We start from the raw sequence: 57671 nt of genomic DNA on the forward strand, positions 1-57671 counted from the left end.
GGCTGAGGGATTAAGTAAGCAACCAGACGTTTATCGCCGCTGTCATCTTCTCTGACGACAACAACGGCATCTTTGACGCCAGTGCAGTCAGCTAGACGGGCTTCTATCTCACCTAACTCAATGCGGAAACCGCGAATTTTGACCTGAAAATCATTGCGCCCCGAATAACTGATGGTGCCATCCGGTAGCCAGCGCCCTAAATCGCCGGTTTTGTACATGCGGGCACCGGGAATGTCACTGAAAGGATCTTGAATAAAACGTTCTGCTGTCAGTTCAGGCCGGTTCAGATACCCGCGTGCAACTCCGCTGCCACTGATATGAATTTCGCCATTTACGCCAATCGGGACGGGTTGACCCCGTTGATCCAGAATATAGATCCGGGTATTGGCGATAGGCCGGCCAATCGGGATATCTTCATAGGTGCAGAGATCGTCTTTATCGATAACGATTGAGGTTGCATTGACGGTGGTTTCTGTCGGGCCATAGGTATTGATCCAGCGGCATTTTTGTGTGCCCGGACTGGATAGCCACGTGACCAGATGGCGGTGCTCGGCTTTTTCGCCTCCGGCCGCGACGGAACGTAATTGCTCAGGAGGCCAGCTATAACCGGCGCTGATTTCTTGTGCCCATAGGTGCCAGAAAGCGGTAGGCAAATCGACAACCGTGATGCTCTGATTTTGCAGAAAGGTAATAAATTCTGTATCCGGGACTTTAATATGATCTGGCCGTAAGACAACCGTTGCCCCGATAGCCAATGTCGGGAAAATTTCAGCAACAGAGTTATCAAACCCGAAAGAGGCAAACTGTAGTACCCGATCCTGCGGTGTTAGTTTTGACATCTGGAACTGGGAATGAATTAAGTGCACTACATTCTGGTGTTCGATCATGACGCCTTTAGGCAGGCCGGTCGAACCGGAGGTGTATAACACATAAGCCAGATTCTGTGGGGTCAGCCCTGTCTGCGATGCGTCGATATTATCTTTTGGCTGATCGGCAATATAGGTTTGATGTTCTTCACTATCCAGTGCCCATACGGGGATGTTTGTGACAGGCAGGCGGGCTTTCAGATGTTGCTGAGTAAGCATTAACACTGGCTGACTGTCAGACAGCATATAAGCCAGCCGTTCAGTCGGGTGATTGGGATCCAGCGGAATGTAACTGGCACCCGCTTTCAAAATCCCCATGAGGCCGATGACCATATCCAGACTGCGCTCAGCACAAATTGCGACGCGATCATCCGGATGGACTCCTGATGCCATTATGCCGTGCGCCAGTTGATTGGCTCGCTGATTCAGCTCGGAGTAACTCAGTTGAGTTTCTCCCCAGACCAGGGCAATTTTATCAGGAGTGTTATCCACCTGTTGTTCGAACAACTGATGGATCAGAGCATTTTTTGGATATGGAATGGCGGTATCGTTAAAGTTCGCCAATAACTGAGTACGTTGTGGAGAGGTCAGCAAAGGAAGATCGTCTATCCGCAGGCTGTCATCGGCCACCATAGCTGACAGGATGGTTTGCAGGTAGCCGACCATACGCTCAATGCTGGCATGTTCAAAAAGATCGCGGGCATATTCCAGATCACCGACTAAACCTTGCTCAGTATCATTCAGTGTTAAGGTCAGATCAAAATAGGCACTGTCTCGGGTTCGCGGCAGTTCATGGAGATGTAGCCCATCCAACTCGAAATGTTGCTGTCCCAGCGTATTATCCAGAGCCAGCATCACTTGAAAAATAGGACTATGGCCCAAGCTACGCGGCGGTTTTAACGCCTCAACTAATTGCTCGAATGGCAGATCCTGATGTGCATAAGCCCCCAGAGCATGATTTTTCACCCGTGCCAACAGCTCGCTGACACTGGGGTTGTCACCCAGTTGGATCCGTAACGCTAACGTATTGACAAAGAAACCTATCAGCGGCTCCAGCTCATGCCGTTGACGATTCGCAACGGGTGAGCCTATTACCAGATCGTGTTGTCCGCTGATACGGGAAAGTAATACCGCCCATCCGGCCAATAGGGTCATAAATAAGGTGATGCCATGACGCTGACTGAATGCCTTTAACTCGGTACTCAATGCAGGCGGCAGTGTGATATCGACCCGGCTTCCGGCATAACTCTGCTGTGTCGGACGCGGTTTGTCGGTGGGTAATTCCAGGATCACCGGTGCACCCTGCAATTCACTGCGCCAGTAGTCCAACTGTTTTTCCAACACGTTATCCTGTAACCATTGTCGCTGCCAGAGCGCATAGTCAGCATACTGGAGTGTCAAGGCGGGTAATGGATCAGCCCGATCCTGACAGAAAGCCTGATAAAGCGTGGAAAGTTCCTGCATTAAGATATTGACCGACCAGCCATCGGAGATGATGTGATGCTGCGTTAACAGCAGAACATGGCTCTCTTCTGCCAGACGGAGCAGGCGCCCCCTAATCAAAGGCCCCTGAGTAAAATCGAAGGGATGGAGGGCTTCACGCTGGGCGCATTCTTCTACCGCCGTCTGCTGTTCTGTGCTGGGTAACTGGCTGAAATCTTGTACAGATAACGCAAAACCACGATCAGTACTGCCAATGATTTGTTGGGGCTGCCCTTCGACGTCCACGATGGTGGTACGCAGAATTTCATGACGTGCCACAATCTGATCCAACGCGGCTTGAAGCGCGTTCTGATTCAGGTGGCCTTGCAGGTTCAACCCTGCCGACATGTGGTATGCCGTTTGTGCTGCGGGATCTAATTGAGTTAAAAACCAGAGACGCTGTTGCGCCCAGGACAATGGCACGTTCCCATCACGGGGTTGTGCATGAATTTCTGTTTTTTGTGTCTGCTGACGAGTTAGCTTTGCTGCTTTAGCTAACTCAAGTAGTCTTTTGCGTTCTGCTAATGGTAAAGATATTAATTCATTATCATTCATTTTTTAAGTACCATTCAAAGCCAGTTAAAAACCAGAATTAACCCATTGTTTTGTAGAGATCTTGCAAGGATTCAGCGTCAAATTGCAGTAACTGAGCATCAATAATGTGCTCTTCAAGTTGACAAATAGTGGGGTGTGCAAATAATTGTTGAATAGAGAGTTCGACATCAAATATTTCACTTATTCTTGACTGTAGCTGTAGTATTAGCAGCGAATGCCCCCCCAGCTCGAAGAAATTGTCATTACGCCCGACGCGATCGATTTTCAGTAGTTTTTGCCAGATATCGGCCAGTTGTTCTTCGGTTTCACCTTGTGGTGCCGCATATTCCCGTGTGAGGACGGCCGAGTGATCGGGAGCAGGCAGCGCTTTACGATCCAATTTGCCATTCAGAGTGAGCGGGAAGGCATCCAGCATCACAAATGCACTCGGGATCATGTAATCAGGCAAATTACTGCCCACTTGTTCCCGTAGAGCAGGAATACTCAGGGTGACGCCGGACTGGGGGATGAGATAAGCGACCAGCCGTGTATCTCCGGCATCATATTCACGGGCGATAACAATCACATCCTGAACACCGTCAGACTGAGCCAGACGTGCTTCAATTTCCCCCAGTTCAATGCGATTTCCGCGTATCTTGACCTGAAAGTCATTGCGTCCCAGATAATCAATGCTGCCATCGGCTAGCCAACGCCCGATATCGCCGGTTTTGTACATCCGCATATCAGGATGCTGACCGAAGGGATCTTGAATAAAGCGTTCCGTGGTCAATTCCGGTTTATTCAGATAACCCCGGGCAACACCTGCACCAGCGATATAAATTTCCCCGACTACGCCAATGGGAACAGGCTGGTAATGTTTATCAAGGATATAAATTTGGGTATTGTCGATAGGGCGACCAATGGGAACCAGACCGATATGCTGATCGGGTACACATCGCCACGAGGTGACATCAATAGCGGCTTCCGTCGGACCATACAGGTTGTGAAGTTCGCTGTGAGCAAAATGAGTCAGGCACTGTTGTTGTAAGGAATACGACAACGCTTCTCCACTGCACAAAATCTGACGCAAAGAAGGGCAACGGCCGGCTGGTGTCAGATGAATAAAACTTTGCAGCATGGAAGGTACAAAATGAAGGGTAGTAATGTCCCGCGTTTCGATTTCGTCCAGCAGATAGAGCGCTTCCTTATGACCACCGGGACGTGCCATGACTAATTGAGCACCGGCGAGCAGAGGCAGGAAAAATTCCCAGACTGAGACATCAAAACTGAACGGCGTTTTTTGCAATACCCGATCATGCTGAGTTAATTGATATTCACCCTGCGCCCACAACAAACGGTTGACGACCCCACGGTGCTCATTCATGACCCCTTTCGGTAAGCCGGTTGAGCCGGAGGTATAAAGCACATAGGCTAAATTGCGCGATGTCAGACCCAAATCGGTGGCAACCGGGTTATCCGTCGGCTGACTGGCAATATTGGTTTGATATTCTTCGCTCTCCAATACCCATACAGGCATAGTTGTCATCGGTAAATGATCTTGCAGGCCGTGATGAATCAGCAGAAGTGCAGGGTCACTGTCTGACAGAATATAGCCGAGCCGATCTGTCGGATATTCAGGGTCGAGCGGAACGTAAGCAGCGCCAGCTTTTAATATTCCCAGCAGGCCGATGACCATATCCAGACTGCGCTCCATGCAGATAGAGACACGATTATCCGGACGAATGCCGGCTTTAATTAAGGCATGAGCCAATCGATTGGCTTGTTGGTTAAGTTCGGTATAGCTTAACGCCTTATCACCGCAAATCAGGGCGATGGTGTCAGGTGTGCGTTCGACTTGCTGTTCAAATAGTTGATGAATCAGAGCGTGTTGAGGAAAAGGCTTATCCGTCTTGTTAAAATCATAGAGAACCTGCCGGCGTTCTTGTTCAGCCATCAGCGGTAAGCTGTCGATAGACTGTTGTTGGTTATCCGCCATTGCCGTGAGCAGGATAATGAGATTTTTTATGAGTTGATTAATTAACTCAGCGTCGAACACCTGAGGATCGTAATGGAAATGACAACGGATCTGTTGATTGACCTCCATCATATTCACCATCAGGGGGACGGGGGTATCGGCATAAAGAGGGTGCGGGAAAGGTCTTAATTCCGCGTTCCCCCAATGTACTGTCGTGCTGGAATCGTTATCCATCCATAACGTTGGCAGCTCACTAATATATCTGGGTTTTTGAAAGGTCATCAGAGTCTGGAAAATCGGATGTGTATCGGCAGTGCGCTGTAACTTAAATTGTTCCAGAATCTTGGTGAAAGGGTATCTCTGGTTTTCAATCGCCTGACGGATGGTCTTTGCGGTTTGAAGAATATGTTCCCTTACAGTGATATTACCGTTGATTTGACCGCGTAAAGCGACCGGATTGACAAATTCCCCTACCAACTTACCCCATTTGGCTTGACTTCGACCCGGCATCATTGAGCCAATAACGATATCGTCCTGCGCGGTATAGCGATGTAGCAGGATTTGATAGGCAGTCAGAAAAATAGCGAACAGACTGTTGCCGTATTCAGATGCCATAGCACACAGCTTAAGCGCTAAATCATCAGGGATTCTGCCGAACGCCGTGATTTTATCCGTGGCTGGGGGGGCGACGTTGTTATCTGCTCTGTTCTGTACCGATCCGATTTTCATCGGCCATGATAATGTACTCAAATCCCCAGCCAGATTATTGCCCCAGAACTGTTGTTGTTTTTTTGCGTTTTTGCTGTTTAACCATTTCTGCTGCCATGAAACATAATCTTGATAACTGTGTTCTGATATCGGTTCCAATTCTTGTGAGGTCAGAATCATGCCGAGTTCTTCCAGCAACAACCAGTAAGACCAACCATCGACAACTAAATGATCGAACGTCAATACCATGACACTTTCTTGCGCATTACATTGATACCAACTGGCATAAAAGCGCAGCGGATTTTCCAGATCGAGAACATGCCGGCAATCGTCAAGTACAAGTTGCTGAAGCGTATCTTCGCTGAGGTGCAGGGCATCATGTGTCTGAATTTTGATTTCGCTATTCTCTGCTATGCGATATCCCAATTCGCCATCGTATAGCCCGAAACTGGCTCGCAGCATCGGGTGACGCTTGATCAGGTGATTGAGTGCATTTTCTAAATCTTGAACGTTTAACCCCTTAACTCTGGCACAAAATGCACCATTATTTCGCCCACGTTGGCTTGGGTTAATTTGATATTGAAACCAACGGCTGCTTTGTGCTTCTGATAAAGCAAATGGCTTCAACTTTTCAGGGTGGTTCATTTTATAGCTCCCTTTTTTATGGGCATATGAAAATAAAAAAGTCTGAGAACTGATAAAACAAAAAATAAAACTAGAATCCAAATCTATAACTAAAAAATCCGGGATAAATAAAGTCAGAATGATCTGTTTTTCAGCAAGAAAAATCATGCTGTAAATGTATGAAATAATAAAAAATATACCATACTTATAAAAATAAAGGCATTTTTAAAAAAACTGATAAGCAAATTCTTCTTTGTTCAGAAAATATACTTTTATTTTTTCATGACATTCGAGAGGATGAATTATATATTAAATCAATGTATTTTACATGGTTAGTCGTGTTTTACTTATATATCTAATTTTATTACAGGCAATGTGTATCTATGTTATTAATAATTTATATTGCATAATAATTTTAATAATGTAGGTTAATAAAAAAGAGCCTATTAAAATAGGCTCTTTGAATGAATAAAAAATATATCACGGTCATTTATTTTGGGTGGTTATTTATTTTATCTCTGTAATAGTTTCATGGTTATGATTATTTATTTCTTTAATATTACCATCTTCCAGCTTAATAACACGTTCAGCAATATCGAAATAAGCATCGTCATGGCTAATCACAATAACCGTTTTCCCACGAGATCTTAACTCCGGCAGAAGCTCTGTATAGAACAACCGTTTAAATACCGGATCTTGGTCAGCAGCCCATTCATCAAAAAGATAAAGAGGGCGGTCTTCCAGATAAGCAGCGACCAAAGCCAGCCGTTTTCTTTGACCGGCTGAAAGCTCTGTCGTAGAGAATTTACCATCAATAATCTTCACTTTGTGACCCATGTTTAATGCCTGAATGTAATGAGTCGCTTTCTCTGTGACGTCTGTGCCGGTATTTAATAGCTGATCGAATAGATGATAATTGGAAAATACAGCGGAAAAGAATTGGCGATAGTGGACATTGTTGGATGTATCCATCTTTACACCGTTAAGCCAGATAGAACCGGATTCCTGTTCGAATAAACCGACCAGCATCATGGCTAACGTGGTCTTACCGCTACCATTACCTCCGACAATAAAGACAATTTCGCCCTGAGATATTTTCAGGCTTAAAGGGCCGAGCATAAACTGACGGTCTTCCTTATCAGTCGTATAGTGATGGACGATATCCTTCAACTCAAGTACCAGGGGTTTTTCACTCAAAAATGGGTTTGGCGTGTCACCCTGCACTGATTGATTTTCCTGCCCTTCGTCTAAGTCATTATCAAGCTGACGCATTTTATTCAACGAGATTTCAGCTTCTCTCAGTTCTGGGATGGCACCGACAACTTCACTGATAGGGCCAGCCAGAAAGAGCACAGTTAATGTCACCGTCACCAGACTGGCGGGGTCTTGAGGTAACCAGATCGGCACGACAAAGACCATGATGCCGATAATCATATAAAAAGCGATTGAACTTGCATTCAGCACCCAGGCATAACCCGTGGTTGCTTTAATACAGATTTCTTTAAATTTTTTGGCACCGGGAGAAATGACTTTATCGATAAACGCATCGCCTTTCTGTGTATTGAGTTGCAGTTCTTTGCTGCCATCAATCAGGCTTTGGAAATTGAGATACAACCTGTCCACCTGATCACGCATTTCAGTCATTAACCGTATAGGACGTTTTTCCAGAAGATAAAAAATATACATTATCACTAGACATAAAAGGATCAGAATGACAAAAAGTTGCCAGGAAACCCACGCTAAATAACCAAAACAGGCGAAAATAAGGGTGATATTTCCAAAAGCAGTTGGGGCTAACATAAAAGATTGTATAAATACATCGACATCTTTAGTTAAAACAGCTAATAGGCCGTGTCTCCCAAGTTTATTAAGTTTTTTGTAAGGTGCACGTAATATTTTAGTACTCAGACTGAGACGTAATGAATAAATTGTTGCTTGGGTTAAATGTGAGAGGATAACCTCGGATAGTGTTTTAGTAATGAAAAAAAGAATACATATACCAAAAAAGCTCCAGAGAAAGGAATTAAGTTGAACTGTTTCTGTAATTCCTCTGCTAATTGTACTTACTACAGATGCACCGGCAAATCCACTAATTAATGCGCTTATTGTTGATAAAAGCAGTAATATCCAAGATTGGCGGTATAGATAAGCTATTAGAGTCATAAAAATAAGCCATTATAGGATGTTATGGGTAATATAAAATGTATATATCAATTTATTAGACCCGTTATGGTTATTTTTTTTTGATAAAAATTCAAGGAAGATTTATGTAAGGTAATATGAATAAATTTAAACCGTGATAACAATCACATTACCCACCTGCATGGCAGGTGGGAGCACGAATAGTCAATAACAATCAGATAAGTGTATTTTTAACCGCTCAATATCCTGTGCAATCTGTGGCTGTTTCACCACGTCATAGCAAGCAAACGTCGGTAATGGTGACATGCCTAAAAACTGATTTGCTTTGTGAAAAGGGTAATAAACGTTGTCGATGCCTTTTCCTTCAAAGAACTGTTCAGGATCTTCAAAAGATTCCAGCGGTGCATTCCAGGTAACCGAAAACATGTAATTTTTACCCTGAGATAAACCTCCTGAACCATATTTTTTGGTAAGATCGCTGCGAGTCCGCCCGTCATCTTGAAATAACGTACCGTCACCGGCACTAAAAACTTCATCGACATATTTTTTCAAAATCCACGGGGCTTCCATCCACCAGCCCGGCATCTGGTAAATAATGCTGTCTGCCCAAATAAATTTATCGACTTCTGCCTGAATATCATAACCCTTATCAACATGAGTTATTTGGATCTCGTGCCCCATTCCCGTCAGATGATCCTTGATGATCTCTGTTAACGTGTTATTTAGTTCTCCTTTTGATTCACCAAACTCTTTTGCTGAATTAACAACCAAAATGTGGGTCATAATCATCCTCTGTTTTATTTTATGGATAATGCATGAATTATATTAGATCCAATTTTAGCCGGAAGGGTGCCCAGTTATTTCCAATCGTTGCCTGATCCTCCAAAGAGATATTGTTTTCGCATTTATCGTTTTATCAAGGTCATTTGATGGCGATGGGTTAATCATCATCTTACTCGCAGCCGTTTGATATCCCGACAGGGTGGCTCACCAAATAGACGGCTGTATTCACGGTTGAACTGGGAAGGGCTTTCATAACCCACCTGAAATGCGGTGGCTGATACGTTATGGTGTTGTGTCAATAATATTCGTCTCGCTTCATTTAAACGCAACCATTTCTGATACTGGAGTGGGCTCATTGAAGTCACCGCCTTAAAGTGGTGATGAAAGGATGAAGGACTCATTCGGGCAATTTGTGCGAGTTGTTCGACTTTGACGGAGTCAGCAAAGTGATCTTTCAGCCAGTTAATGGTCTTGCTGATTTGATGGCTGGGGCTTTCCTGTGAGGCCATCTGTTGCAGTCGTCCACCCAATTCACTTTTTAGCAGACGGTAGACAATCTCTTTTTGAATCAATGGAGAAAGTACGGGAATATCCTCTGGAGTACTTAATAAATCCAGCAGCCGATTGAAACAAACCAGCAGTTCAGCTGTAACGGGAGTGACAGCTAACCCGCATGTATCTGGCGAATCCTGCCGGATTGCAACATGATTTTCTATCAGTAATTCTGAGGCTTCCTGAATATTAAACTGTAACATCATGGCAAAAAAGGGTTCTTCTTTCGAAGCGGTGCAAACTTGAGTAATGGTGGGAATATCGGTGGAAGTCACCATAAATTGGCTGGCATCACAACAATAAGAGCACCCGCCGATAGTTATCCGTTTTTTCCCTTGAACAATGATCATAATGCTGGGTTCGTACAACCAGCCTACTGGTGTTGTTGGCTGTTCTAAATGACACAATGTCATTTCTGGGATCGCAGTTTTGACTGCATATGTATTGGGTCGCGTCAAGCTGGCTATTTTCCCGATTAATTGTTGTAACTGAATTTCAATTTCTGTTGCACCGGATGGGTGATGTAATGCTTTCATTTTCTACTCCCTCATTCATTGCCATAAACACACAAAATTTTTACTCATTATTGTTACTTAGCATATCGTTAGAATTGGAAAGTTTATATCAGTGAAAATAATAAATTGGAGGATTAGGCAAGGATAGTGGAGGATAAGGTGGTTAAGGGATTTAATCATAAAACATTAAGTGGATTGATTGAACAGATCTTGGGGGAGCTAATACTACAGATGTAATAAGTATGGTGTCATGATACGCCTCTATTTATGAGTGACGGTTTAACAATAGTTTAAGTTAGGCTGATTATAGTAATTACCGAACAAGTAGGAGAAGATTATGTCATACTTAGATCCATTGATGTTATTATCTTTCTTTATTCTTCCAGAAAACGTATGGAAGGTAAAAAATGATTTATAAAATTGATAATTATTTTTATTTTTTTGGATTATGCCTTAAATAAATATGAATGTGTGAACAATAGTGTGGACCTATTATGTATTTTTATAAATCTATTGGCGCATCTATTTTTTTAGTATTGTATCTATGTTTTTTAAAAGATAAAAAGGAATATGTTCATGATCAAATTAAATAAAATGGAATATAGAAAAAATTTCAGGAGGAACAAATCATAATAGCCATCACCCCAATAATCGTCAAATAGTTAAAGATCTCGCTTATGCTACAGCAAGTGGTGCTTCTAGAAGTGACAGTGGGGGCTAGTATGGGCGCGACAAAATATATTGTTAGTAGTGTTATTAAGGGGGGCGCGTGAAAAACGGAAAATATACTATATTAAGTACTTAAACATCGCTCAAAATTAAAAAGTATCTGCATGGTAAGAAATATTAGCATAATTTTATATTCTGATAGAGTTGCCGACTAAAAATTGAGTAAGTAGTGATAACTATTTTGAAAAATATCGGTATATATATCTAATAATGTTATCAATAAGCAGATAATACGCGATCTTTGTGTCTATTGGTAGCGCACAACTCTGTAGGTGTTTCTGTGAGTAAAGCAATTCTAGTTTTACTCTATTCGATGTTGCATGTTTATTTTTTATACAAGGAAAATCATGATTAGCGACAACACAATAAAAAAACCTCTTTCAGGGAATGTTTCACAGCGTAGATCTTTAACTAATACGATGAAGTCAAAACAAAGTTGGAAGAACCCTGAAAGCCATTTCGAGAGTGCGATCTTTGATCCATGGTATAAATCAATAACTAAAATACATTCTCTTATTTCAGCCAAAACAGGAGGATTTTTTAGCTCTAGAGAGTTGTCTCCAGTACTGCTACCTGTTACCACTGGATCTATTTCGAGTCCTATGGGACTTGGATCAGATTCGATACCTGTGAAAATTAATCTAGGGGGAGTGGATACTTATTTGGCGGATTCCATGCAGTTTTTGCTTGAATACGTTCTGAGATTGAATGACAAAGGTGTGTATTATCTCATGCCTACCTTCAGAGGCGAAGAACAGGACAAGCGCCATTTGAATCAATTCTATCATGCAGAAAGTGAAATCATCGGCAGTTTGGATGATGTCATTGAACTAGCCAGTTCGTACGTGACATACCTATGCGATTACTTCTTAGAAAACGAAAGAGCACTTTTATCGCAATTTACTGATGAACTAGAACACCTAAGAAAGCTTTCTATGCTTAAGGGCAACATACCACGAGTAAGGTTCACGGATGCGGTGGAGTTATTAAACAATGACTCACGGTATTTTAGTGAGCATGAATCTGAATTTAAACAAATAACAAATGAAGGCGAACAAAAGTTAATTGAATTATTCGATGGCGCAGTTTGGTTGACCCATTTCCCTAGCTTATCAGTTCCTTTTTATCAGGCAGATGCATCTGAGCAAGGCTATTCACTTACAGCGGATTTGTTGATGGGGATTGGTGAAACGTTAGGTGCAGGAGAAAGGAATACTTATGCCGAGAATGTAGTGGAGAACTTGAATGTTCGAAAAGTATCCCGTGAAGAGTATGAGTGGTATATCCGAATGAGAGAATTAATGCCCCTAAGAACATCAGGGTTTGGGATGGGAGTTGAAAGATTCATTCTATGGCTAATTAATCATGATGACATTCGAGATTGTCAGTTACTTCCCCGCATTCACGGAGAAAATATCCTACCATAAATTATTTGGTTATCCTTTCTCAAAGAAGCATATTTTAACTTAAATGCGCATTGTTTTGTACTGCGTAATTATCTAACTAAGGTGAAAAATGAAACACTTAACTTTAGAGTCAATTCCAACCATTAAGTATTTTCCCATGATCGGTATTGTGAGAGAAACGAATAGACCGCCAGGAGGAATGAATAGCATTAGAAGAATTGCTCAGAATGCTTTTTTGAATAGCAAAACAGAAGTGTTAGAAGTGGGCACGGCGACAGGTGTAACAGCAATCGAATTGGCTAAGCTTACCTATTGTAAGATTACTGCAATTGATATTGATGAGAACAATTTGTCAGTCGCTTGTAATCGGGCGATCAAGGAAAATGTTTCTAAACTAATTTCTTTCGAAAAAAGAGATGCCACTGATACAAAGTTCGAAGATAAGACTTTTGATATGGTTTTCTGTGGCAATGTAACCTCTTACTTTGATGACAAAGTGAAAGCTATTAAGGAATATGACCGGGTATTAAAAGACAATGGATTGATTGCCGCGATCCCAATGTACTATATCAAAAAACCGAAAGACTCACTTGTGGATGAGGTTTCAGAAGCTATCGATGTCAAAATTAGCCCTCTATACAAAAAAGACTGGATTGAGTTCTTCAACCTTCCAGGGTACGAGCTTGTTTCTTGTGAAAATTTTGTTTTCGATGATATTTCAAACGCCAAAGTTGAAGAATATGTCAATATCATTTTCAAACAACAACATCTAGAAGAACTTGATCCTGAAATTCGGACTGCATTATACAAGAGATATAGCTACTTTATGCATCTGTTCAGAACGAATTTATCACATATGGGTTTTTCTTTAATGCTTCTTAGAAAGGTAACATTTCCCACTGAGCCTGAGTTGTTTACCGCTAGCCCAATAGACTAAGCGCCAACGAAGAGTTAGTCGTCCACAATGAACTTCGGTCGACTAAATTAACACCCAAACTACAGGTGATGAATGGCTAAAATAACCATTGTTGCGCCAGCCAATACTATGTGCAATTTAGACACAAAAATGATAGATGTTGGCCTTAAAAATCTATCAAATCTTGGGTACGTAGTTTCAATCAACGACGAATCTTTCTTTGACACCGAAAATATTGCCGGAACTACTGCTCAACGTGCGTCTAGTATAAATCGGGCAATACTAAGTGAAAATACAGATATTATTATGGCAGTTTTTGGCGGCTACAATTGTAATGATTTACTCGAACACATTGATTTCATAGAGCTCCATCGTACTAATAAAGTATTAATTGGGTATAGTGATATCACTGCCTTACTTAACGCCTACTATGCGGTTACTGGTGGAGTTAGCTTTCATGGTCCTGGATTTGGAACCTTTTGCAACCCAAGCTTACCAGCCGAAACGGTTAATGGTTTTACCAAAGCGCTAAGGCTGACAAATATAGAAGAGAGACTTATTCAACCCCAAATGACAGCTAGTGACTTATGGTTCTTGAAAAGTGGTTTCGGCCCTAGGGAATGGAAATCTCACCCTGAATGGCGGACTATTAATGAAGGGGAAATTAAAGGCATACTAATCGGCGGGAATATTGAGTCTTTGGTAAACCTTATCGGAACTAAATACTGTCCGGACTTCGACAATAAAATCCTATTACTTGAGTCAGGTTTTAATACCGATCCGAGCCAATTCAGAATGTGGGTATCCCACCTTAAAGCATGCGGCATATTTGATAAAATTTCCGGCTTGTTAATTGGAAACTTTACTGAGTGTTCTAGAAAAAGGTTTAGTCCCTCATATTTAGATAATCTGATTTCAGAGTTTGTTCCGGAAATTGTTCCTACACTTGTTAATTTCTCGTCTTCACACACAGATCCAATATTGACCTTACCAATCGGCGGTTTCATTCATATGAAATTAAGTAACAAACAAAATGAAATCTGTATGTCCGTACCGGAAATACCCTAATTTTTCAATAGATAATAACATCAAACGCGAGGATATATGAACAATAACTTAATTGTAGATCCAAATAAATTTATTTCGTATTTACGCGCTAGTGGGTACTTACAAGTCGAATCAGTTCCAAAAACTGTTATTATGGTTTTTTTGGAAAGTCTAATGGAACACTGCAAAGAGATTTATGACTTAAATAAAATAGAAGGGTTTAATGCTGGAGAACTTTATGTTCTATCAGACAATGAATCTGTAGGAATTTTTTATTGTAGAGGAATAGGAGCTCCTGTCGCAGTTATAAATCTGGAAGAGTTAATCGCATTTGGAGTACAAAATTTTATAGTTGTGGGAACGGCTGGAGCTCTCAACCCTAACCTTTCCATTGCAGATATTGTTCTATGTGATAGTGCCCTAAGAGACGAAGGGACATCAAAACACTATGTTTCTGACGGGCAAATATCTTTACCAACGGAAAAGTGGCATAAAGACCTTAAACTTTGCTTCAGTAAGCATATACCATCTATTACTGAAGGTAGAACTTGGACTACTGATGCACCTTATCGAGAGACCAAATCAAAAGTTACGAGCTTACAGCAGCAAGGGGTATTGTGCGTAGAAATGGAAGCATCAGCCCTGTTTGTTGTGGCCGGATTCCATAAAGTCAATATCGCATCCGCATTTGTTATTAGCGACTCATTGGCAGACCTAAAGTGGACTCCTGGTTTTTTTTCCAACAAAGTGACTGATTCACTGATTTGCCTTATTAAGCATTCAATAAATTTCTTACATAATAAAAAGGACTAATTATGTTAGATATAGTTGAATTTGGTCATATAAATATTGTTGTAGATGATATCGACGATGCAACAAGATTTTATCAATCTTTATTTAGATTTGAGCTGGTACAGTCATTTCCACATTTTCAGAACTCAGGTTTTGCTAAAGGTGCTGGTTTTTTGGAAGGCTCGGAACAAGTAGTTGTTGCTATAAATTTTCTTAAAATACCTAATACTACAGTTTATTTAGAAATCATTAGCTACATTAATCCCAAGCCAATTAATCCACCTCAAACATTTTTGCCAAATGAATTGGGAGGGCCTAGACATATAGCGTTACGTGTGAGGGACATTGCCAGTGCATACGAGAAAATCAAGTCTTTTCCCGGTGTTTCTCTCATCAATCCTAACTCGGATTATAAACCCTTTCAATTGGATCCGGTATGTCCCGACGATTTTACCTTCGCAAATGCAGAGCTCGAATCAGATTTAGATCTGAAACTAAAGTCGTCAACAATTTCCAGCTCAATTAGTTTTGTCTACTTCACCGATAAATTTGGTGTTATGTGGGAACTGGAAGAGGAACCAACAGGTGCTGATGATCCAGCATTATCTGTCTAGCATTTTTAGATAGGAGAACACATGCGAATTGCACACACAATGTTAAGAGTTTCTAACCTAGTTCAATCCATTAAATTTTATACCAAAATACTAAATATGGATTTACTTGTATGTAAGGATTTTCCGGATGGTAAATTCACCATTGCTTATGTTGGATATGGCGGAGAATTTGATAGCGCCTTGATTGAATTGACTCATAACTGGGAGACTAATAAATATGAACTCGGAAATGGATTCGGTCACATTGCAATCTATACCGATGATGTGTTCGCTATATGTGATCGGATAATTGCAAGTGGCGGAAATGTTGTGCGAATGCCTGGACCCAAAAAATATGGGTCAACAATAATTGCATTTGCAACCGATCCTGATGGTTACAAGATTGAATTCGTAGAGTGCGAAAAAGAAATAAAGAAAAGTCCTAATGAAAAATAAGTTATAGGTGGTATTTAAGTATATGTCCATGAAAATAAATAAAACATATAGTGCGAGAGATGTTGAAAAAGAAGCACAATCATACTGGTCATCAGCAAAAACCTTTCTTGCAGATGAACATAACCCAGGGGAAAAATTCTATTCTCTTTGTATGTTTCCCTATCCTAGTGGCAATATTCATATGGGGCATGTAAGGAATTACTCCATAGGTGATGCTATTATTCGTTATCAAAAAATGTGTGGAAAAAACGTATTTCAGCCTATGGGATGGGATGCTTTCGGATTGCCTGCCGAGAATGCTGCTATTAAAAATAATACTCACCCTGCATCTTGGACGTACAAGAATATAAACAACATGCGAAAGCAATTAAAGCAAATGGGGTACGGGTACGATTGGTCTAGAGAAATAGCCACGTGTTCTCCTGATTATTACCGATGGGAGCAGTGGCTATTCCTTAGATTATATGAGAAAGGACTAGCGTATAAGAAGAAATCTGTAGTGAACTGGGACCCTGTGGATGAGACCGTCCTTGCCAATGAACAAGTTATAAATGGGCGAGGGTGGCGTTCAGATGCTTTAGTAGAAAAAAGAGAAATCTCACAATGGTTTTTAAAAATCACGGATTACGCAGAAGAATTGCTAGATGGCTTGAACCACTTGGAAGAATGGCCTGTTCAAGTTAAAACGATGCAAAAAAACTGGATTGGTAAATCTACAGGAGTTCAAGTTAGTTTCAAGATTAAAGGCACAGGAAATACAGTAGAAGTATTTACGTCCAGGCCTGACACCATTTTTGGTTGCAGCTTTATAGCGCTAGCACCAGATCACTCCTTTGCACGAGAATTATCTGAACGAGAGCCCGATATAAAGCTTTTTGCAGATAAGTGTATGCAGATGTCTACTGCTGAATCTGATTTAGCGACACTGACAAAGAAAGGCATTCAAACAGACTGCATAGCTATTAATCCGTTGAATGGCGAAGAAGTGCCAATATGGATAGCCAATTACATTTTGTCGAGCTACGGTACAGGAGCCATAATGGGTGTTCCAGCCCATGATGAACGCGATCACGAGTTTGCCGGCCTCTATGATTTACCCGTTAAGCACGTCATAAAACCTGTTGATAAAGAAAGTGCCAATATTGAGGGCTTATTTACAGGTAAAGGAATTTTAATAAACTCTGGGGAGTTCAATGGGCTGGTGAGTGATGACGCTATCGAGGGAGTTACTCAAAAACTAAGGGAAATAAAGGCAGGAACATTCGAAACCAAATACAGGCTTCGCGATTGGGGAGTATCTCGCCAACGTTATTGGGGGGCTCCAATTCCAATTATATACTGCGATGATTGTGGGACTGTACCTGTACCTGAAAATGATCTTCCCGTAGTGCTACCAAAAGAATTTGAATTCACAGATAAATCCAATGTGCTTAAAAACATACCTGAATTTTACAATGTTAAGTGCCCCAGTTGTGGAAAATGTGCAGTTAGAGAAACAGACACTTTTGACACCTTTGTCGAGTCTTCTTGGTATTCCGCTCGATTTACATGTGCTGACCAACCGAACATGATGTTAGACGAGAGAGCTGATTATTGGGCGCCAGTAGATTTATACATAGGAGGCATAGAACACGCAATTTTACACTTACTGTATGCTAGATTTATTCACAAAGTAATGCGTGATGAAGGCTTGTTAACATCGGATGAGCCGTTTGTCCGTCTATTTACTCAGGGAATGGTGCTTAAAGATGGTAGCAAAATGTCAAAATCGAAAGGAAATGTAGTGAACCCTCAAGATTATATTGACAACTATGGTGCAGATACTTTGCGTCTATTTATGATGTTCAGCGCACCTCCTGAGCAGCAGCTTGAATGGTCAGACTCCGGGGTCGATGGTGCACATAGATTTATTAAGAAACTCTGGAATACGGTTCATGGTCATGCCGAACACTGCATGCCCAAGATAATTCATTCAAGTGGAATTGTTACTATTGAGCAAAAAAATTTAAGAAGGAAGCTCCATGAAACTCTAAAGAAAGTAACTGATGTTATGGAGACAAGATTAAGCTTCAACACTGCAATTGCAGCTGTTATGGAACTTATCAATACATACAATAAGTTTACGGTTAATAGTGAAACAGACAAAGCTGTAGTAAAAGAAGTATTAGACAATGTCGTTATTATGTTATCTCCTATTATCCCTCACGTTACGCATGTTTTATGGCATGTTCTAGGACATGATAATGCTCTCATTACAGAAGAGTGGCCTAAAGTAGATGAGTTGGCTATTGTTCAAGATACTGTCACTATCGCAGTCCAAGTAAACGGTAAGTTACGAGCTCAACATCTTATTAGTGTGGATGCATCAGAGGAAATGATAAAGGATAAACTGTTCACTCTAAAAGAAGTCCAGAAACATATTGAAGGGAAAACTGTGAAGCGCACCGTTATTGTTCCCAATAGACTCGTGAATATAGTTACATCTTAATTATCACACGTAACCCGTAAGATGTACTAGCCAAAATTATTCTTTTCAGTAGGAATAACTCTTATTAAATTGGAGTTATTCCTTTTGTAGGTGAATTTTTACTGATATAGAGATCTGACAAGATAATAAATAATATTGGAGGTCCACGTGAGGCTAACTAAACAACTATTTCTTGAAAAATATCGATTACCTAAAATTCTAAACCAGAATTCAACTATGTCTTTATTGAGTTCTGGGCCTTTTTATCAAATGGTAGAAAAGGGAATACCCTTATTCTTACCTATTGGTAATAAGATATTAACTGCTATTGAGCGTTGCTGTATTAAAGAGGCCGAAAAATTTGAATTCAACCATATAGATATGACCCAAATAATCCCGACTGATATCTTATCATTGGGTGAGCAATTCCATGACGGTTTTCTAGATCAATTTGTCTTCCTGAAAGGTAAAATGGAACGCTATCATTTGCTATCAACTCCAGAACCGTTATTATTAAATTTCCTTAAGGAGGGGCTTCAAAGTTACAGACAACTACCAATAAAAATGATGTTTTCCGCCAAATTTTATCGGCAGCTCAGCCAGGTTCAAGGTATTCTCAAAACAAGAGAGTTCAGAATGCTTGCTGGTGCTTGTTTACATGAGAGGGTATCTGAAAAGGAATTGGCTATTGAGTTCTTTCATAAATACACACTACATTTAGCCAATGTATTTTCTATACCTATAGAGTTCACTTATAATGAAGAAAGTAAATTTTACGAGTATTTCTATATTCATACTGATGGTGAGGAACTCTTTAATGATGTTTCTGCTGTGAGTTTGGCAATGGCGTATGAATATGGTCAAGAAAAAAAAGTGATTGCCCGCTATTGCAGCAATTCAAATAGGAATATGAACGCCCAATTCGTAACTTATGGGCTGGGGCTTCAAAGGTTATTTTTTGTGATCCTCGATTGCTATCGAGATAATAAAGGGTTCAACTTACCAAAGCCAGTACGCCCATTTGATATTGCTATAATTCCCCTACGAGATGAAGACATATCGAGGTGCTTGGAGTTTGCAAATTGTTTACAAATCCCACCAGATCGAATGTTGATAGATGATCGATGCAAGACTCAGGTATTCGAAAAAGAACGTTTTGCTGATTACCTTGGTATTCCTCAAAAACTCTTTATTAGCAATCAGGAAGTATTTGTCAAGAACAGGGATACTGGCACGTTTTTAAAAGAAGTATTCCAGCTATCCGATATTAAAAAAGAAAGCTGTAGTTTCTTTAATATCCAACCATATGCACAAAACTGATTCGATATAAATTATTTTTCTCGCTATAAAAATTAATAAAACAGTGCGAGACGCGCATAATATAATCATACATCAATCATGTAATTAAATTAACTTATTTTGCAAGTTTAAGAAATGACATTTAATTGGTTTCGATATTTTTTAATGACACATACTTAACTGATAATAAAGGAATGACAATGATAAATAAAATGATTGGAGCAATCTCAATTTATCGAGGGTTATCATCAAATATCTATTTCATCGCTATAGCGAGATTTATTCTTGGTTTAGGAAATTTTATTCTACCTTTTATGATGTTGTTACTGACTGAGAAACTCGATTACTCTGTAATAATTGCTGGATCGTTAACAATGGGAGTGACTGGTTCATATTTTATCGGTAGTATTCTAGGAGGTAAATTTTCAGATAGTATGGGTCATAAGAGAGTTTTGGTATTTGGCGAGCTAGTCGGTTCTCTTATATTGATAGTATGTGGATTTTTTGTATATAACCCTATAGTCATACCTTTGTTCTTATTCGGAACATATTTCTTTTTTGGTCTAGCACTCCCGGCAAGTAACGCATTGGTTGCTGACTTGTCAAACCACAGGAACCGCGATGCTGTAATGTCCTTAAGTTATCTTGCTTTTAATTTAGGTTCAGCAGTAGGTCCACTTCTTGCTGGATATCTATTTTGGAGTTATACAAGTTGGATATTCTGGGGGAACGGTTTAGCTGCTCTGATAGGAATATTAACAGTTCTTTTTGGAGTTAATTCTAGTGTTAAAGAAAGGGGAACGTGCCAAACTCAGTTATTGAATATCGAGTTGGAAAAACCAGTCATTGGTACCGTTTGGACAGTACTGTCCGAGAGACCAAGAATTATTTTTTTTACATTTTTTTGCTCTCTAATGTGGGTAGTTATGAATCAAATGACTATGGCTAGTCCGCTGTATTTGAACTATATATTTGATACTCATGGCCCTATTCTATTTGGACAGCTCTGCACTTTTTCCTGCTTAGTCGTTGTTGCAATAACACCTATATTAATGAAATTGACTGCCTCCAAGTCGGACATTATAAGCCTTGCGTATTCAAGTGTTATTTTCGCAGTTGGTTACTTAGTTGTAATGTCAAGCCCAACTATACCAATGCAATTTATCGCATGGTTCTTCTTATCTGCTGGTGAAATTCTTCTTTATACTAAGGAAGGTATATATTTAGCCAATCAATCACCAAAAAGCCATAGAGGTAGAATTCAAAGTTTTTCAACGTGCATGCGCAATATTTTGCTTATGCCAAGTTTTGTATTAATTGGTTTCACAATCGATAAATTTGGATATCAATACACATGGTTACTTATAGTGTCTATTGCCATGTTGGCTGCATTTGGGTTTATGGCTATGGATAAAAAATATGAATCTTTAAGAACTTAGAGAGGTGGATCAATAAGATAATTTTTGATTAGCGGGTATTTCTGAAAAGCAGAAGAGAGCTCATATAGGACTCCACTTGAAAAACGGAAAATATACTACTGTAAGGGCTTCCCCGGCCCGTCAACGATGACTAAAGGGGTAAGATTGCTTTACTATACAAATACTTTATCGCTGAGTTCCAACCTCAACATACGCTTAGTCTCATTGAAGTCACCGCCTTAAATGGTGATGAGATGATCATAATGCTGGGTTCGTACAACCAGCCTACTGGTGTCGTTGGCTGTTCTAAATGACACAATGTCATTTCAGGGATCGCGGTTTTGGCTGCATATGTATTGGGTCGCGTCAAGCTGGCTATTTTCCCGATTAATTGTTGTAACTGAATTTCAATTTCTGTTGCACCGGATAGGTGATGTAATGATTTCATTTTCTACTCCCTCATTCATTGCCATAAACACACAAAATTTTTACTCATTATTGTTACTTAGCATATCGTTAGAATTGGAAAGTTTATATCAGTGAAAATAATAAATTGGAGGATTAGGCAAGGATAGTGGAGGATAAGGTGGTTAAGGGATTTAATCATAAAACATTAAGTGGATTGATTGAACAGATCTTGGGGGAGCTAATTACACAGGTATAGCTTCTGAATATATATTCCGATGGATTTCAATATGCGTCGCGGCGGCAAGGGAACGAATTTCCCGGAACATAGATAATTGTGTGGCTGGGGTGAGTGAGTACAGCGAACAAAGAGGCAACTTACTAATGTATTAAGTATTGATTCCCCCAGTGGGGGAATCAATACTTAAAAATAAAAATTGAGATAATCGATTCGTTTAGGGTCCTGGAATAGCTGGAATAGCTGGAATAGCTGGAATAACTGGAATAGCTGCAATATTTGGAACAAAGGAATTAAATATATCAGATGCGGACGACTGCAGTCGAATTTCCGTCATATATTCTCCAATGATATTGGACTTCTCTAGCATTTCAAAATGTAGCCATCGATTAAAATCATATCTAAATCTATGATGACTCCATAGAAAATCCATATCTCTTATTAAATCATCACTAATATGTCTTCCCGTAGCTCTGAGCAAATTTTGTAAATGGCGCGATTGATTAATTAGACTGGTACTACCATAGCGAGTGTCACTTTTTATAAATTGCCCATATAAATTTAGATAGTTATCTTCTGTGATGTTCAGCAAAACTGGTGGTTTCGATGGCACAAGATAGACATTACTAATCATTCTTGTTGCCCCGTTAGTGCTCAGTATTTCAAATCCCGATCTATCCAACCGAAGAATCGTGTTGGTATCTAACCCGTTAATATCCACGCTTAAAGTATAAGCACCGCTATTTACTGGGTTTTCGATTTGGAAAACCCTATCTTCATTTAACATAGACTGGAAAGTCAGGGTGTATTCGTTGTGTTTGATTAGCTGAGTTTCAGGAACCCTCCTACCGCTCATACCATGGCTAAAACTGGTTATCATCCGGTGTCCCGCTCGCCGCATGCCTGTGACCAAGCCGCTGATGGCACCAGCCCCCATGCTGACCACACCGAATCCCATGGAAACCCAACCGAGGATTGCAGAGGCATGGGGATCACTGTCTTCGGTGACCACACTGGCTATTCCTGTAGCATCAGCGGCAAATCCCAGTCCGGCCAAAACAGCCCCCCCGATGGACAGTGACGCTCCCCCTGTGGGAATAGCTAAGACGATACCAACGGCTAACCCGACAGTACCAAAAACAATACCCAAAATGCCCCCCAGACTCATATGCCCGCTGGGATCAGTCCGGTTTATCGGATCATTCAGGCAATAAGCATAACTGTTGATACCACCGGCACCGAATGGACTCAGATTGTCCGGGGCAGTAAACCGCATCAATACGGGATTATAGGTGCGATAGCCATTACCTAAGTGGTAAGTTCCCCACACGGGATCAAGACGCTCGCCATTGTAGGCGGGCAGGCCGGTGGCACGTTCATTTTCCGCCTGCTGTCCATACGGGGAATAACGGTAGCGTGTTTCAGCGCCATCTCCCTTGTGGCTCAGCAGTACGCTGCTGTGTTTATCTGTCCCCAGCAAATGGACCTCTGGACCTGTCACCGTCGCGACCGTTTCCCCGTGGGCATGTAACAGACGGGTCGCAACCCCGCTTTCCCGCAAGATCTCGGCTACACGGGTCGCGCCCTGATAATAAAGCTCATAGGTTTTCTTGGTACCAATATGTTGCAACACCAGACAGTTGGCTGCGTCATAAGCGTAATGACTTATGGCCGCATTTAAACGCACTGAGGTCAACCGCCCCAGCGCATCATAGGTTAAATGGCGCCCAACCTCATCCCGGATCAATCGCCCCGCCTTGTCATAAGCCAATGTGATGGTGGCAGGATAACCGGGGTGGGTATGGGTTATCCCGTGCAACTGACAGGGATCTGCCTCACTGTAAGTAAAAGTTGCTGTATCGCTGCTGCCATCTTCAAGTATGGTCACACAGGTTTGGATATTACCCAGAACGTCATAGGCAAAGTGCTGACGGGCAATGCCAAAACCATAGGCATCACGGGGAGACTCCGAACCAGTGCAGTGATATTCCTTCAACCAGCTGCGTGCGGGATCATAGGTGTAGGTTTCCTGCCGTAACAAGCCGGATGCCTGTGAACGGGTGCTACGGCAGGTCACCTGTCCCTTGACGTTATAGCTCTGTTCCAAAGTCAGCGTATCGGTTTTAGTCCGGATCTGACGATTGACCTCACGACCAAAATCATCAAAACTCAGGGTAATGGTTAATTTCTGGTTGTGTTGTTTGTCATGAACTGTCCAACTGTTTACACGACTGGCTGTATCATAGATTAAGGCAATCTCAATATCTAAATCTCGTCTTGCGATCGGACGACCAAACGAATCAAAGCGCATATGACATTTTTTTTCCGTCACATCCTTGTAATCCGTCATCAGGCCAATGGGAGAATAGGTATAGTCGACCGAGCGGGCGACACCGGCTTGTCCATCTTCAAAATGGTAACGGGTCTGACTCAACTGCCCCGAAGCAGTATAGCTCATCTCATGCGTAGCAATCTGCGATGCAGAAGCCTGAGTCATCGTTCCCGTTTTGGGATCATAACTAAAGCGTTGTTCTATTCCTTCTGCCTCCACTTTCGTCAGGGCATTCCCTAATAAAGGCTCATATTGATGTGTCACTGTATGACCCAACGGATCAGTGGACTGGCTGGGATAAAGATTGCTCCCCTGATAAGCATAATGGTAGGTACGCCCGCCACAGGAGGTGGAGATATTGCGCTGCAGACTGTCAAAATCGCGTGTCCCCAATACATGACCGCCAGCCTCAATTTGTGTCAATAAATTGCCAGCGCTGAAAGGGGCATAGTTTTTTCGGATCACCGTGCCATCACTGTGTTTAATGGCTGAAACCCGACTAAACAGATCGTAAATATATTCTGTCTTTTGTCCAAGTTCATCGATGGTGGCCCGTAATCGTCCCAAACCATCATAATGATGGATCTGTTGGCTATAAAGCTGCCCCTGACTGTCATAACGTGTAATGGTGACGGGTTGGTGACGTACATTATATACCACGGTTGTTTTGCCAAAACGCAGCCCTTCGGCCAGCAGGGTAATCTGTGCAGTCCGGGTAGCAGGATCATAATCATGCCGGAGACGTTCCCCAGTATCCTGTATCACAAGATATCGCTGTCCCCAGTCATCATATTCAAAACGCTGACTGGAAGAGACTTGCGTGATAGAACCAGCCCCCTCACCGACGGGCAGCCAGTCATGACTGATATATTTCTCTATACGCCCCCCGTTGTCATAGACCGCTTCAGACGCCAAACGCCAGCCCTGTTTCTCCTGCCCTTTCTCCAGTTTCTCCTGCTGATAAGCACGCCCCAGTCCATCAAAGCGGGTACGCATCTGATTACCCCAAACATCAGTTTGTGTTGTTGTTACCGTACCGGCATCTTCAATGGCATAGACATACGTTATCTCCCGGGCGTAATCGGTTCCCTCATTATTGATGCGTTTCAGGATACGCCCAAAAGTATCATAGTGATAACGTGTTGTACGGCCCTGCGCATCCATGCCATGCCATAATTTGCCACTGCTCCGCGATTGTGTGCGTTGAGTAGCTATGCTGAGTTGGTCATGCCCTGTCCACTGAATACCCTGCACCAGCGCCTCTCCCTGAAGGACGTAGCTGAAAACTTGCTGGCTCGTCCATGACTGACCACCATCTTGTATACTATGCACCGTTTCATCAACCCGCTGAAGACGGCCATGATGAGGCGAAGCGACTTCATTCACATAGTGAGTCTGTCTTTCAAGCAGTAGCCTACCTGCGCTGAATATTCCCTGATAAGTACGCACGACAGCATAGGATAAGGGTGAACCGGGACGGGCTGGCAACTGAGCATAGCGATAGATTGTTTTGTAAACAGGTGCCTCCTCATTGATCCCCTCGGGGGAACACTGACCCGGCGTAACGGTTTTGGACTTGACGAAACGCACAAAGCCATGCGGATCTGGCGGACAGGCACCTGTCTCCCCGCTGGCGGGATAATAAGTCCAGTCGGTACGTGTACCATCCGGCGCAATCTGCACGGTGGGATTACCTGAGTCATCAAACTGTGTCTGGTGGTTTTCCCCGTTGGCGGCCTCATTAAAGCTGACAATCGCCGATTCCGGCATCTGAAATTGCGGGAGCTGATCCACAAAATCAACGCCAATCTGTGCATAATACTTTGTCTTATGATGACGCTGACAATCATTTTGCTGGATCACTTCTGAGGTCAACAGATGATAATTGTTATAGCTCCGGGTGATATGGCGCTGTGTTTTCCCCTCCAGCCAGCTTTCGGTCGAGCCATATTGGTAGTCGGTTAAGATGTTATAAAGATAATCCTCATTACGATCCCAATTTCCTACTGCCCCATAACCCAGAAAGTTAAAATTGGTGTATTCATAAGTGCGCACAATATCAGAGCCATTACCGGGAGATTGTGTGTGCCGAGTGACATAGGGCAATGCCGGTAGGCTCGCATTGTCTGGAAGCTGATGGCCGTTAGAATTATAGTCCACAATTTCCTTCAGCCCCGTCGGGGACAAGACCTGTGTTAAAAATCGGTTATCTGTGTCATAGTCCATCTTCCATTTCAACATTTGACCCGCCGTGCCTTTTTGGATACTGACCATATACTCATTATTAAATAATAATTGAATATCATAGGATTCAGAGGTGTTTGGCCAGACCGTTATTCGTGTATAGGAGCCCAATTCATAATGGATATTTAACAACACTTTCTCTTCATCGGCTATCGAAGACAGGTCATGTATTAAATGATTAGATTAGGTATTAAAAATAATGTTCACGTTCAATAAAGGTTCCTATCACTTTATCGTGCATTTCTTCCGATTTTGAATACCCAATGGTTTTTCTATTCAGCCTTTTGATTCGGGTACGATGCGTTAAATTCGTTCTCTCTATACGCTGAGTAAACGCCTTTCCAGTCAAGTGCTCTTCCTCGGGAAGTGGGTCATAAACAACATAGTCATCCGTGCAGTAAAACCGAATAGTAAAGGAAGATAAGAGGGTAAGCAGCTTGTCTAACGTTTTTCGACTGCGATCGCCAAAAACATGAGCCACTATTCGCTTCAGGCGGGGTTCCCAAGCATACCAAAGCCAGCGTTGGTTTTTCTTATTGCCGACAAACGACCATTGCTCGTCGATTTCACAGACAATCTGGATGCCACATTCCGCAAGGGGAAGTGTCGTTACGTTTCGGGGTCTGAGGTTTTTAATGTTTTCATGACGGTGGCGGTGGCGACTTTCAGGATCCGAGCGGTGTCACGAATTCCCCCGTTATTCATCGCGATATCGACAATCTGTTCTTTAACGCCGGGTTTGCAGGCCTGATAGGTATACGCCAACTGAAAGACCTTACAGCAGCTATAACAGCGATAACGAGGATGTCCGCCATTTCCTTTCCCATGTCCTTTGACCTGTTCTGATTTGTGGCAATAACGGCAATAGACATCAACTTTGGCCATACTTCATCCTTAAAAAGCCGGAAGCATATCACAGCAACTAACCATTTAATACATGACCAAAAAAAACCGTGTTGGAATCATCCATTAAAGAAATGATGTATGTCAGCCAGAAATGGGATGTTGCTGAAGAATATGCTATGGCTCTTGTTACACTTGACCCATACTGGTCGGTTAACTATCAAGAGCTTGCTGAAGTTTATCTTAAACAAAATAAGTATACTAAGGCATTGGAACAATATCAAAATGCGAAGCAGGCAGGTTTGCCTAGAGTGACTTTTACTGAGTATATGATTGGTGTATGCCATGAACACCTTGGCGATCATCAGGAGGCCATTAATAGTTTCAAAAATGTCCTGACAATGGATGAAACAAATATCTCAGCAGGATTATCTGGTTATAACATATCATCAAAGTATGATTTAGAATCTAAAGAATATTTTCGAGAGTTCATCAATCGTTGGGATGAGCAAGGTTTTCTCACACCTATGCATAAGGAGATGATAGTATGAATAAAATAACATCTATTAATGTAACGCGTTTCGACCATATCCAAATGGAAGTGGCTAATCTTGATGAAAGTATTCGTTTTTATGAAGAAGTATTTGGATTTAAAAAGAAGGAGGCTGGATTAAGAAGAATGGTTCGCTGGGTTATTTTAGGGAATGAAAGTAAATTATATTTGTGTTTGCATGAGTATGCTGAACGAACTGGAATTGAAAATTCTGGGTTGGAAATTACCCACGTCGGTTTTATTGTTGATAATTTCGACTCTGTTTTGCAAAAATTAAAATCACATAATGTGAAGTTACCTGATGGTGATATAATTCAATATCATTCTTCTCGTTCTATCTACTTTCTTGATCCTAATGGTTATAAAATAGAAATCTCTGAGTTCAATGGTGGTGGAATTGATCCTTGAGCAGTAATAGTGTGTATAAACAAGAATTAGGCTTTACAATTAAATTAGATCTAAATAAATATCTTTAACCATTCTATAGAATAAGTAATCTCAATTAATGTATGTTTTTATTAGAGGTCATGATTATGCTAAGTGAAGAAAACGAGATATTTAAATCAATTAGTGAAAGGTCAAATAAAGAAATATATTCACAATGTGTTATTCAATTAGATGAATATCGTGCAAGAAAGGTTATGTCTGAATTATCTAATGGATTCACACAGTCTTTTGATGGAAAAATGGGTCATAAACCTGTCGAGAGTGAGTTAAGAAAACTAATAACAGAGATTTATGAGCGTGTCAAAAGTGGCAATGGAATTGTTTTATTAAAAGGAATTTCTATTACTGAAATAAATGAAATTGAATTAGGTGAGCGTTTTTTGCGGCTTTGTAGTTTGATGGGGAAACCAGTTTCTCAGAGTGTGATGGGAGATACACTTGGGCGGGTAGAAGATATGACGCATATTGATCCTGATGCCAGAGGTTATAGAAACAGAGAAGAGTTATTTATGCATACAGATCAACCAGATATGGTGTGTATGCTTTGCGTCAGGCAAGCCAAACATGGCGGTGATAGCAAATTTGCTAGTGCGGTGGCGCTTCATGAAGCTATTAAGCAAACGAGACTAGATTTATTATCGGCTTTATACACGGGCTATCCTTATCATCGCTTGAATGAACATCCTCCAGGAGCCAGTGAAATCACTGAGCATAATGTTCCTGTATTCTCTGAATACAATGGTGAACTCAGTATTAGGTACTTAAGGTTTAATATGTTTGCAGCTGCATTTGCTCGAAATGAAAAAGTGCCACCTCTTCTGCAAAAAGCTGTCAATTATCTCGACGAATTGGCTACATCTCATTATTTTTGTTGGATTACTTCACTTGAAAAAGGAGATATTCTTTTTTTCAATAACTACCTTTTCCTACATTCACGCACTGCATTTGAAGACAATGAAGATCCAGTGAAAAAAAGATTAATGTATAGGGTATGGCTGGCGTGTGATAATTTCCGTTCCATACGATCTGAACTTGCTGTTCATCCTGAAGGCGCTGGTGGCCGAGGGGGGATCACTCCTCAACATGGTAAAAGACCACGTTTTGATTATGACTTATAGTGATGATTACTTATATGAAATATAAAACACTTGGAAATAGCGGTGCTTATGTTTCAACCATATGCCTTGGTACGCAGCAATTTGGTCGATGGGTTGATGAAAGAAGTGCCCGTGAAATATTAAATATATTTACTGAGTATGGTGGTAATTTTATTGATACTGCCGATTGCTACCCTATTTATCTATCAGATGGAAGTGATGGTGGTGAATTATCAGAGTCTTTTATTGGTAGGTGGTTAAAATCTTATTCAAGACGAGATGACCTGATCATAGCAACAAAATTTTCAGCGCCAATGGGTGACAATCCAAATAATAAGGGTGTTTCAAGAAAATATATTATCAGGGCTGTTGAACAATCACTTAAGCGCCTGAAAACTGATTATATCGATCTTTATCAGGTACATGATGATTATTTCGATGTTCCTATGGAGGAAACGCTAAGTGCTTTGGATGATTTAGTAAGAAGAGGTTTGGTACGCTATATCGGTTGTTCAAATTTTGCAGCTTGGAGGATAATGAAATCTTTAAGTTTATGCGAGAAACGTGGTTATGTTCCCTATGTGACAGTACAGGAAAAATATAATCTTCTGGAAAAAGATGAATATGAATCTGAGCTTATGGGATTATGTCAGGAAGAAGGAATTGGCATGTTACCCTATGTTCCACTCGCGAAAGGTTTCTTGACCGGTAAATATCATCGAGGAAGTATTAATAATGGATTTTTCAGAGAAAAGGATGTGAGAACACTTTATGATAATGAAAGAAATTGGGAAGTCTTATATCTTATTCAGGAAATTGCTGAAAAAAATGAAATAACCTGTACACAAGTTGCTTTGGCATGGTTGTTGCAAAGGCCTAGTGTGGTTGCTCCTGTAGTAGGGGTTAATAGTATCAAGCAATTGAAGATAGTATTAGCATCAGTCGATGTTTCTTTATGTAGTACGGATATAGAGGAACTTGACCGACTCTAGGAATATCCAGGAAAAAGGGGGATGTGTGGCAATTGCTTTGATAGATCACTGTTATAGTATTCTTCCGACTGGAAATAGACAACAAGCCATTTCTTTGTTAAACCGATCTGGTTTTTTGGTTAGTTCTGAGCGCATACAGCATGATGGTGGAAAAGAGAGTATTTTCATCCATTTTACTGGTTCTTATCTGGAATTGATTGAGATTATTGACCTGAATCAGTTTGAATCTTCTTGTACTGTTACTGAATTGCGAGCATCAAAGTTTGGTTATCCCTATGCGTTAGTTGCTGCGACAGGAAAGATTAAAAATTGTGCAAATAAACTGAAAAAATTTTATCAAGATGTTGCTGATATTAGGTATGTTATTCCTAATATGCAAGGGTGGGAAAAAGCGGCATGGGCTATTTTAAATATTCCTGAGCATTATACACCAGGATGTTATTTTCAATTTATACAATATCTTTTACGAAAGCCTTCATGGGCAGAAATAAACTATGGACAAAATAATATTTATGGAGTTTGTGGTTTTTATTTTTGTACAAATACGCCTATCGAAGATAGGGAACATTGGTACAACTTTTTTTCTTTGATAGGAGATTGCTATAAATTTGAAGGAAAAACATTATCTATAGGCATACAGCAGATATATTGGTTACATCCTGATGAGTTTTATGCCTATTTTGGTGTTGAACCTAATTTGGATGAAAGTCAGGGAGCCAGATTAAGTGCTGTAAAACTTTTATCCTCTGATATAGAAGTTTCATTTAACTACTTAAAAAAGGGTGGGTTTCTTATAGAAGGTTATACCGAACAAGGTTTTTATACAAAAATTGATCCAAGCTTAGGATATGCCTTACATATAGTGAAAGGAAATGGTGCGTTTGATTATGCCGAGGATATTAATCGACGGTTACTGGAATAAAACTGACACACATTTTTTATTGAGGGTAAAATGAAAGACTTTGATATTAATGTATTTGATGCTCATGTTCATACCGAATTTGAAGGTGCTCCAGACCACTTTAGTGGGATAATATCAAGTTTAGATTCCTTTAAAGAATCAATAAATGGGATCAATTTTGTTGGAGCTTTGTCAGACTCTGCAGTACCTTCACAAAATCATGGTGATTTGAGTGAATATGGGATTTACCATTGTGCTGTTATAAGGGATTTAAATTATAAAATTGATATAATTGAGAAAAATATTCTTTCTGGCAAGATTTATGCAATAAAAATCAATGTTGGTTTTATACATCGGTATGCATCTGATGAATTTTTCCAGCCACTTTATATTCTCGCTGAAAAGCTAAAAGTGCCGATAATGTTTCATAGCGGTGATCCAGGTTGGTCTCATGCTAAGGTTAAGTATGCAGATCCTATTTCTTTTGACGAAATTGCGGTTGATTATCCAGGTGTCAATTTTGTTCTGGTACATGCGGGAAATCCCTGGTTTCAAAGTGCAGCAGTTGTTGCCGCTAAAAATGCCAATGTGTTTCTAGAAGGTTCATCACTGATTGATGGAGACACAAAAGCATGTTCTGACGAACGGGCAAAGAGGCTGATCTCAAAACCATTATCTTGGATAATTGATTATCTTGGTTCTTCGGAAAAATTAATTTTTGGTTCTGGCTGGCCGATGGTATATTTAAAATCCTATCTCGATCTTTTTCGTCAGGGGGTACCCGAAGAAGCTTGGAAAGATGTTTTTTGTGATAATGCCCTCAAGTTATATGGATTCGTAATAGAAAAAAGATCTGATGGGCAATTAATATGTGTACCAAAATACAAACGGAAAGATTCAAATAATGTCCATTATTCAAGTAAATAATTTATGTAAGTCCTATGAGGTTTATACTAAAAATCCAGGGTTATTAGGTAGCCTAAAATCATTCATTAAAAGAGAATATGCGATAGTAGAAGCAGTAAAATCAATCAATTTTTCCATTGACAAAGGTGAAATTGTAGGATTTCTTGGCGCTAATGGAGCAGGAAAAACTACCACAATGAAAATGTTAACTGGTATTATTAAACCGTCTTCAGGACATATCCAAGTATTAGGTTATACTCCTTATGAACGCAAGAACGAATATTTAAAATCCATAACATTTGTGGCAGGGCAAAAACAGCAATTAGCTTGGGATCTAACACCAAATGATTCTTTTATACTACATAAAGTTATTTATTCCATTAATGAAAAAGAGTTTTTAAATTATCGAGATGAACTTGTGGAAATGCTTTCCCTGAATTCAGTGATTGATAGACCAGTCCGCCATTTATCATTAGGCGAACGGATGAAATGTGAACTTGCCTTGTCATTATTGCATAAACCATCCGTATTGTTCTTAGATGAACCAACTATTGGGCTTGATGTCAATATGCAACGTTCAGTTCGTGAATTTATTGCTCATTATAATCAAATAAACAATGCAACTATTCTTTTGACATCTCATTATATGGCCGATGTTGAAGCGCTTGCTAAGCGAGTCATTATTATTAATTCAGGTGGGATTGTATATGATGGAAAATTATCACACTTAATTAAAAAGCGCTCACCAAAGAAAATTCTAAAGGCTACCATCTCAGGCCTGATAAAACCAGAATTGAGATCTCTAATTAACTCATCTTCCGATGATGGTCAAAGTATTGAGTTGATTGTAGAGCGAGATTTGCTTCCTTCTGTGGTCGCAAAGTTGATGGAAGAAAAAATCATACTTGATATTTCTATTCATGATGAGCCTATTGAAAAGGTTTTGGGAAGATATTTATCTTCATATGGTGAAACTGATGTTGAAGCAAGTTAGGAGAAGCCTGCTGTTATGGTGGGTACTTATTGGTCAATCTTTTTCAAGAGTCATTGCGTATCGCGCTCAGTCCATTATTTGGCTGTTAGGCGGTATTATGCCTATAGCAGTGATGTTTGTTTGGTTAGGGTTAGCAAAAGAAGGTGAAATTGGTAGTTATACTGCAAGTGATTTTGCAGTGTATTTTCTTTCAATTTATCTCGTTCGTCAGTTAACGGCAATTTGGGTTATGCGGCGTTTAGATCGTGATATTAGACGTGGTGAATTATCGATGTTACTTCTGCGGCCAGTTTCTCCTCTCTATAATTATGTATCTGATCATGTAGGGGAAATGATGGTCAGAGGTCCTATCATTTCACTGGTTTTTATATTAGGTATTTTACTGACAGGTAATTTACATCGTTTGGATATTAGAAATTTATTGATTTTTATTCCAGCGCTTGCCTTGGCGTGGATTATTATATTTCATCTTTATTATTGCCTTGGGTTGTTAGCATTCTGGATCAGTAACTCGATGGCATTCGATCCATTGCTTTGGGCGCTTTATACCATTTTAGGCGGAGTACTCATTCCACTTGATTTATATCCGGAGAATGTTGCTTCATGGTTAAAATTATTACCTTTTGCGTCAGCATTAGATTTTCCGGTTCAAATAATATTAGGAAAATTGGATGGCTTACTCTTGTTGATTGGATTTGGAGTGCAACTATTTTGGGTCATTTTACTGACATGTATCAGGGTATTGTTATGGAATGCAGGGCTAAAAAGATATTCAGCATCTGGAGCTTAATGCAATGAGATATATTTCATTATTTTTAGTATTACTAAGACATTCTTTCTTGCTAGAATTTGAATTTCGTTTTAATGCTCTGGTAAATTTAATCAATTCTAGTCTTTCTTGTTTGTTGGCATTATTAGTACTGACAGGATTTTTCGGTCAGGTATCTCAGGTTGGTGGCTGGACTTACTATCAGATGGTAGCTTTATTGGGGGTAACACTCATTATTGAGTCTTTGATTGATAGTTGGTTATTTCCAAGCGTTCATTCGCTCTCTGAATATATTAGGCGTGGAGATTTGGATCAAATTATTATTCGTCCTGTTGATACTCAATTTTTTGTTAGTTTCCATCGTTTTAATATATGGGATGGTGCTAATTTTATTGTTGGTTATGTGGTTGTGTTATTAGCAATGTCTCAGCAGGATGCGTTAACGATTTGGAACTTTTTACAATTTAATTTTGCTTTGTTACTAGGAGCTTGTGTTTTCTATTCCCTGTTTATGTGTTCAAATCTGCTTGCCTTTTGGTTTACTAAAGTGTCAGATGTTTGGATTATTTGCTATTCGTTAATGGATGTTGGGCGTTTTCCGGTCAGTGCGTATCCGGGTGCTTTACGGTTTTTGTTGAGTTTTTTATTACCTGTTTTCTTTGTTAGTAATGTCCCTGCTCAGGCTGCATTGGGAATAATGAGTATGGAAACATTATTATTGGCTTTTGTATATGCCATAGGTGCTCTTATTTTAACTCGTTTTTTCTGGTTAAAAGCAATTTCAAAATATAGTAGTTCAAGTAGTTAGTCTATTATTATACGTGAATATATAAATATATTTATTTAACATCACTCTGGTTTTTTTATCAGGGGAGATAAGTTAATCAATGAAATTATCTGCATTTTTGTTATAGTCGATAATACAATAAACTGACTTACCGCTTCCACTAATGAAATCGAAGAGAGTCCTTTCTGAGCCTGAACGGATCACGTTGCAACAACTCGCCCTGAATCATCCGCATCGGGACGTCCGTACGAGAGGAACCGGTTTGCTCATGCTTACCAGAGGGTTAAAGCCGCGCCAGATCGCCGTTGAGACAGGATGCAGTGTCCGGGTTATCTATAACTGGGTTCATACATGGCATGACTTCGGTATCGCGGGTCTGTTGGGCGGCCATGCCGGAGGCCGGTATCCCGCCATGACGTCTGAAATGATCGCAACAGCGGTTGAAATCGCCTGTTCCGAGTCCCTGACTTTGTCCCGATAGCTCAGGGGGTTGAGGAAAAGTACGGTTCTCTGCCCTGCACGCTTGAAACGCTGGCAAAGACACTGAAAAAACAGGGGATCACCTATAAACGAGCCCGTCTGTCGTTAAAAAAAACGCGATGAAACGGAATTTGCTGAAAAATCGGCCTTACTGGATAAGATTAAGGCCGGTGCACAATCAGGCCGCTACCGTTTGGTTTATTTTGATGAATCCGGTCTTGCCGCGTCTCCTCCGGTGCAATATGGGTGGAGTCCACGGGGAAAATCCCATGAAACCGAGCCTCAAAACTATTGCAGACGTTCCGTGCTTGGTGCGTTGAATGACACGGACAACAGTCTGTTTTATCAGACGGTATCAGGTCACATAACCCGGGCGAACGTGATAGATTTTTTGGCACAGGTGGCAAAGCAGGGAGACCATTGCCTGACATTTTTAGTGCTGGATAATGCCCGTATCCATCTTGGTATCGAGACAAAAATAAAAGTGGAGTGGTTACGTGAGCATAATATGTTTTTACTTTATCTCCCGGCGTACAGCCCTGAGCTGAATCTGATTGAAATCGTCTGGAAACAGGCCAAATATCACTGGCGGCGATTTATTACCTGGACTAAAGAGACGATGGAAGAAGAACCCAATACTTTACTGGGCGGTTATGGTAACAAATTTGCAATTAATTTTTCTTGAGTACTTATTTATATATTTTCTTAATGTTATTCATGTATATATCCAGTAGTTTGCAAGATGTAGCACGACAGCAAGTGAAAGGATCTCCAGAAGCATAGGCTACTATGTGACTGGAGTGAGTGAGCGCTACCACCAAAGTTGCAACTTGAAAGATTACGGGTACATTGAATTACTGCCCGAATTTTTTTGGGTTATTAATGTAATCTTTCTTTTAAATTGTTAATGAAATCGTCAGCACTTAGTGATTTTCCGCAACTTGATAGGATAAGATCTTCAAATTCATAATAAGAACTTTTTTTATATATTTTTTCACTTAGCCATTTTTGTATTTTATCGAATTTTCCTTGACTGATTTCATTTTTAATTGAAAATTCTTTTTCTGCTTTATTAAATAATTGAGAAGAAATAACGTTTCCAATCAGGTAGCAAGGGAAATATCCAAAATATCCCGCTGCCCAGTGAATATCTTGCCAAGGGCCTTCATGAAGGGAAGGCGCTATCCCAAGGTATAAATTATATAAATCACGCCATCTATTATTTAAATTTTTTACCGATAGCTCCCCTGAGATTAATTCTTTTTCTATCTTATATCGAATAAGTATGTGTGCTGGGTAGGTAAAATCATCAGCACTAACACGTATTCCACTTCTTCTTACTGTATTGAAATGATGAAGTAATTTTTCTTTGCTGAAATAATTTAGGTATCCAAATTGTTTATTGAGTTTTTTAGACAGATATTCTAAATACTCACTTGAGTGGCCAATTTTTTTTTCAAAAAGCAGGGCAATTCCTTCATGAATACACATTCCTCTTGAATCACCGACAGGTTGCCCACGAAATTGTCTTGGTAATCGACTTTCATAAGAGGCATGTCCCATTTCATGCATAATGGCTGAAATACTTAAGATAATATTATCTGGTTTGAAATAGCTACAAACTCTGATATCACCGGATATTCCACCAGTAAAAGGATGGACACTCTCATCGAGTCTTCCTGTCCTAAAATCAAATTTCATTTCTAACATTAGTTTTTTTGCAAATTTTTGTTGTTGATATTTAGGAATTATTGGCCAGTTATTTTTTTCTTTTGGTAATCTGTTTCTTATAGATGTAAAGTTGGCTGTGAATGATTCTATTTGATTGAATATAGGGAGAATGAAATGATCTCTTAACCCAGGCTGGTGTTGTTCTAATAGTGCATCATAAGCGCTTATATTTAGGCTATCTCCAAATGAGTACGCCATTTCTCGTGTTAGTGTAATTAATTCTTCAAAAGATTTTTCAAGAGCTTGCTGATCAGTTTGATTGGCTTGAAGGTGCCAGACTTTCTCGCATTTCATGGTTGCTTGTGTAAGTCGATTTACTAAATTTTCAGGTATTTGGGTTGCCATAGTATGTAATCGGTATATTTCTCTCATATTAGCTTTTTGCCAATCATTTAACTGGGTAATATCAATGCAATTTAGAAGTTCAGTAATTTCCTGGCTTGCTAGTATTTCATGTTGCATAGTACTGAGTAGTGATATTTGTTCTGATCTCAATAGATGGCTACGTATGGGCATCATTGTTCTTTTATCCCAATGTAGGACCATGCTGGCACCATATAGTGAATTCCATTTCTCCATTAATTTCTCTAACTTTTTATAATATTTCATTTTACACCTCATCCCATTGATAAATATATACTTTATTCCAATGTGAACCAATAATTAAATAGCCTTCTTCAGTGATAAGAGGTGCTGAATGTATTCCTGTGGGAGCGGTAATTTTCCAGCGAAACTCTCCATTTTTATGATTATGACAATGTACTGATTCAGCAAAATGGTTAGGATCATCAGTTGTACCCACAAATATTGGATCGCCATTGGGGAGGGAAGAAAATGGAGTATACACAAAACGGGTTCCTACATAATATTTCCATAATATATCAGTAGTTATAAGATCAATCCCATAAATATTTTTATCATCGCTACCTATTGTTGCTATATGTTGGTATCCAATGGATGGGCAAGAAACAATAAATCCTCCTGTTTGATGGATTGTACGTATTCTACCTGTAATTATATCAAAAATGATAATTTGACCATTCTCTTCGGTACCTATGATACCCGTATTAATACTGTAATCTAAGGCAGCGCTACCTTCAAATCTTCCTTCATTGGCAACTTCCCAAATTGTAGTACCGAATTTGTCAATACAAATTAATATCTTGTTAGTTCCAAAAATAATATTTCCTTCGGATGTTAAAGCTGGTGAACTATAAATATCATCTATAATATTTTTTTCAAAATCTCGCTTCCATATTAATTCTCCATTATTTATATTGATTGCGTACATAGAGTGATCGTAACTACCAGCATAAACAATTCCATTTTTTTCATCTATTGTAGGTGTGGAATGGAAAGCGTCATAAGCATTGAATTGCCATAGGCAATGTCCATGGGCAGAGATCATTCTTAGGGTAGCGTCTTCTCCTCCGATAATGAAATCTCCATTTCTTGTTACTGCTGGGGAACTATAAATAGGGCCATTTGTTTTTAATTGCCAAATTTTCTGAAATGTTTTTAGATGGTAACAATAAATATATCCATCATAACAACTTATGATGAATTTATTATTTCCAATGTAGCCAGGAATACTCCATATACGTTCATTAAGATTTATCTCACCACATATTTTAGGCGGTTCTGTATAATTATATCGGATGGTAGACCATTTTTTTTTGATACTTCTTAGTGATTGCTTGTTTTTATACCAGGTGTTTTTTAGATGTAAATTGAATATATTTAGGTTATATGTCATTATGTTTCCTTATATGAAAATATTAGCTTTCGTTACAAGAAACTATGTTTAAATTATAATATTTTATTATTGGTCTATCCTAGAATTAAAATTCTAGATGATCTTAGTTATCTAGGATAGATCTTTATTATTTATGGCGTTCTGAATATCTATCTAAAAAATATTGACGTTTGTCGCGTAATGTTAGAGTAAATTTTAGTAACTCTTCCATAACATCTATAAGTCTATCGTAATAAGATGATGTTCTCATACGACCTGTCTCTTCAAATTCAAGAAAAGCTTGAGATACAGATAAATGGTTAGGGATAGTGAACATACGCATATATCTGCCTATTGTTCGTAATTGATTAACAACGTTAAAAGATTGCCCCCCTCCATTGACTTGCAGTACTGCTAATGTCTTACCTTGTGTAGGACATGAAAGATTTGTCTCTAGTGTGACCCAGTCTAATTGTGATTTGAATACTGCGCTAATGGAACCATGATGTTCTGGAGAGCACCAGACTTGCCCCTCTGACCATTGCATTAATTGTTGTAATTCAACGACTTTATTATGGGAGTCAGCAGTAGTATCTGGTAAGGGGAGGTAAAAGGGATCAAAGATTCTTGTTTCAGCTCCCAGAGAATTCAGTAAAAGAGCTGCTTCTTGAACGAGTAAACGACTAAAAGAAGGTGTTCTGTTAGAACCATATAAAAGTAAAATGCGGGCTTTATGTGAAAAATCTTGCTGTTTATCCAATAGATCTAAGGAAATGATATCTGGTAACGCATGAGCCAAATTTGGTAAAATATTTGTCATCGATTTTTCCCAATAAGTTCATTAATATTTAATTTTTTTAAAATTAACTTTGATTTTTATTAATACAATAATGTTATATACTTTCTCATAATAGTTGTATGCCCGTCATTTGTTACCTAATTATCAATTTTATTATTGTGATATTAATCACGGTTTTTCCATTGAATTAATTAAATTTAGCAGCTTCAGCACCCTTATATTAAATATACTCGTTTAATGTACGCAAACACTGAACAGGTAAGGCTGGCTTCCCTCGCTACTATTGCAAAGGCTGCCAAAGAACCTTTCAACTCAACTATCGTTACAACGGCCATAAACCGGGTATGAAAGAAAAAATTGTGGATATGGCAATGAATGGCTCTGGCGGGAGAGACACAGGCCGTGTATTAGGTCTCGGTATCAATACGGTGATGCGGACATTAAAAAACTCTCGCCAAAACAAGTAACATCGCGACAGATCGCTTATGACGATGTCACACTTATCTGTGAATTGGATGAGCAGTGGTTTTTTATAGGCAATAAAAAACAACGTCATTGGCTTTGGTATGCTTTTGATACGAAAAGGAAACAAGTCATCGCCCATGTCTTTGGCCCCCGAACGGATGCAACCTGCCGAAAATTGCTCAACTTATTGGTGCCTTTTAATATTCGTTTCATCACGACCGATAACGGGGGAAGCTATGCCAGAGAAGTGGTGCCGGAAAAACATCTGGTAGGCAAAATTTTTACCCAATGTATAGAGCGGCATAATCTCAATCTGCGAATTCATATCAAGAGGTTGGCAAGAAGAACCATTTGTTACTCACGTTAAATGGAAATCCACGAAAAACTCATTGGCACATATATATTGAAAAACATCATTACAACCCTTTGGGTCATGACCAAATACTCCAACTCCTGTCGCTAAAGGAATGTTTGGTCAGCATGGATGTGGCAGGGACACAAACCAAGATTACCGAGATGATTTTAGCGAAATTAGCCGATTACTTATTAGCAGTCAAAGAGAACCAGCCCTCATTATCAGCGGAAGTCACGACGCAATTTCAGACCTTTTGGCATAATACGCCTGAGGACATTGTTGGGTTAGGTTTTTATGAAGAATTTGATACCCAATACGGAAGCAAAGATCATCGCAGTCTAATCAGAGCGAGTTGCGAAAGGAAAGGAATATGATTTTGTGAGATTTTTTATCAGTAGCCAACTAATGAGAATGCAAGGCAAGCCCTGAAAGCGACTCGAATGCACTGGTTTGTGGAGAATCAACTTCATTGGATATTAGACATTGCGTTCAGAGAAGATCAACTTCAGGCTCGGATGGGGTATGCTGGGAAAAATTTAGCCCTCATAAGAAAATGGATTTTGAATATGCTAAAACAGAATACCTCCCGAAAATTAAGTTTGGAGAACAAACGTAGATTATGTTGTTTGAGTGATGATTACTTACTTGAATCTTTTGGGTGTTTCTAAAATAGACGTTTATGCGTTAGCCCTGGGCAGTTATTGTATGTAAGGTGTTTGTTTGTTAAAGCCACTGAATATTTTTTGAAAAATTGGAAATAACGCTATGAAAGATCCTATTCGCAATGCCTCATTGTCTGCGGTAAAAGTGGCGAGTGAAATTGCGTATAATTATGTCAGTGAGGTTCGAAACCAACGAGTATTTCCCGATTCTGACGCTTTATCGGGTCTACAGAATCTTGATGGGGCATTACCTCAAAATGGAACGGATTGCCAACAAGTGCTTGTGCAGCTCCATAAGTACGGCTCGCCCGCGACGGTAGCGACAACAGGAGGCCGATATTTCGGTTTGGTTGTTGGTGGTTCAACGCCGGCAGATATTCAACGTAGCTTGAAAGCGATTGCTGATGCAATTGATGAGGTTAAGCGTTTAAACAGAATGCTATGAGATATTTAGTGTCTGTGAAAACCAAAATCCGCGCCATAGCGCGGATTTTAAAGGAGTTCTCACAGGGTCGAGATAACGTGAGATCTGATAAAGACAGAATCGTTTAATCAGACGTTAAACAAGAAGTTCATCACATCGCCATCTTTAACGATGTAGTCTTTACCTTCAGCACGCATTTTGCCGGCTTCTTTCGCGCCTTGTTCACCTTTGTAATTGATGAAATCTTCAAACGCGATGGTTTGGGCACGGATAAAGCCTTTTTCGAAGTCGGTGTGGATTTTACCCGCTGCCTGTGGCGCTGTGGCACCAATCGGAATCGTCCATGCGCGAACTTCTTTCACGCCAGCGGTGAAGTAAGTTTGCAGGTTCAGTAATTGATAACCAGCGCGAATGACACGGTTCAGACCCGGTTCTTCCAGACCCAGTTCAGCCATGAATTCTTCACGGTCGCCATCTTCCAGCTCAGCGATATCTGATTCAATAGCAGCGCAAACCGGAACAACCACAGAACCTTCTGTTTCTGCAATGGCGCGAACGGTATCAAGATGTGGATTATTCTCAAAACCATCCTCATTGACGTTGGCAATGTACATGGTTGGTTTCAAAGTCAGGAAGCTGAGGTAGCGAATCGCCGCTTTTTCTTCAGCACTCAGGTCTAAGGCGCGTAGCATACCGGCCTGCTCAAGGTGAGGAAGACATTTTTCCAGCGCATCCAATTCTGTTTTAGCATCTTTATCGCCACCTTTAGCTTTTTTCTGAACGCGGTGGATAGCACGTTCACAGGTATCCAAATCCGCCAGTGCCAGTTCGGTATTGATAATCTCGATGTCTGAGGCTGGATCAACCTGACCGGAAACGTGAATGATATTGTCGTTTTCGAAGCAACGCACAACGTGACCGATAGCTTCTGTTTCACGAATATTGGTCAGGAATTGATTACCCAGACCTTCGCCTTTTGAGGCACCTTTCACCAGACCTGCAATATCTACGAATTCCATCGTGGTTGGCAGTATGCGCTGGGGTTTGACGATTTCAGCTAATTGGTCGAGACGTGGGTCTGGCATCGGTACAACACCGGTGTTTGGCTCGATAGTGCAGAAAGGGAAGTTTGCTGCTTCGATACCTGCTTTGGTCAGCGCATTGAATAATGTAGATTTCCCAACGTTAGGCAGGCCAACGATACCGCATTTGAATCCCATATGTTTATCACCTTAAATCACTTATAAACCAACAGACAAGATGCCTGTCGGTGAGTTATACAAAATGGGCGCTATTATACACGCAATAATCAGCTGCGCCACGCACTGCCTGTTAAGCTCCTGCTCTAAAGGCATGCAGACGGTTAATGGCCTTGTTCATGCCTTCTTTCATCAGAATATCAGTACAGCTCAGTGCTTCATCAATGGCTTCATCGATTAGCTTCTGCTCACTGGCAGGAGGCTTGCCAAGTACAAAACCCACTACTTTATTTTTGTCACCCGGATGGCCGATGCCAATGCGCAGACGGTGAAAGTTAGGGTTATTACTGAACTTGTTCTGAATGTCTTTCAAACCGTTATGGCCACCGTTACTGCCCCCCAGTTTCATTTTTGCTACGCCGGGTGGCAGATCAAGCTCATCGTGTGCGACCAGAATTTCATCCGGCTGGATGCGGTAGAATCCGGCGAGAGCAAGAACTGATTTACCGCTGAGGTTCATGAAAGTTGTTGGCACCAGCAGGCGAACATCTTGCCCATTCAGATTGATACGGGCGGTATAGCCGAAAAATTTACTCTCTTCTTTCAGGGGCTGTCTGTGGCGTTGGGCTAACAAATCGACAAACCATGCTCCGGCATTATGTCTGGTCTGTGCGTATTCAGCCCCAGGGTTTGCCAGACCAACGATTAATTTTATGTTACTCACAGTCTTAGTTCGCTTATTGGCAATAAAATAAAAAAAGGGGTTTAGTTTACCTGCCTCAAGGCTTGAGTACAAAATTCATTATGATATTGAAAGGAAAGGGGCGTTATTCCTTAATAGTTGTTCAATGTGTTAAACATGGATGTTAAGTAATTGTTATTAATTCCCCCTCAGGTGAAGTGTAAAAATGCGTTGAGATTTATACAACTTGTGATCGCCGCCGCAATAACCTTTTAGATAATAAGGCTATAATATAACCAAGGATGTGTCTACTTTCGTGCTTTTGAGTTCGTTTCGTTTGCAAATTGAGTTCAGAAAAGTATTGGAGGTTGGTGATGAAACGTAAAAATGCTTTCATTCTCGGTAACATTTTTATGGGGTTAGGGATGGCGGCAATGCTGATTAGTCTGTCTTTTGTACTGCTCAGTCATGTGTTTAGTTTAGACCAGTCTGGATTTGCCACAGGTATCTCACTGATGGGTTTATTTGTTGGTGCATTGGTTTGGTTGGCAGGTGCCAGTATCGGTGGGCGTGAGCAGGTTAGTGATAAGTATTGGTGGTTGAAGAATTATGACGAGCGTTATCGCCGTAAAAAACACAGAACATCATGATTTTTATATTATTATTTATATCTAGGCAAGGCGGTTATTGATGACCACCTTGCCTTTTTGCTTATATCAGAAGCTGGCGTTGATGCCCAGACTGAAATTGTAGTTATGCTCCTGAGAGTTACCCTCGTTACGGGTTACAGAAGCGAAGCCGCGCCAGTTATTGAACAGGTTAGCATTCACACCGACAGTATATTGACGCCAGTCAGTGTTCTGTTTGCCACTTTCCTGTACAAAGGAAACTTCAGTGGAATTGATGGCGCTGCTCAGTTTATAGCGTGTGTCACCGAACTGGTGATTAAACTGGACAGAGGCATAAGGATTGAAACGGCCTAATTGGGTATCTACACGCCAGCCCAGTGTTCCGACTTTAGACGTGTAGTTCTGATCAGCAAAATGCATGGAAGTACTGTTGTTACCGGATTCACGGTAGCCTTTGATATCACCTTTATCCCATGCATACTGGATAATCGGGCTGGTGGTGATTTGATTGGTAACAGCGATATCCCAGCCAGCTGTGAGGCGTCCACCCCATTGTTTACCGGTGGTAGAACCGGTTTCCCGGCGTGTCGCCTGACCTAACTGAATAATACGTGTCAGACTATCGTATTTGTTGTTTGAGTAATGGAGATCGCCACTTAACCAACCTTTGTCATAGAAGTTCCACAACGCGTAACTTGTCACTACGTGAGCACGTCCTTCATGCGTGAAATTGGAGGCAGAGGTGCGTTCATCCTTATAGTTAGAATATACAGCGCCCAGCAGCAGGTTATCAGTGAGCTGATAATCACCACCCAGTGTGAAGGTGTTGTTGTGGCTGCCGGTGTAGCCGCCAAAGATGCCAATTTTACCCTGAGCATTGCCACCATTGCGAAGTTGTTGCAGGTGACCATCAAGGGAAGAGCGAACACCTTTGACGGGGATACGGTTGACTTGATTCAGGGTCATGACCTGTGATGGCGCATTGTAGATGGATTCAATATATTGACCCAGTATGAGATGACCTAGCGGGGTTGGGTGGAGGCTATCAGCAAATAAAAATGACTGATTACTGTCAAATTTTGGGTCTTTGGAAGAACATTCAGCATCAGACAATGATTCTGAGCAGGCATAGCCAAGAGTATTGGAAATACCATAAACCAGAGGGTTTGCGATGACTTCCTTGAGCAGACCGTTGGCATCGACACGCATAATATTACCGTTGCTCTGGCTGATTTTCTCATCTACCAGTTTATTATAGGCATCGGCTAGATTTGTGGCACCTTTACGCGCTACGCCATAGGCAGCCAGAAGCAATGCTTCGGTCTCGGCTGGATCAGTGGTTTTTGCAGCGATTTTTTTCAACGCACCGTCTAAAACTAGGTCGCGAACCTCATTATTAGGGGTAGGATATTCGTTAATTCCTGCGCGAACTTGTTGTAAAATTGCGTTGATATCATCTTGGGATTTGCCTTTTGTTTGTAACGCACCGCTGAGCACTGTTTCCAACAGTCTGGGTGTAATACCAACATCAGGAACAGTTGGTGCAATAATTAAGCCAGCACCGGCGTTAACCAGCAGATTAATCTGTTCTCCGGCGGCAGTGGCACTCCTGTTGACAATATCATAAGCATCAAATGGATTCTTTTGGCCAGCGATCAAAGCGGCTGCGAGATCATTGCCCCCTATCCAGTGAATATACACACCATTAGCATCTGCACGGTTATTATGTGCAGCCAGATATTTTTTGACTTGCTCAGTGGTATTATATTTAGGGTTTAATGACCCAATAGCAGTAGCGCCACCTTGGGCGTAATTGGTGCCACCATCTTTGGAAGCAGTGGGTTTACTACCAGTAATATGTTCAGCAACATACTCAGCATAAAGCTGACTGGTTTCTCCATCTGTGGTATATCGCCCATTATTCCCGCTATCACTCAGGCTATCGCCAAAGTCATAGGTGCTGTCATAAGCATGGGCATTGGAAATGGTACTGATTGAAAGCGCTAATAGAGCAGGTGTGAATAAAAATGCTTTTTTCATTGGCTCTTCTCCATAAAAAGTAATTTTTTATTTATCAGCGTATTGCCATGCAATGGCAAAATTCAGACGATACTTCTTCTTTGCGAAGTTAGCGGCGCTGATGTGCTAGATACTTTAAATAAATTTATGTTATACAGATGATTTAGTGACAACTACTGTCCTTGATTAAGGATGATTCCCTGTTAACTATATTCCATATCACTTTGGGCTTTTTAGATATAATATGATGCAAAAGCATACTTTTTAGACTGTCAGAGATGACGATAAAAAGTCACAATAGCCGCTACCGATTGTCCGGCAGGTTAGCAGCAACGGTAATAACACACCAGAATTGTTCGGGAGTTAGGGTACTGGACGTACCAGATGATTTATTGTTCGTATATGATGTTGTCTTTTTCTTGAACGCATGCTCAGAGTGCAAACTCTGTTGGGGATGATAAGTGTTGGTTAGGTTAACGTATTGATAAAAATGATTATTTGATTATTGAAATTATTCATTCTTGTGATTAATTAACAAAGAAATATTGACGATGTGTATTAACATGACGGAAAAAACCCGTTGACGCATCCGCAGCAACGGGTTTTTTCAGGCAATGATTTATTTAATCACTTGAATAAGTTAGCGCTTAAAATAAGTGCTAAAACTTAAAATTAGTGCTCAAACATCGCAGAGATTGACTCTTCATTGCTGATACGACGGATAGCTTCAGCAAGCATGCCAGACAGTGTCAGAGTGCGAACTTTATTCAACGCTTTGATCTCAGCAGACAGAGGAATGGTGTCACAAACGATAAATTCATCTATCACTGAGTTCTTGATGTTTTCTACTGCATTACCAGAAAAGATAGGGTGGGTTGCATAAGCAAACACCCGTTTCGCTCCACGCTCTTTCAATGCCTCAGCAGCTTTACACAGCGTGCCACCCGTGTCGATCATGTCATCAACCAGGACGCAGTCACGGCCAGCGACGTCACCAATGATATGCATGACTTGAGAAACGTTTGCACGTGGGCGACGTTTATCAATGATGGCCATATCCGTATCGTTCAACAGCTTGGCGATTGCACGGGCGCGAACAACACCACCAATGTCTGGAGAGACAACAATTGGGTTTTCCAGGCCTTTCTGAAGCATATCTTCCAGAAGGATTGGGCTACCAAATACATTATCAACCGGAACATCAAAGAAACCTTGGATCTGCTCGGCGTGTAGGTCAACCGTAAGAACGCGATCTACCCCAACGCTGGACAAAAAGTCCGCAACGACTTTAGCAGTGATAGGCACACGTGCTGAACGGACACGGCGATCCTGACGGGCATAACCGAAGTAAGGAATAACGGCAGTAATACGTCCGGCAGAAGCGCGACGAAGCGCATCGACCATAACGACCAATTCCATCAGGTTGTCATTGGTTGGTGCACAGGTGGACTGGATGATGAATACATCACCACCGCGTACATTTTCATTGATTTGAACACTGACTTCACCGTCGCTAAAACGACCGACGGCAGCGTCTCCAAGGCTAGTGTACAGGCGGTTGGCAACACGTTGTGCTAGTTCAGGGGTGGCATTACCAGCAAAAAGCTTCATATCGGGCACGAGAAAAACCTCAGGCTTGCGTCCAGAGAGATATTGTTGACCAATCGAACACTATTGTTCATTGGTTCAATAACATGTATATCCCAGAGCGGAATGTATGCAATGGTGAAATGTTGACTCCACGCGCAACAAAGCCCTGCATCCACTCTGGGGATTGATTTAACACCTTACGGGCCGATGCTTCTGATTCGAACTCGCCGAAAACACACGCACCGGTTCCGGTCAGGCGCGACGGTGCGTATTCTAGCAGCCATGAAAGAAGCTGTTCAACCTTACGAAAACGTTTTCTTGCGATTGATTCACAATCATTTGTAAATGGTGCCTGTAATAATGCGGGTAGAGAACGAATCGGAGAATTTCTTTTTAATTCAGGATCTGTGAAGATCGTCGGCGTTGAAATCTCAATTCCGGGATGAGCAACCAGAAACCACTTTTCTTCCGGTGATGCCGGCCGGAGTTTTTCCCCAATGCCTTCGGCAAAAGCGGCATGGCCTTTAATAAATACGGGAACGTCCGCACCAAGGCTGATACCAAGCTGTGCAAGTTCATCATCGGACAAGTTGGCTTGCCAGTGGTAATTCAAGGCAATCAGTACTGTCGCGGCATTAGAAGAACCACCACCCAGACCTCCCCCCATTGGCAGGCATTTGTCGATGTGGATATCGGCGCCCAGATGTTGGGTTCCCTTATTATTATTCTGTAATAAATGATCCTGCAATAATCGGGCAGCCCGGACGATCAGATTATTGTCATGAGCTACGCCTTCAACGGGCGTCAGCAGGTGGATTTGATTATCCTGACGGGGGGTAATCGTGATCTCGTCGCCATAGTCAAGAAACTGGAACAGCGTTTGCAGTTCGTGGTAGCCATCAGACCGTTGGCCAGTAATATACAAGAATAAATTCAATTTTGCCGGGGAAGGCCAAGTCAACGTCATTATTGGGTTGTCCAGTTATCCATTTTTAATTTTATGCGGTTCTTGCCCTGAGTGAGTTCCAATCGATTAGGCAACACTGGCATGGTCGAAGCATCATAACCCTGATAATTGACTTTCCAGATCTCACCATTTTTCTTGCTACTCACCGATTTGAGCAGGTAATTCTCATCTAACTGAAAATCTTTGGCATCGCCGGGTAAGCCAATAATCCAGTTTTTCAGATTATCCAGAGGAATATTCATATTGGTAAGCTGGTAAATTAGTGACTCAGGAGTATCACTGAGGTATTTTTTACCATTATTATCAGTAAGCTGAATCATATTCGGCTGGACAAATAATTCCAATTCTGTTGTACCTAGTGGATTAAGCAACAACAGTTTATAGTTATCAGGCGAATACTGTTGCCAGAAAAAGCGGGCATAGACTTTCTTTTCATTTGCCAGATAAGCAAAAGAACCTCGGGTCTGGTAATTTTTCAGTTTTTGCAGTTGCTGTTCACGGATATGCCATTGCGGAGAATTGGCGGAACCTGTACCTGTAGGAGGCTGTGTGACGGTACAGGCTGTCAGCAAAACCGCAGAGAGGGGAAGTAAGCGAAAAAGTGATGATATTTTCATTCAGTAACCCTTAGCAATAAAATAGTCTGATGGGTAACTAACGCGCTATCCAAGTCTATAATCAAGGTGATAATTTAGCGAAATTTTGTCAAAATTTCTCGAATAAATTACGGCATAGCCGTCCGATTGACTTTTATTGAATTGATGCATCAAGTAGAATGCTCATCCAATGAGAGTCCTTATGAAGGGTGTGAGTTTCATGAGAATGGTTATTAATATTATCATGAGATTGATTCCCGTGATAACTCAATGCAGTTAAAATGACTTTATTAGCACTCGGTATCAATCATAAAACCGCGCCTGTTTCCTTACGTGAGCGGGTGGCATTTTCTCCTGACACAATCGGGCTTGCGCTTGATAACTTGCTCCAGCAGCGGCTGGTGCGAGGTGGCGTTGTGCTGTCAACCTGCAACCGCACCGAACTTTATCTCAGTGTCGAGCCGCAGGATAATTTAAAAGACCAATTAATCAGTTGGTTGTGTGAGTATCATCAGCTCAATCCTGACGATCTGAAAGCCAGCCTTTATTGGCATTTGGATAATGATGCCGTCAGCCACTTGATGCGAGTGGCGAGTGGTCTCGATTCGCTGGTACTTGGGGAGCCACAGATTCTGGGGCAGGTAAAGAAAGCCTTTGCCGAATCGCAGAATTATCAATCCCTGTCAGGGGAGCTGGAGCGCCTGTTCCAGAAATCTTTTTCAGTTGCCAAGCGGGTCAGAACAGAAACGGAAATTGGCGCAAATGCAGTTTCTGTGGCTTTTGCTGCCTGTACGCTTGCCCGACAGATTTTCGAATCTCTGTCTAAATTGAATATTCTGCTGGTGGGGGCGGGGGAAACGATTGAATTGGTTGCCCGCCATCTCAAGGAACACCGTGTGCGTCACATGATGATTGCCAACCGCACGAAAGAGCGGGCGCAGACACTCGCCAGTCAAGTGAATGCGGAGGTTATTTCCTTGTCTGAAATTGATACCCGGCTGGCAGAAGCCGATATTGTGATCAGTTCTACCGCCAGCCCACTGCCGATTATCGGTAAAGGCATGGTCGAACGGGCATTGAAAGTCCGCCGCAACCAGCCGATGTTGCTGATTGATATCGCTGTTCCTCGCGATATTGAACCGGACGTTGAAAAATTGAGCAATGCTTATCTATACAGTGTTGACGATTTACAGGCCATTATTCAGCAAAATCTGGCTCAACGTAAGGCTGCTGCTGTTGTCGCAGAAGGCATTGTGCAGCAGGAAAGCCGCTATTTTATGGATTGGTTGCGCTCTCAGGGGGCGGTCAATACAATCCGGGAATATCGGGAACAGGCAGAAAAAGTCAGAGCTGAAATGACAGCAAAAGCATTGATGTCCATCAGGCAGGGTGCTGATGCTGAACAGATCATTAACCAATTGACTCACCAATTGACGAATCGTCTGCTCCATACACCAACTAAATCACTTCAACAGGCGGCCAGTGATGGCGATTTGGAACGCCTGAATCTCTTACGGGACAGCCTTGGGCTGGATCATAACTAACCCTATTCGAATTAAGGTCTGATATTACGAATGAAGCCTTCTATTGTCGCTAAACTGGAAGCATTGCAAGAACGCCATGAAGAAATTTTGGTTCACCTCGGTGATGCCAGTGTTATTGCTGATCAAGATCGTTTCCGTGCATTGTCAAAGGAATATGCTCAACTTACCGATGTGACCCATTGTTTCAAATCCTGGAAAACGGTTCAGGAGGATTTACAGACAGCGGAGATGATGCTTGACGATCTCGAAATGCGGGAAATGGCACAGGAAGAACTCAAGGACGCAAAAATTCGTAATGAAGAGCTGGAACAGCAGCTACAGCTACTGTTGTTACCGAAAGATCCGGATGATGAGCGCAACTGTTTCCTTGAAGTCCGGGCAGGAACCGGTGGCGATGAAGCCGCGATATTTGCGGGAGATTTGTTCCGCATGTATAGCCGTTATGCGGAAGCCCGCCGTTGGAGAGTGGAGATTATAAGCGCCAACGAAGGCGAGCATGGTGGCTACAAAGAAGTGATTGCCAAAGTTTCGGGTGATCAGGTTTATGGTCATTTGAAATTTGAATCAGGCGGTCATCGTGTCCAGCGTGTACCGGAAACAGAATCTCAGGGGCGCATTCACACTTCTGCCTGTACGGTGGCTGTCATGCCAGAAATTCCAGAAGCTGAATTACCGGACATCAGCCCTGGTGATTTGAAAATAGATACGTTTCGCTCTTCCGGTGCGGGTGGGCAGCACGTCAATACCACCGATTCTGCGATTCGAATTACCCATCTCCCAACGGGGATCGTAGTGGAATGTCAGGATGAGCGTTCCCAGCACAAAAACAAAGCAAAAGCGATGTCCGTATTGGCGGCTCGTATCCGTGCTGCTGAAATGCATAAGCGTCAAGAAGCGGAAGCCTCTGAACGTCGCAATTTACTGGGTTCCGGCGACCGTTCAGATCGTAATCGCACCTATAATTTCCCACAGGGACGTGTGACTGATCACCGAATCAATCTGACGTTATACCGCCTTGATGAAGTGATAGAAGGCAAACTGGATATGCTTATTCAGCCGATCATTATCGAATATCAGGCAGATCAACTGTCTGCACTGTCAGAGCAGGATTAATGAATTACCAGTGCTGGCTACAACATGCGGCTACACAGTTGTTTGAGAGTGACAGCCCTAAGCGTGATGCGGAAATCTTATTGGGATACGTGACGGGGCGTTCCCGTACTTATTTGATTGCTTTCGATGAAACGCTAATCTCATCGGAAGAATTACATCAGCTTGATAGCCTGTTGGGGCGCCGCATTCAGGGAGAGCCGGTCGCTTATATTATTGGTGAACGGGAATTCTGGTCACTACCGTTTGCCGTATCACCAGCGACGTTGATCCCGCGCCCTGATACTGAATGTCTGGTGGAGAAGGCATTGGAATTATTGCCTGATTCTCCAGCCCGGATTCTGGATCTGGGGACGGGAACGGGAGCGATTGCACTGGCATTGGCAAGTGAGCGGAATGATTGTTATGTGACGGGAGTCGATATCAACTCTGATGCTGTGATGCTGGCGCAATACAATGCTGAAAAAAACGCCGGAAAACTGGCCATTCACAATGTGAATTTTTTGCAAAGTGAGTGGTTTGCAGCAGTGGGTAACCAACAATTTGATATGATTGTCAGCAATCCTCCGTATATAGATGAGTGTGACCCTCATCTACAAGAAGGGGATATCAGGTTTGAACCAGCCACTGCATTGATCGCTGCACAAAATGGCATGGCGGATTTGCAGGCAATTGTGGGACAGGCGCGCCATTTCCTGTCACCAAATGGATGGCTATTGCTGGAACATGGCTGGAAACAGGGAATCGTTGTCAGAAACCTATTTTTAGAGAAGGGTTATCAACAGATAGCGACTTTTCAGGATTATGGCGGTAATGAACGCATCACGATAGGTCGATGGAATAAAAATGAAACCCATAGTTAATTATGAATTCAATAATACTCCCCTGATTGACGGTATTATTCTGGTATCAAAAATTATCCGCCCTGATTTTCCTCAGACTCTGGTGAGTGAGCAGCTGACAGCATTGGTTGAAGAAGCCCGGCAGAGGCTTTCCTCCATTACCGATTCCAAAGTGAAATTGGATTCGCTGCTGACACTTTTTTATCGGGAATGGAAGTTTGGTGGAGCTAATGGGGTGTATTGTTTGTCAGATACCCTGTGGCTGGATCGCTTACTCCATTCACGTCAAGGTTCACCTGTATCATTGGGTACGGTGTTTACGCACATTGCTCAGGCGCTGGGGCTGTCGGTACAGCCTGTCATATTTCCAATCCAACTGATATTGCGGATTGATTTGCTTGATCAGCCCACTTGGTTCATTAATCCCTTGAATGGGGATACGCTGAATGAACATACGCTGGATGTCTGGTTAAAAGGTAATATTGGCCCAACTGTTCGTCTGAAAAAACAGGATTTGCAGGAAGCCGATAATGTCAGCCTCGTGCGCAAAATCACTGACACCATCAAAGTTTCTCTGATGGAAGAGAAAAAGATGGAACTGGCGCTTAAGGCCAGCGAAGTGGTGCTGACGTTTGATCCCGATGACCCCTATGAAATCCGCGATCGGGGACTTATCTATGCCCAGCTCGACTGCAATCATATTGCTGTTTCGGATTTAAGTTATTTTGTCGAACATTGCCCTGAGGACCCAATCTCAGAAATGATAAAAATGCAAATTAACACCATAGAACAGCGGTTGATTGTCCTGCATTAGGTTTATTTTTTTATTGATACAGCAAATTTATTTGCCCTTAACAAGAGAAGGTATAAGCATGCAACAGAAAGTGGTTAATATTGGTGATATCAAGGTCGCAAATGATCTGCCATTTGTATTGTTTGGTGGAATGAACGTTCTTGAATCACGGGATTTGGCCATGCGGATTTGTGAGCACTATGTCACTGTGACACAAAAACTGGGCATTCCTTATGTTTTTAAAGCGTCTTTTGATAAGGCTAACCGTTCTTCTATCCGCTCTTATCGTGGGCCAGGGCTAGAAGAAGGGATGAAAATCTTTCAGGAACTGAAACAAACTTTCGGCGTGAAAATTATCACTGACGTGCATGAGCCTGCACAGGCTCAACCAGTCGCGGATGTGGTGGATGTGATTCAGCTTCCAGCTTTCCTCGCCCGCCAGACCGATCTGGTTGAAGCGATGGCGAAAACCGGTGCTGTGATCAATATTAAAAAACCACAGTTTGTTAGCCCTGGGCAAATGGGCAATATTGTTGAAAAATTCAAAGAAGGCGGCAATGACCAGGTGATCCTGTGTGACCGTGGCAGCAACTTTGGCTATGACAATCTGGTGGTTGACATGCTGGGCTTCGGTGTTATGCAACAGGCTACCCACGGTGCACCGGTTATTTTCGATGTCACTCATGCATTACAGTGTCGTGACCCATTAGGTGCAGCGTCCGGTGGCCGTCGTGCACAGGTTGCTGAACTGGCTCGTGCGGGTATGGCCGTGGGGATCGCCGGTCTGTTCCTTGAAGCGCATCCAGATCCAGAAAATGCCAAATGTGATGGCCCGTCTGCTTTGCCATTGGCAAAACTGGAGTCATTCCTGATGCAAATTAAAGCGATTGATGATGTTGTGAAAAGTTTTCCGGAACTGGATACCAGCAAATAAATTCCTACGCTAGTCTTTTGTTAGTCACCCTCTGCCAGTTATGCTGGCAGAGGGTGACTAATTGTTACTGACCTTGAATCTTTTCTGAAGAAGCACACACCTCAGACGTGTAATTAACTGCCATCTCTTTTAGTGCCTTGGGCAAAGTTGCATAAAAACTCAGTTCTCCTTCAATCGGTGTAACTTTGGCTCTTGCCAGCGTTTTTAATGGCTGGAAGGGAATATCACATACAACGATATGTTTTTCTTTGCCAAGTTCGCGCACAAAACCCTGAAAAGCGTGTAATCCGCCTGCGTCCAAAACGGGTACGGCATCCCACTGCATGATGATGGTTTGATAATCAGCACTTTTTTCTCTCAGTTCGGCAAAAATACGTTCGGCGGCAGCGAAGAATAAAGGGCCGTTAATTCGTACAACCAATAACCCTTTATCTGCGCTCGTTAAAGACGAAGTGCTGATACGCGTCATATTGGCAATTTTGCGCATAAACAGGAGCGATGCCAGCACAATGCCGATAGTGATCGCGACGACCATATCGAATAGGACAGTTAATGACAGACATAAAAGCATGACAATAATGTCATCTTTAGGCGCATGGCGTATTAAATCCACCACCTTATGTGCCTCGCTCATATTCCACGCCACAATCAGCAAAATGGCTGACATTGCCGCCAGTGGTAAATAAGAGAGCATCGGAGCCAAAACTAGCAATGTTAATAATACCAGTAGAGAATGGACTACAGCGGCTATCGGGGAAGTCGCGCCTGCCCGCACATTGGCGGCTGAACGGGCAATAGCTGCTGTGGCGGTAATGCCACCAAAGAAAGGAGCGGCAATATTGCCCAACCCCTGACCAAGCAGTTCCCCGTTAGAATGGTGCTTTTTCCCTGTCATGCCATCCAGAATTACTGCACACAGTAATGATTCAATCGCACCCAGCATGGCCATCGAAAAAGCAGCGGGCAGCAATGCCGATACGGTATTCCAGCTAATATTGAGAGAATGTGTATCGGGCAAATTCCACGGGAGGACAAATTGGGGAAGAATGGGGGGAATGCCTTGGCCTTGTGTGCCGTCCGACAGTGTGTAACTAAAAGATGAACCAATGGTGGCGACATCATAGCCTAACAGGTGCATCGCGCCCATAACCGCCGTACCCGTGATTAAAGCGGGTAAGTGACCCGGTAACTTTACCCCCAGTTTCGGCCAGAAAATCAGTACCAGAAGCGTAGTCAACCCGATAAGCGTATCACTCAATTGTAATGAAGGCAGTGCTTGAGAAAGTGCAATCACCTTATCAATATAATTTTCCGGTATGTGTACCAGTTTCAGGCCAAAGAAATTTTGAACCTGCATGGTGGCGATAGTGATGGCAATACCGGAAGTAAATCCAAGGGTAACAGACATAGGAATATATTCGATAAACCGGCCAAAACGTGCCAATCCCATCACAATCAAAATCACACCTGACATCAGCGTCGCAATGAGCAGGCCGCTCAAACCAAATTGCTGCGAAACAGGATAGAGGATCACCACAAAAGCAGCAGTTGGGCCGGAAACGCTATAGCGTGAGCCTCCGGTCATGGCGATGACAATGCCGGCGATAGCGGCAGTGTACAGGCCGTACTGTGGCGCGACTCCGCTTCCTATCGCCAGAGCCATTGCCAGTGGGATAGCGATAACACCCACGGTAATCCCAGCGATGATATCTCTGATAAAACGGGGGAAAGAGTAAGATTCCTTCATACATGAGTCAATAAACGCACTAAATGGGCGTATCCCATTAATTTTACGAGTATTCATTTAATCTAAAACCAAAAAATAAGGCGTCCGCATGACGGGCTGAAAAAGAATATGTAAGAGTATCTCTTTTATCACCCAATAAAGGTGTTACAGGTCTAAAAGTGAGTTAATAGTAGTACAGTCGGGAAAATGTAGCATTGTTACGTTCTGATTTTTCAGATTAAAGCTGAATTAAGGCTGAATATTTCAACATAAGCAGAAACAGGAAAAACATTACCCATTGCAGGATCAGACCAATCGTAGCCTTTTTTAACAGTTTGATTGCTCCGTTAAAGCGATCATTCTGGGTCCGTGATTGGGGTAACTTATTAAATATCAGCAATAACGTTTGATCGAACTCGGCACTTTTTTCAGGGGATGAATTGAGGATCTGAAAATAGTGGCAGTCAAGCCAAGTGCGCCAACAATAGTATTGGCAGTACAGCGTTGTGAATAATAGTACGGCATAGAGTGCAATGTTGTTTAAGGTGGCAGTGTTGAAGACAGCAATCAGTATTGCTGTTGCGCTCAGGATAGAAAAAACAGATAGTGCCGATATAAAGCGCCAGCTTTTTAACGTTGCGATAATCACTTTGCTGATCAGATTTTCCTGCTGCATGTTATGTTCCCCGTTATAGGTAGATTTTTGCCCATTGAGACAGGGCATCCAGATGTGTTTGTCTGAACGTGACATGCGGTCTGGCTTTACGCAGGATTGCTACGACAGTGTTGATATCATATTCAGGATGCTGTTTCAGCAGCCATGCTGCTATCACCATCGCACTACGTGACAGGCCAAGCGTACAATGAACGAAAACATCTCCCTGCTGGCGTAGTTTATCCAACGCACAAATTGCTGATTGCAGAGATTCAGGTGTCAGCGGCAGTAAGTCGATTTGCGGCTGGCAAACATAGTCTACTGTGTGGGAATCAGATCGCCTGTGCCATTCAGCGGTCATATCAAGGACACTGGCTGTCGTGACGGGTTGACAAGGCAGGCTACCGAGAATAATTCCTTCAGTTATGTGGCTGAAAGGTGTGCTTTTACGCCGGAACCAGAGATAAGAGAGCCATGCTCCCAGTTGGTATGGCGCCAGTAGCCAGCGTGCAGACAGTGACATACGGCCATCTGGCTGTTTTTGAAACACGGAGCTGCCTAATCCTGCATAACCCAGTGCGACCATCAGTAATGATACGGCAGGCCACAGCAGCAGCCAGAAACTACCACCCAGCAGATATGCCATAAGCGCGAACAACGCACTGCCTGTCAAATAATAGCTGAACAACTTTCGTGCATAGCGATCTTGATTGGATTGCCAGCGCCAGCGGTATGAAACTGGCAGTAGGTAACTGATGATGACACCAACGGCAAAACCCGTGAGCATATCGACAAAATGGTGCTGCCAGGTTGTCAGAACCGATAGTGCAACCAGCACTGACCAAATATGTAGCAATCCGCGCCAGTAACCACACACGTAGGCTGAATAGCGCAGCCAGAGCAACCACAGCAGAATAATGTG

47 protein-coding genes and 2 pseudogenes (2 of these 49 only partly in view) are annotated in these 57671 nt (G+C 41.6%); 29 read left to right on the forward strand and 20 right to left on the reverse strand.

Features of this window, described 5'->3' with window-relative positions; genetic code table 11:
- The 5 genes from XBJ1_RS09125 to XBJ1_RS09145 all read right to left on the reverse strand — a co-directional run.
- On the reverse strand, positions 1-2903 hold the 5' portion of the coding sequence (locus XBJ1_RS09125; protein WP_012988599.1) for a non-ribosomal peptide synthetase. The gene continues 7063 nt to the left of window position 1, outside the view; only the first 2903 of its 9966 coding nucleotides appear in the window; its start codon is at positions 2901-2903; the stop codon falls past the left edge of the window.
- A 37-nt stretch (positions 2904-2940) separates the two neighbouring features.
- Positions 2941-6210, reverse strand: coding sequence for a non-ribosomal peptide synthetase (locus XBJ1_RS09130; RefSeq protein ID WP_012988600.1), 3270 nt, complete (start codon positions 6208-6210; stop codon positions 2941-2943).
- 486 nt (positions 6211-6696) lie between these two features.
- Positions 6697-8352, reverse strand: a complete 1656-nt coding sequence (locus XBJ1_RS09135) for a cyclic peptide export ABC transporter (protein WP_012988601.1) — start codon at positions 8350-8352, stop codon at positions 6697-6699.
- Between the two features lie 183 nt (positions 8353-8535).
- Complete coding sequence (locus XBJ1_RS09140) at positions 8536-9114, reverse strand: NAD(P)H-dependent oxidoreductase (RefSeq protein ID WP_012988602.1); 579 nt, start codon at positions 9112-9114, stop codon at positions 8536-8538.
- A 164-nt stretch (positions 9115-9278) separates the two neighbouring features.
- Positions 9279-10202: an AraC family transcriptional regulator gene (locus XBJ1_RS09145; protein ID WP_012988603.1), complete on the reverse strand. Its 924-nt coding sequence runs from the start codon at positions 10200-10202 to the stop codon at positions 9279-9281.
- Between the two features lie 1055 nt (positions 10203-11257).
- Between XBJ1_RS09145 and XBJ1_RS09150 the strand changes: the two genes are divergently transcribed.
- From XBJ1_RS09150 to XBJ1_RS09190, 9 genes are all read left to right on the forward strand, one after another.
- The gene (locus XBJ1_RS09150) at positions 11258-12337 is read left to right on the forward strand and encodes an asparagine synthetase A (protein ID WP_080515960.1); all 1080 of its coding nucleotides are present in this window, start codon (positions 11258-11260) and stop codon (positions 12335-12337) included.
- 88 nt (positions 12338-12425) lie between these two features.
- A complete protein-coding gene (locus XBJ1_RS09155; protein ID WP_049778818.1) occupies positions 12426-13253 on the forward strand; it encodes a class I SAM-dependent methyltransferase in 828 nt (275 codons plus the stop codon).
- A 72-nt stretch (positions 13254-13325) separates the two neighbouring features.
- Positions 13326-14300 (forward strand): LD-carboxypeptidase, encoded by a 975-nt coding sequence (locus XBJ1_RS09160; RefSeq protein WP_038198811.1) that lies wholly within the window; start codon positions 13326-13328, stop codon positions 14298-14300.
- Positions 14301-14336: 36 nt separating this feature from the next.
- Positions 14337-15092: a nucleoside phosphorylase gene (locus tag XBJ1_RS09165; RefSeq protein ID WP_038198812.1), complete on the forward strand. Its 756-nt coding sequence runs from the start codon at positions 14337-14339 to the stop codon at positions 15090-15092.
- 2 nt (positions 15093-15094) lie between these two features.
- Complete coding sequence (locus XBJ1_RS09170) at positions 15095-15685, forward strand: VOC family protein (protein WP_012988610.1); 591 nt, start codon at positions 15095-15097, stop codon at positions 15683-15685.
- Positions 15686-15706: 21 nt separating this feature from the next.
- The gene (gene gloA, locus XBJ1_RS09175; RefSeq protein WP_012988611.1) at positions 15707-16120 is read left to right on the forward strand and encodes a lactoylglutathione lyase; all 414 of its coding nucleotides are present in this window, start codon (positions 15707-15709) and stop codon (positions 16118-16120) included.
- A gap of 34 nt (positions 16121-16154) precedes the next feature.
- Entirely contained in the window at positions 16155-18608 is a 2454-nt protein-coding gene (leuS, locus tag XBJ1_RS09180; protein WP_038198815.1) for a leucine--tRNA ligase, read from the forward strand.
- Positions 18609-18824: 216 nt separating this feature from the next.
- Positions 18825-19907 carry an aminoacyl--tRNA ligase-related protein gene (locus XBJ1_RS09185; RefSeq protein WP_232503273.1) on the forward strand — a complete coding sequence of 361 codons (1083 nt, stop codon included), beginning with the start codon at positions 18825-18827 and terminating at the stop codon, positions 19905-19907.
- Between the two features lie 179 nt (positions 19908-20086).
- Complete coding sequence (locus XBJ1_RS09190; protein WP_012988614.1) at positions 20087-21325, forward strand: MFS transporter; 1239 nt, start codon at positions 20087-20089, stop codon at positions 21323-21325.
- A 184-nt stretch (positions 21326-21509) separates the two neighbouring features.
- On the opposite strand, the gene XBJ1_RS09195 is transcribed toward XBJ1_RS09190, so the two are convergent.
- The 3 genes from XBJ1_RS09195 to XBJ1_RS20775 all read right to left on the reverse strand — a co-directional run bounded on the left by XBJ1_RS09195 (position 21510) and on the right by XBJ1_RS20775 (position 27408).
- Positions 21510-21752, reverse strand: a complete 243-nt coding sequence (locus XBJ1_RS09195) for a hypothetical protein (RefSeq protein ID WP_012988615.1) — start codon at positions 21750-21752, stop codon at positions 21510-21512.
- A gap of 412 nt (positions 21753-22164) precedes the next feature.
- A complete protein-coding gene (locus XBJ1_RS09200; RefSeq protein WP_012988617.1) occupies positions 22165-26553 on the reverse strand; it encodes an RHS repeat-associated core domain-containing protein in 4389 nt (1462 codons plus the stop codon).
- Positions 26554-26713: 160 nt separating this feature from the next.
- Positions 26714-27408 (reverse strand): IS1 family transposase gene (locus XBJ1_RS20775; protein ID WP_143827612.1). Its coding sequence is split into 2 segments (ribosomal slippage): positions 26714-27153 and positions 27153-27408, totalling 696 coding nucleotides; the frame shifts between segments, so codons are not numbered across the junction.
- Between the two features lie 68 nt (positions 27409-27476).
- On the opposite strand from XBJ1_RS20775, the gene XBJ1_RS09210 reads away from it, so the two are divergent.
- The 11 genes from XBJ1_RS09210 to XBJ1_RS09260 all read left to right on the forward strand — a co-directional run bounded on the left by XBJ1_RS09210 (position 27477) and on the right by XBJ1_RS09260 (position 35977).
- On the forward strand, positions 27477-27917 hold the full coding sequence (locus tag XBJ1_RS09210) for a tetratricopeptide repeat protein (RefSeq protein ID WP_012988618.1): 441 nt from the start codon (positions 27477-27479) through the stop codon (positions 27915-27917).
- Positions 27914-28327 (forward strand): VOC family protein, encoded by a 414-nt coding sequence (locus XBJ1_RS09215; RefSeq protein WP_012988619.1) that lies wholly within the window; start codon positions 27914-27916, stop codon positions 28325-28327. Before XBJ1_RS09210 ends, XBJ1_RS09215 begins: the two co-directional genes overlap by 4 nt.
- Before the next feature lie 101 nt (positions 28328-28428).
- Positions 28429-29484, forward strand: coding sequence for a TauD/TfdA family dioxygenase (locus XBJ1_RS09220; protein ID WP_232503274.1), 1056 nt, complete (start codon positions 28429-28431; stop codon positions 29482-29484).
- A gap of 14 nt (positions 29485-29498) precedes the next feature.
- On the forward strand, positions 29499-30455 hold the full coding sequence (locus tag XBJ1_RS09225; protein ID WP_038198822.1) for an aldo/keto reductase: 957 nt from the start codon (positions 29499-29501) through the stop codon (positions 30453-30455).
- 25 nt (positions 30456-30480) lie between these two features.
- A complete protein-coding gene (locus tag XBJ1_RS09230; RefSeq protein ID WP_038198819.1) occupies positions 30481-31377 on the forward strand; it encodes a hypothetical protein in 897 nt (298 codons plus the stop codon).
- Positions 31378-31407: 30 nt separating this feature from the next.
- Positions 31408-32283, forward strand: coding sequence for an amidohydrolase family protein (locus XBJ1_RS09235; RefSeq protein WP_012988623.1), 876 nt, complete (start codon positions 31408-31410; stop codon positions 32281-32283).
- Complete coding sequence (locus XBJ1_RS09240) at positions 32261-33256, forward strand: ABC transporter ATP-binding protein (protein ID WP_012988624.1); 996 nt, start codon at positions 32261-32263, stop codon at positions 33254-33256. Before XBJ1_RS09235 ends, XBJ1_RS09240 begins: the two co-directional genes overlap by 23 nt.
- Complete coding sequence (locus XBJ1_RS09245; protein ID WP_012988625.1) at positions 33240-34046, forward strand: ABC transporter permease; 807 nt, start codon at positions 33240-33242, stop codon at positions 34044-34046. The genes XBJ1_RS09240 and XBJ1_RS09245 overlap by 17 nt, the downstream gene beginning before the upstream one ends.
- 4 nt (positions 34047-34050) lie before the next feature.
- Entirely contained in the window at positions 34051-34833 is a 783-nt protein-coding gene (locus XBJ1_RS09250) for an ABC transporter permease (protein WP_012988626.1), read from the forward strand.
- Positions 34834-34975: 142 nt separating this feature from the next.
- Positions 34976-35293, forward strand: a complete 318-nt coding sequence (locus XBJ1_RS09255) for a helix-turn-helix domain-containing protein (protein WP_012988627.1) — start codon at positions 34976-34978, stop codon at positions 35291-35293.
- A gap of 159 nt (positions 35294-35452) precedes the next feature.
- Positions 35453-35977: an IS630 family transposase gene (locus XBJ1_RS09260; protein WP_230578767.1), complete on the forward strand. Its 525-nt coding sequence runs from the start codon at positions 35453-35455 to the stop codon at positions 35975-35977.
- Positions 35978-36171: 194 nt separating this feature from the next.
- On the opposite strand, the gene XBJ1_RS09265 is transcribed toward XBJ1_RS09260, so the two are convergent.
- The 3 genes from XBJ1_RS09265 to arsH form a co-directional block, all read right to left on the reverse strand.
- A complete protein-coding gene (locus XBJ1_RS09265; RefSeq protein ID WP_012988630.1) occupies positions 36172-37632 on the reverse strand; it encodes a carboxypeptidase M32 in 1461 nt (486 codons plus the stop codon).
- Position 37633: 1 nt separating this feature from the next.
- Positions 37634-38779, reverse strand: coding sequence for a PQQ-binding-like beta-propeller repeat protein (locus XBJ1_RS09270; protein ID WP_012988631.1), 1146 nt, complete (start codon positions 38777-38779; stop codon positions 37634-37636).
- Positions 38780-38906: 127 nt separating this feature from the next.
- The gene (gene arsH / locus XBJ1_RS09275; RefSeq protein ID WP_012988632.1) at positions 38907-39578 is read right to left on the reverse strand and encodes an arsenical resistance protein ArsH; all 672 of its coding nucleotides are present in this window, start codon (positions 39576-39578) and stop codon (positions 38907-38909) included.
- Between the two features lie 242 nt (positions 39579-39820).
- On the opposite strand from arsH, the pseudogene XBJ1_RS20780 reads away from it, so the two are divergent.
- The 3 genes and pseudogenes from XBJ1_RS20780 to XBJ1_RS09290 form a co-directional block, all read left to right on the forward strand.
- Positions 39821-40389 (forward strand): annotated as a pseudogene (locus XBJ1_RS20780) (IS1 family transposase); the annotation flags it as partial.
- A gap of 71 nt (positions 40390-40460) precedes the next feature.
- Positions 40461-41045 (forward strand): annotated as a pseudogene (locus XBJ1_RS22485) (ISAs1 family transposase); the annotation flags it as partial.
- Positions 41046-41142: 97 nt separating this feature from the next.
- Positions 41143-41484, forward strand: coding sequence for a hypothetical protein (locus XBJ1_RS09290; RefSeq protein WP_012988638.1), 342 nt, complete (start codon positions 41143-41145; stop codon positions 41482-41484).
- A gap of 107 nt (positions 41485-41591) precedes the next feature.
- Here the strand turns inward: XBJ1_RS09290 and ychF are convergent, their stop codons facing one another.
- Entirely contained in the window at positions 41592-42683 is a 1092-nt protein-coding gene (gene ychF, locus XBJ1_RS09295) for a redox-regulated ATPase YchF (RefSeq protein WP_012988639.1), read from the reverse strand.
- A gap of 112 nt (positions 42684-42795) precedes the next feature.
- Complete coding sequence (gene pth, locus XBJ1_RS09300) at positions 42796-43386, reverse strand: aminoacyl-tRNA hydrolase (RefSeq protein ID WP_012988640.1); 591 nt, start codon at positions 43384-43386, stop codon at positions 42796-42798.
- Between the two features lie 332 nt (positions 43387-43718).
- Between pth and ychH the strand changes: the two genes are divergently transcribed.
- The gene (gene ychH, locus XBJ1_RS09305) at positions 43719-43994 is read left to right on the forward strand and encodes a stress-induced protein YchH (protein ID WP_012988641.1); all 276 of its coding nucleotides are present in this window, start codon (positions 43719-43721) and stop codon (positions 43992-43994) included.
- A 66-nt stretch (positions 43995-44060) separates the two neighbouring features.
- On the opposite strand, the gene XBJ1_RS09310 is transcribed toward ychH, so the two are convergent.
- From XBJ1_RS09310 to lolB, 4 genes are all read right to left on the reverse strand, one after another.
- A complete protein-coding gene (locus XBJ1_RS09310) occupies positions 44061-46013 on the reverse strand; it encodes an autotransporter domain-containing esterase (protein ID WP_012988642.1) in 1953 nt (650 codons plus the stop codon).
- A gap of 651 nt (positions 46014-46664) precedes the next feature.
- A complete protein-coding gene (prs, locus tag XBJ1_RS09315; RefSeq protein WP_012988643.1) occupies positions 46665-47612 on the reverse strand; it encodes a ribose-phosphate diphosphokinase in 948 nt (315 codons plus the stop codon).
- Between the two features lie 58 nt (positions 47613-47670).
- Positions 47671-48549, reverse strand: a complete 879-nt coding sequence (ispE, locus tag XBJ1_RS09320; RefSeq protein WP_012988644.1) for a 4-(cytidine 5'-diphospho)-2-C-methyl-D-erythritol kinase — start codon at positions 48547-48549, stop codon at positions 47671-47673.
- A complete protein-coding gene (lolB, locus tag XBJ1_RS09325; RefSeq protein ID WP_012988645.1) occupies positions 48549-49166 on the reverse strand; it encodes a lipoprotein insertase outer membrane protein LolB in 618 nt (205 codons plus the stop codon). Before lolB ends, ispE begins: the two co-directional genes overlap by 1 nt.
- A 260-nt stretch (positions 49167-49426) precedes the next feature.
- Here lolB and hemA point away from each other — a divergent pair, with 260 nt between their 5' ends.
- Genes hemA through kdsA form a run of 5 tightly spaced genes read left to right on the forward strand, consistent with a single transcriptional unit; the run spans position 49427 to position 54368 of the window.
- Positions 49427-50689, forward strand: coding sequence for a glutamyl-tRNA reductase (hemA, locus tag XBJ1_RS09330; protein WP_012988646.1), 1263 nt, complete (start codon positions 49427-49429; stop codon positions 50687-50689).
- Positions 50690-50719: 30 nt separating this feature from the next.
- Positions 50720-51802 (forward strand): peptide chain release factor 1, encoded by a 1083-nt coding sequence (gene prfA / locus XBJ1_RS09335; RefSeq protein ID WP_012988647.1) that lies wholly within the window; start codon positions 50720-50722, stop codon positions 51800-51802.
- A complete protein-coding gene (prmC, locus tag XBJ1_RS09340) occupies positions 51802-52662 on the forward strand; it encodes a peptide chain release factor N(5)-glutamine methyltransferase (RefSeq protein WP_012988648.1) in 861 nt (286 codons plus the stop codon). The genes prfA and prmC overlap by 1 nt, the downstream gene beginning before the upstream one ends.
- Positions 52646-53455 carry an invasion regulator SirB1 gene (gene sirB1, locus XBJ1_RS09345; RefSeq protein WP_012988649.1) on the forward strand — a complete coding sequence of 270 codons (810 nt, stop codon included), beginning with the start codon at positions 52646-52648 and terminating at the stop codon, positions 53453-53455. The genes prmC and sirB1 overlap by 17 nt, the downstream gene beginning before the upstream one ends.
- Before the next feature lie 58 nt (positions 53456-53513).
- Complete coding sequence (gene kdsA, locus XBJ1_RS09350; RefSeq protein WP_012988650.1) at positions 53514-54368, forward strand: 3-deoxy-8-phosphooctulonate synthase; 855 nt, start codon at positions 53514-53516, stop codon at positions 54366-54368.
- 64 nt (positions 54369-54432) lie between these two features.
- Here kdsA and dauA read toward each other — a convergent pair whose 3' ends face one another.
- The 3 genes from dauA to XBJ1_RS09365 all read right to left on the reverse strand — a co-directional run.
- Complete coding sequence (gene dauA, locus XBJ1_RS09355; protein ID WP_012988651.1) at positions 54433-56172, reverse strand: C4-dicarboxylic acid transporter DauA; 1740 nt, start codon at positions 56170-56172, stop codon at positions 54433-54435.
- 160 nt (positions 56173-56332) lie between these two features.
- Complete coding sequence (locus tag XBJ1_RS09360; RefSeq protein ID WP_012988652.1) at positions 56333-56770, reverse strand: hypothetical protein; 438 nt, start codon at positions 56768-56770, stop codon at positions 56333-56335.
- Between the two features lie 13 nt (positions 56771-56783).
- Positions 56784-57671 carry the 3' portion of a phosphatase PAP2/dual specificity phosphatase family protein gene (locus XBJ1_RS09365; protein ID WP_230578768.1) on the reverse strand. Its footprint extends 420 nt past the window's final position, so only the last 888 of its 1308 coding nucleotides appear in the window; its start codon lies off the right edge, out of view; it ends in the stop codon at positions 56784-56786.

It is taken from the genome of Xenorhabdus bovienii SS-2004, from assembly GCF_000027225.1.
Classification (GTDB): Bacteria; Pseudomonadota; Gammaproteobacteria; order Enterobacterales; family Enterobacteriaceae; genus Xenorhabdus; species Xenorhabdus bovienii_C.

Coding starts and splice junctions, on each gene's coding strand:
- XBJ1_RS09130 (WP_012988600.1), bottom strand. CDS start 6,210: ATGAACCACCCTGAAAAGTTGAAGCCATTTGCTTTATCAGAAGCACAA.
- XBJ1_RS09135 (WP_012988601.1), bottom strand. CDS start 8,352: ATGACTCTAATAGCTTATCTATACCGCCAATCTTGGATATTACTGCTT.
- XBJ1_RS09140 (WP_012988602.1), bottom strand. CDS start 9,114: ATGACCCACATTTTGGTTGTTAATTCAGCAAAAGAGTTTGGTGAATCA.
- XBJ1_RS09145 (WP_012988603.1), bottom strand. CDS start 10,202: ATGAAAGCATTACATCACCCATCCGGTGCAACAGAAATTGAAATTCAG.
- XBJ1_RS09150 (WP_080515960.1), top strand. CDS start 11,258: ATGATTAGCGACAACACAATAAAAAAACCTCTTTCAGGGAATGTTTCA.
- XBJ1_RS09155 (WP_049778818.1), top strand. CDS start 12,426: ATGAAACACTTAACTTTAGAGTCAATTCCAACCATTAAGTATTTTCCC.
- XBJ1_RS09160 (WP_038198811.1), top strand. CDS start 13,326: ATGGCTAAAATAACCATTGTTGCGCCAGCCAATACTATGTGCAATTTA.
- XBJ1_RS09165 (WP_038198812.1), top strand. CDS start 14,337: ATGAACAATAACTTAATTGTAGATCCAAATAAATTTATTTCGTATTTA.
- XBJ1_RS09170 (WP_012988610.1), top strand. CDS start 15,095: ATGTTAGATATAGTTGAATTTGGTCATATAAATATTGTTGTAGATGAT.
- gloA (WP_012988611.1), top strand. CDS start 15,707: ATGCGAATTGCACACACAATGTTAAGAGTTTCTAACCTAGTTCAATCC.
- XBJ1_RS09185 (WP_232503273.1), top strand. CDS start 18,825: ATGTCTTTATTGAGTTCTGGGCCTTTTTATCAAATGGTAGAAAAGGGA.
- XBJ1_RS09190 (WP_012988614.1), top strand. CDS start 20,087: ATGATAAATAAAATGATTGGAGCAATCTCAATTTATCGAGGGTTATCA.
- XBJ1_RS09195 (WP_012988615.1), bottom strand. CDS start 21,752: ATGAAATCATTACATCACCTATCCGGTGCAACAGAAATTGAAATTCAG.
- XBJ1_RS09200 (WP_012988617.1), bottom strand. CDS start 26,553: ATGGTCAGTATCCAAAAAGGCACGGCGGGTCAAATGTTGAAATGGAAG.
- XBJ1_RS09215 (WP_012988619.1), top strand. CDS start 27,914: ATGAATAAAATAACATCTATTAATGTAACGCGTTTCGACCATATCCAA.
- XBJ1_RS09220 (WP_232503274.1), top strand. CDS start 28,429: ATGTTTTTATTAGAGGTCATGATTATGCTAAGTGAAGAAAACGAGATA.
- XBJ1_RS09225 (WP_038198822.1), top strand. CDS start 29,499: ATGAAATATAAAACACTTGGAAATAGCGGTGCTTATGTTTCAACCATA.
- XBJ1_RS09235 (WP_012988623.1), top strand. CDS start 31,408: ATGAAAGACTTTGATATTAATGTATTTGATGCTCATGTTCATACCGAA.
- XBJ1_RS09240 (WP_012988624.1), top strand. CDS start 32,261: ATGTCCATTATTCAAGTAAATAATTTATGTAAGTCCTATGAGGTTTAT.
- XBJ1_RS09245 (WP_012988625.1), top strand. CDS start 33,240: ATGTTGAAGCAAGTTAGGAGAAGCCTGCTGTTATGGTGGGTACTTATT.
- XBJ1_RS09250 (WP_012988626.1), top strand. CDS start 34,051: ATGAGATATATTTCATTATTTTTAGTATTACTAAGACATTCTTTCTTG.
- XBJ1_RS09255 (WP_012988627.1), top strand. CDS start 34,976: ATGAAATCGAAGAGAGTCCTTTCTGAGCCTGAACGGATCACGTTGCAA.
- XBJ1_RS09265 (WP_012988630.1), bottom strand. CDS start 37,632: ATGAAATATTATAAAAAGTTAGAGAAATTAATGGAGAAATGGAATTCA.
- XBJ1_RS09270 (WP_012988631.1), bottom strand. CDS start 38,779: ATGACATATAACCTAAATATATTCAATTTACATCTAAAAAACACCTGG.
- arsH (WP_012988632.1), bottom strand. CDS start 39,578: ATGACAAATATTTTACCAAATTTGGCTCATGCGTTACCAGATATCATT.
- XBJ1_RS09290 (WP_012988638.1), top strand. CDS start 41,143: ATGAAAGATCCTATTCGCAATGCCTCATTGTCTGCGGTAAAAGTGGCG.
- ychF (WP_012988639.1), bottom strand. CDS start 42,683: ATGGGATTCAAATGCGGTATCGTTGGCCTGCCTAACGTTGGGAAATCT.
- ychH (WP_012988641.1), top strand. CDS start 43,719: ATGAAACGTAAAAATGCTTTCATTCTCGGTAACATTTTTATGGGGTTA.
- XBJ1_RS09310 (WP_012988642.1), bottom strand. CDS start 46,013: ATGAAAAAAGCATTTTTATTCACACCTGCTCTATTAGCGCTTTCAATC.
- ispE (WP_012988644.1), bottom strand. CDS start 48,549: ATGACGTTGACTTGGCCTTCCCCGGCAAAATTGAATTTATTCTTGTAT.
- lolB (WP_012988645.1), bottom strand. CDS start 49,166: ATGAAAATATCATCACTTTTTCGCTTACTTCCCCTCTCTGCGGTTTTG.
- hemA (WP_012988646.1), top strand. CDS start 49,427: ATGACTTTATTAGCACTCGGTATCAATCATAAAACCGCGCCTGTTTCC.
- prfA (WP_012988647.1), top strand. CDS start 50,720: ATGAAGCCTTCTATTGTCGCTAAACTGGAAGCATTGCAAGAACGCCAT.
- prmC (WP_012988648.1), top strand. CDS start 51,802: ATGAATTACCAGTGCTGGCTACAACATGCGGCTACACAGTTGTTTGAG.
- sirB1 (WP_012988649.1), top strand. CDS start 52,646: ATGAAACCCATAGTTAATTATGAATTCAATAATACTCCCCTGATTGAC.
- kdsA (WP_012988650.1), top strand. CDS start 53,514: ATGCAACAGAAAGTGGTTAATATTGGTGATATCAAGGTCGCAAATGAT.
- dauA (WP_012988651.1), bottom strand. CDS start 56,172: ATGAATACTCGTAAAATTAATGGGATACGCCCATTTAGTGCGTTTATT.
- XBJ1_RS09360 (WP_012988652.1), bottom strand. CDS start 56,770: ATGCAGCAGGAAAATCTGATCAGCAAAGTGATTATCGCAACGTTAAAA.